Origin of the sequence: Curtobacterium sp. MCPF17_046 (assembly GCF_003224295.1) — a bacterium.
Lineage (GTDB): Bacteria > Actinomycetota > Actinomycetes > Actinomycetales > Microbacteriaceae > Curtobacterium.
On record NZ_QKLB01000001.1, the window covers coordinates 230687 to 287281 of the forward strand.

Consider the following 56595-nt stretch of genomic DNA (forward strand, 5'->3'; position numbering starts at 1 on the left):
GTGTTGGTGACCTCCACGGTCTTCCCGTTCTTGAGGGTGAGGACGTCGCCGGGGCGGATCGCAGACCCGGACGGCATGTTCTCGGCGAGGCAGAGCCAGGCCGTGATCTTCGTGTCGAGACCCAGGCGTGCCGCGGCGACCGTCGCGGCGAGCACGGTCGCCGCGCCGGTCATGTCGGTCTTCATGCCGAGCATCGACGCGGCGGGCTTCAGCGAGAGGCCGCCGGTGTCGAACGTGATGCCCTTGCCCACGAGCGCGAGGTGCTTCGCCGCACCGGCCGGCTCGTACCGGACGACGACGAGTCGCGGCGGCCGCACCGAGCCCTGACCGACCCCGGCGATGCCGCCGAAGCCCTGCTGCTCGAGCTCCGTCTCGTCGAGGACCTCGACCGTGAGGGGCAGCCCCTCGGCGACCGCGGCCGCGACGTCGGCGACGTCCGACGGACCGAGGTCGCCGGCGGCGGTGTTCACGAGGTCGCGTACGAGCGATGCCGCCTCGGCCACGACGGCCGGACGCACGGTCGCGTCGGCGTCCACCGATGCGGGGGCGAGGACCGTGATGCGCTGGTCACCGCGGACCGGACCGGTGGTGCCGGTGCCCTTGTGCCGGGTGAAGGCGTACGAGCCGAGGGCCGCGCCCTCGAGCGCGGCGGCGACGGCGTCGTCGTCCTCGGTGGGCAGCGCGAGGGCGATCGAGCCGACGTGCGGGAGCTGCCGGACGGCGCTGCCCGCGGCGGAGCGGACGGCGGCGGTGCCGGTCGCACTCCCGAGCCCGACGAGGGCGACGCCGGCGGCGGCGATCCCGGCGGCGGCACCACCGGGGATGCGGACGAGCTGGTCCTTCGCGCCGGTGGCGCCCACGGCCTCCAGGTCGAGCTGTTCGAGGCCGGGGACGGGGCCGACGGCGGTCGGTGCGAGGGTGGCGGGGCCGCCGTCGGTGCCGGGGCGGACACCCACGACGAGGACGTCGGCGTCGACGGAGGCGGGGGAGGAGGAGGTGGTGGAGAGCGTCGGTCGGACCATCACACCAGCCTACTGACGGTGCTCTGACGGCCTGTTCGCTGTCGGCGTGGGCGGCGGTCCGGGCCGCGTCGGCGGGCCCGCCTAGCATTGGCCGGGTGAACCACCCCGAGGACCTCTACACGCTCGACGAGTCCGCCCCGACGGTGCCCGCCGGGCTGCACCTCGTCGCCGCCCTCACGGGCTTCGCGGACGCGGGCTCGGCGGTGGCGCAGATCACGACGTCGATCACCGGCTCCCTCGAGTCGCAGCTCGTGGCCGAGTTCGACCCGGACGTCCTGCTCGACTGGCGCGCCCGCCGCCCGGTGATCACGTTCGAGCACGACCACATCACCGCCGTGGAGCCGCCCCGGCTCACCCTGCACCTCGTGCGCGACGAGCTGGGCCAGCAGTTCCTCTTCCTGTCGGGCTACGAACCCGACTTCCAGTGGAACCGCTTCGTCCGCGCCGTCGTCGACCTCGCGGAGGACCTGCAGGTCGCCGACACCACCTGGGTGCAGGCGATCCCGATGCCGGTGCCGCACACCCGGGCGATCGGCACCACCGTGTCCGGCACACGCGCGGACCTGGTCGAGTCGATGAGCGTCTGGAAGCCCGAGACGCAGGCGCCGGCGAACGTCCTGCACCTGGTCGAACACCGCCTCGCCGAGCTCGGGCAGCAGGTGACCGGGCTCGTCCTGCTCGTCCCGCACTACCTGGCGGACACCGAGTACCCCGACGCGGCCGTCGCCGCCCTGTCCGGGATCTCGGCCGCGACCGGGCTCATCTTCCCGACCGACGCCCTCCGCGAGGAGGGTCGGGAGTTCCTGTCCCGGGTCGACGAGCAGGTCGCCGGCAACGCCGAACTCCAGCGCCTGGTCGGCGCGCTCGAGCAGCGCCACGACACGTACATGGAGGGCAACCCGGTGGCCTCCCCGCTGACCGGCGCCGACGGTGAGGTGCCGACGGCGGACGCGATCGCCGCCGAACTCGAACGGTTCCTCGCGGACCGTCGCACCGCCGACGACGACTGACGTCGGCCAGGGGTCACCGTCCGCCCGCGCGGACGGTGCCCGCGTGGTGGCTAGCCTGGTCGGGTGAACTCCCGCCGCGCCTTCGTCGTCTGGGGCGTCGCCGTCCTGGCGTACGTCCTCGCGGTCGTGCAGCGGTCGTCCCTCGGGGTCTCCGGGGTCGACGCGCAGGACCGCTTCGCCGTGTCGGCCGCCGTGCTGTCGACGCTCGCGGTCGTTCAGATCGCCGTCTACGCCGGACTGCAGATCCCCGTCGGGATCGCGCTCGACCGCGTCGGTCCGCGCCGCCTGGTGCTCCTCGGGGCGGTGCTGCTCACGGTCGGGCAGGCCGTGGTCGCGGTGTCACCGACCGTCGGCCCGGCCGTCATCGGGCGCGTGCTCGTCGGAGCGGGCGACGCGATGACGTTCATCTCGGTGATGCGACTGCTGCCGATGTGGTTCAGCGGGACGCTACTGCCGCAGATCTCGCAGTGGACGGGCAACCTCGGCCAGATCGGCCAGATCGTCTCCGCGTTCCCGTTCGCCCTGCTCCTGCACTCCGTCGGGTGGGACGCGGCGTTCGGCGTCGCAGCCGTCGCCAGTGCGGTCGGCCTGGTCCTGGCGGTGGTCTTCGTCCGCGCGGGGCCGGTCGCGGTGCGCACGGACACGATCCCGATCCCGCACTCGTGGGGTGCCGCGTTCAGCACCTTCGGGCACGCCCTCCGTCGGCCGGGCACGCAGCTCGGGTTTTGGTCGCACTACGTGACGCAGTCCTCCGGCACCGTGTTCAGCCTGTTGTGGGGCGTCCCCATGCTGCGGGGGCTCGGGTACTCACCGACCGAGGCGGCGAGCTTCCTGACGGTCATCGTGGTCGTCGGCTTCGTCGCGGGGCCCGTCCTGGGACTCCTGTGCGCGCGCTTCCCGATGCGCCGGTCGAACCTGGTGCTCGGGATCGTCACCGCCCTGGGCGTCGTCTGGACCGCGGTGCTGCTCTGGCCGGGGCAACCGCCGACGTGGCTGCTCGTCCTGCTCGTCGTGGCGATGGGCGTCGGTGGCCCGGGTTCCCTCATCGGCTTCGACTTCGCGCGGTCGTTCAACCCCGTCGGGTCGCTCGGATCGGCGAACGGCGTCGTGAACGTCGGCGGGTTCCTGGCGGCCTTCGTGATGATGTTCGCCATCGGGACGCTGCTCGACGTCCTCGCCTCGGCCTCCGGGACCGACACGTTCGCGTGGCAGAACTTCCGCGTCGCGATGACGGTGCAGTACGTCGTCGTCGGGTTCGGCGTCGTGATGCTCCTGTCCGCCCGTCGCCGGACCCGCGCCCGTCTGCACGCCGAGGACGGAATACGGGTGGGACCGCTGTGGGTTGCACTGGTTGCACGCCTGCGGAAACAGCGCGTGCAATAATGACCACGGACCCTTTCGGGTTCCCCACGTCCGACGTCGGGGGACTTGACATGGGTCCTAGTGCTGCCCGGAACGGTAGGACCAGACGACGTGGGGGACCGCGGCGGTGGCCCTGGGCGGCGAGGGAAGGCCACGACCCCAGGAACGTGGCACGACGAGGAAGGTGATCGCATGGCTGCCCGGAGCACGACGGTCGATCCCACGAAGGACACCACGCCCGACGGCGCCGTGGCGGAAGACGCCACGGAGACGGAGGGCACGGTCGCGCCGAAGAAGCGCGCCACCAGGACCACCACCGCCGCCAAGAAGGCCGCGCCGAAGAAGGCGGCCCCGAAGAAGGCCGCGGGCAAGAAGGCGACCGCCGCCGCCGACGACGAGGACGGCGACGTCGAGGACGACGCCCCGGTCGAGGTCGTGGAGGACACGGCCGAGACCACCGACGAGGTCGCCGAGGACGCCGAGGACGAGTCGGGTGCGAAGCCCTCGACCGAAGCCGCCGCGGTCGCCGCGGGTGCGCTCGTCATCTCGCAGACCGACGACGACGAGGCGCCGGTCTACTCGACGACCATCACGGGTGCCACCGCGGACCCGGTGAAGGACTACCTCAAGCAGATCGGCAAGGTCGCGCTGCTGAACGCCGAGCAGGAGGTCGAGCTCGCGATGCGCATCGAGGCCGGCCTGTTCGCCGAGGACAAGCTGCAGCACTCGACCGGGCTCTCGAAGCCCGAGGAGCGCGAACTCCGCTGGGTCGCGCGTGACGGTCAGCGTGCCAAGTCGCACCTGCTCGGGGCGAACCTCCGTCTCGTCGTCTCGCTCGCGAAGCGCTACACGGGCCGCGGCATGCAGTTCCTCGACCTCATCCAGGAGGGCAACCTGGGCCTGATCCGTGCGGTCGAGAAGTTCGACTACACGAAGGGCTTCAAGTTCTCGACCTACGCGACGTGGTGGATCCGTCAGGCCATCACCCGTGCCATGGCCGACCAGGCCCGCACCATCCGCATCCCGGTGCACATGGTCGAGGTCATCAACAAGCTCGCCCGGGTGCAGCGGCAGATGCTGCAGGACCTCGGCCGCGAGCCCACGCCGGAAGAGCTCGCCCGCGAGCTCGACATGACGCCCGAGAAGGTCGTCGAGGTGCAGAAGTACGGCCGCGAGCCGATCTCGCTGCACACGCCGCTCGGCGAGGACGGCGACTCGGAGTTCGGTGACCTCATCGAGGACACCGAGGCGGTCGTCCCGGCCGACGCGGTGGGCTTCACCATGCTGCAGAAGCAGCTCGAGAGCCTGCTCGACTCCCTGTCCGAGCGCGAGGCCGGCGTGATCCGGATGCGCTTCGGCCTCGGCGACGGCCAGCCGAAGACCCTCGACCAGATCGGCGACACGTTCGGGGTCACGCGCGAGCGGATCCGTCAGATCGAGTCGAAGACGATGGCGAAGCTCCGCCACCCGTCCCGGTCGCAGTCGCTCCGCGACTACCTCGAGTAGGCCGCCCGTGCGTTTCGCGATCCCGATCCTGGTCGGGCGGATCCTCCGTGCCCTCGCTCGTGCGCGGGGCGGCGGATCCGCCTACCCGGGCTACATCGTCCTCAAGCTCGTGCCGGACTTCCTGCAGCACGTCACGCGGCAGTTCCCGAACGGCGTCGTGTTCGTCCTCGGGTCGAACGGCAAATCGACGACGACGCACATGATCTCGGAGATCGTGCGTGCGCACGGGCTCCGGGTCTTCACGAACCCGTCCGGGGCGAACCTGCCGCAGGGGATCGCGTCCGCGCTCCTGTCCGAGGTGTCGCTGACCGGCAAGCTCAAGGCGGACATCGGCATCCTCGAGGTGGACGAGGCCTTCGCCGTCGAACTGGCGGGCATCCTGTCGCCGTCGACGGTGACGATGCTCAACGTCCAGGTCGACCAGCTCTACCGGTTCTTCGAGACCGAGCGCGTCGCCACGATGATGCTCGACACCGCGGCGCTGTCGTCCGCGAACGTCATCACGAACCACGACGACCAGTTCCTGGACGCCTACACCCCCGTCGACGGTCAGCGCGTGCTCCGCTTCGGTGCGAGCTCCGAGGTCGTGGCCGCTGCGCCGAACGGCCTGCAGAACGCCGACGACTTCGTCGCCGGGACGGACCGTGCCGAGACGACGGCCGACGCCGAGGTCGTCGTGTTCACCGGCGACGGCGCGACCATCGCCTTCGACGGCGACGAGGTGCCGGTGCGCCTGCCGGCTCGCGGCCTGCACTACGCCGTCGACGCCGCGGCGGCGACCGCGACCGCGAGTGCCGCGCTCGGCGCCCAGTTCCGTGCCGACGCCGTGACGAAGGCGTTCCAGCGGATGAAGCCGGCGTACGGACGTGGTGAGCGTCTGCCGATCGCGGGCGAGTCCGCCGAGTTCACGATGTTCAAGAACGCCGCGAGTCTGCAGCTGAACCTGGACGCGCTGCCCGCGCACCCGGAACAGGTGCTCATGGCGATCGACGAGGGCACCCCGGACATCTCGTGGATCTACGACATCGACTTCTCGAAGCTCGACCACGTGGACGTCGTGTCGGGTGACAAGGCCTGGCAGATCGCGATCGCCCTCGAGCACGCCGGCGTCCGCATCGGCCGCGTCGAACCCGACGTCGAGTCCGCGATCCGGCACATGCAGGGCCTCGGGGCGACGACGACCGGCACGAAGAACTTCATCGTCAACTACGAGATCATGATGATCGCCCGGAAGGCCCTCGGCCACCCGGACCTGGAGAAGACCGCATGACGGCCGATCGCCTGACCATCCTGCACGTGTACCCGCGCCAGATGGGGGTCTCCGGGGACCGCGGCAACGTCGCGGCCCTGGTCCGTCGCGCCGCTGCGGCCGACATCGACACCGAGGTCGTCGAGTACGCCCCGGGCGACACGCTCCCCGCGTCCGCGGACGTCGTGCTGGTCGGCAACGGACCGCTCAGCGCGATGCGGTCGCTCGGTGCCGACGTCACCCGCGTCGGTGCGCCGCTGCGCGACTTCGCCGCCGCCGGTGTGCCGGTCGTCGCGGTCGGCGGCGGGTTCGACCTCGCGACGAACCAGGTCGTGCCGACCGAGGGCGCCCCGGTCGACGGGTTCGGGGTGTTCGACGCCCGCGCCGTCCGCGGTGCCGAGCGCCGGGTCAACTACTTCGTGCTCGAGACCCGGTACCCGCTGCTCCCCGGCGCTTCCACGCGCCTCGCGGGCTTCGAGGACCACGCTGCGCGCATCGAGCTGGCCGACGGCGTCGAACCGTTCGCGGACGTCGTGTCCGGTGGCGGCAACCAGGCCGGTGCACCGGTCGAGGGCGCGATCGCCGGCACGTCGTTCGGCACCCACACCCAGGGGCCGATCCTGCCGCTCAACCCGCAGCTCACGGATGCGGTCCTCGCCGCGGCGACCGCCCGCCTCGGACGGACGTACGCACCGGACGCCGAGCGCACCGCGACGATCGACCGGTACGCCCGCGAAGCCAGTGCCACGGTCGACCGCTACGTCGACAAGGCGTTCAAGCGCATCACCTGATCCCGCCGACGGACAGCGCCCGTACGACAGGCAGCGCCCGTACGACAGGCAGCGCCTGTACGACAGGCAGCGTCTGTACGACAGGACGACGCACCGGAGGCCCGGTGCCGGTCTCGTGGACCGGCACCGGGCCTCCGGTGCGTCGCGGCGGTGCCGCCTACTTGGACTCGTGGAGTCGCGAAGACTCGTCGTGCCACTCGAGGGCGATGGCTGCCAGCTTGTCCTTGAACTCGGCGCCGTGGTGGGCGCAGAACAGGAGTTCACCACTGGCCATGGTGGCGCGGATGTACGCCTGCGCACCGCAGCTGTCGCAGCGGTCGGCCGCGGTGAGCTGGTGGTTGTCGTTGAGTTCGTCGACGGAGAGGTCCTGCACGGTCTGGGTCATTGCTGTGCTCCTCACGGATCGCAGTACGGTGCGGTGAATGCACCCATTCCAACACGTCCCGCCTGGATGCCGTGCATCCTGACCGGCTCGTTCGCTGAGCGCGGAGCGCTTGTCCCCTCGCCGAGGCGCACCGCTCGTGCGGCCCACTGGTGTCGGTGCGGCTCGGTACCCTGATCACGTGAGCTCCGACTACTCCGCACGGCATCTCTCCGTCCTCGAAGGACTCGAGGCGGTCCGGAAGCGTCCCGGCATGTACATCGGCTCGACGGACTCGCGTGGGCTCATGCACTGCCTGTGGGAGGTCATCGACAACTCCGTGGACGAGGCCCTGGCCGGACACGGGGACGAGATCGGGGTGACCCTGCACGCCGACGGGTCGGTCGAGGTGTCGGACGTCGCGCGCGGCATCCCGGTGGACGTCGAGCCGAAGACGGGGCTGACCGGGGTCGAGGTCGTGTTCACGAAGCTGCACGCCGGCGGCAAGTTCGGCTCCGGGTCGTACGCGGCCTCGGGCGGCCTCCACGGCGTCGGCGCCTCGGTCGTCAACGCGCTGTCCGAACGACTCGACGTGCAGGTGGACCGCGGCGGCAAGACGTACGCCATGTCGTTCCACCGGGGCGAGCCGGGCGTGTTCGACGACTCCCGGGGCATCGGGCCGGACGCCCCGTTCGCACCCTTCACCTCGGGGAGCGAACTGCGGGTGGTCGGCAAGGTGAAGAAGGGCGTGACCGGGACGCGCGTGCGCTACTGGGCGGACCGACAGATCTTCACGAAGGACGCGGCCTTCAGCACCGGGGACCTCGTCAACCGCGCGCGGCAGACCGCGTTCCTCGTGCCGGGACTCGGGCTCACCATCACCGACGCTCGTCCGGCGTCGATCGCGGCGGCCGCCCAGCGTGCGGCCCTGGCGGTGTCGACTGCCGGCGCCGCGGCGTCCGGGACGACGGACGACGGGACCGGGACGGACGGGCCCGCGACCGACACCGCGCCGGCCCTGGCGGTCGAGCAGGGGCCGGTCGTCGAGCGCTTCCGCTACGAGGGCGGGATCGGCGAGTTCGTCGAGCACCTCGCCGTCGACGGGGCGAAGACCGACGTCTGGCGCATCCAGGGCTCCGGCACGTTCAAGGAGACCGTGCCGATGCTCGACGACAAGGGCCACATGGTGTCCACCGAGGTCGAGCGCACGTGCGAGGTCGACGTCGCCCTGCGGTGGGGCGACGGGTACGAGACGGTGTTCCGGAGCTTCGTGAACATCATCGCCACCCCGAAGGGCGGCACGCACCAGGCCGGGTTCGAGTCCGGTCTGGTCAAGGCCGTCCGTGCCCAGGTCGAGGCGAACGCGCGCAAGCTCAAGGTCGGGCAGGACAAGCTCGAGAAGGACGACGTGCTCGCGGGCCTCACCGCTGTGCTGACCGTCCGGCTGCCCGAGCCGCAGTTCGAGGGCCAGACGAAGGAGATCCTCGGCACGCCGGCCGTCCGCCGGATCGTCGACTCCGTGGTGGCCAAGCGCATGACGGAGATCCTCACCTCGACGCAGCGCACCGAGAAGGCGCAGGCCGCGGTCGTGCTCGAGAAGGTCGTCGCCGAGATGAAGACGCGCATCTCCGCCCGGGCGCACAAGGAGACGCAGCGCCGCAAGAACGCGCTCGAGAACTCGTCGCTCCCGACGAAGCTCGCCGACTGCCGCTCGAACGACGTCGACGGGACCGAGCTGTTCATCGTCGAGGGCGACTCGGCACTCGGTACCGCGAAGCTCGCCCGCAACAGCGAGTACCAGGCGCTCCTGCCCATCCGCGGGAAGATCCTCAACGTCCAGAAGGCGTCGGTGTCGGACATGCTCTCCAACGCCGAGTGCGCGTCGATCATCCAGGTCATCGGTGCGGGGTCCGGGCGCACGTTCGAGCTCGACCAGGCCCGCTACGGCAAGGTCATCATCATGTCCGACGCCGACGTCGACGGTGCCCACATCCGGACGCTGCTGCTGACGCTCTTCTTCCGGTACATGCGCCCGATGATCGAGCAGGGCCGGGTGTTCGCCGCCGTGCCGCCGTTGCACCGGGTCGTCGTGGTCAACCGCGGCAAGCCGAACGACACGCTGTACACCTACTCCGAGCAGGAGCTGACGACGCTCCTCAAGAAGCTCGAGCGCTCGAACAAGAAGTACCTCGAGCCGATCCAGCGCTACAAGGGCCTGGGCGAGATGGACGCCGACCAGCTGGCCGAGACCACGATGGACCGTGCGCACCGCACCCTGCGACGCGTCAACGTGTCGGACGCCGAGTCGGCGGCCAAGGTGTTCGAGCTGCTCATGGGGAACGACGTGGCCCCGCGCAAGGAGTTCATCCTCGCCGGCGAGGGTCTGGACCGCGAGCGCATCGACGCCTGACGGCGCCCTGCCGGACAGGAGGCGCGGGGCGGCCCGGCCCCGCGCCTCCTGTCCGTCCCGGTGCGGCCACGCTGGCGTGCGCCCTGCTGCGACGCTCGTGTGCGCTCAGCGCGCGTGAGGCTCAGGCCTCGCCGCGAATCCCGTCGACGGCCGCCGCGCTCCCACCGATGGTCACGACCTCGGCGTCGAGCGGACTGCCGGAGCCATCACGCTTCGACAGCCAGTCCGGCAGCGTCCGGGCAGCACCGTCCGCCCCGACCGCGTGCGGCGGAGCGACGCCCGCCCACGCCACGGTCAGACCGTCCTCGCCCTTCAGGAACGCGTGCGCCCGGACCCCCTGGGTCCCGCGGCCCTTCGCCGGGAACTCGGTCAGCGCGGACACCTTCGCCCGTCCGGCGTCCGTCCCGGGCAGGGCGGTCGACGTCGTGGACACGGTGGCGACCACCGAGTCCTCGGTCAGCGCGACCGATCCGAACCAGATGACGGACGCGCCGGCGGCCAGGGACACCCCGGCGACACCGCCGGCCGGCAACCCCTGCGGGCGGACGGCGGCGGACGGGAAACGCAGCAGCTGCGCGTTCGAGGTGATGAACACCAGGTCGTCCGACTCGGGTGCCTGGGTCGCACCGACGACGCGGTCGCCCGGCTTGAGCCCGATCGCGACGACCTCGGGCTTGTCCGGCCACGCGCCGGGCACCACGCGCTTCACGACGCCCTGCGCGGTCCCGATCGCGAGCGACTCGGTCACGGCGGCGTCGAGCGACACGAGTGCGACGACGGTCTCGGACTTCGGGATGCCCAGGTAGTCGGTGACGCGGACGCCGGCGTCGAGCCGCACGGACGCGGGCGGCACGGCGGGGACGTCGACGGGGGAGAAGCGCAGCACACGGCCGGTCGAGGTGAGGGCGCCGACCTGCCCGCGCACGGTGCTCACCACCGTGGAGCGAACGGCGTCGTGCTTCGACCGCTTCGGGACGTGCACGATGCCGGACTCGGCCGCGGGGATGTCGACGCGGACGAGCCGCCCGGTCGTGGAGAGCAGCACGCGACAGGGAGCGTCGGCGACCTGGAGCGACTCGGGGTCGACGGCGGCCTTCCGGCCACCGCGGACGGGGGCGTCGGCCTCGGTCAGGAGGGTGCGGCGGGGCGTGGCGAACCGGTCGGACACCTCGCTCAGCTCGGTCGCGACCTGGCTGCGCAGGCGGTCGTCGGACGCGAGGAGTTCCTCGAGCGCGGCGATGTCGGCGAGCAGCTGGTCACGCTCGCCCTCGAGCTCCATGCGCGAGAACTTCGTGAGTCGTCGCAGGCGCAGTTCGAGGATGTACTCGGCCTGCACCTCCGACAGGTCGAACACGTCCCGCAGGCGACTGCGCGCGGCCTCGGAGTCGTCGGACGTCCGGATCACCTGGATGACCTCGTCGATGTCCAGGATCGCGATGAGCAACCCCTCGACCAGGTGCAGCCGTTCGCGACGACGGGCCAACCGGTACTCGGAGCGCCGCGTCACCACGGACAGGCGGTGCCGCACGTAGACGTCGAGCAGGTCGCGGAGGCCGAGCGTGCGCGGCGATCCGTCGACCAGGGCGACGTTGTTGATGCCGAAGTTCTCCTCGAGCGGGGTGTGCTTGTACAGCTGCTCGAGGACCGCCGTGGGGTTGAAGCCGGACTTGATGCCGATGACGAGCCGCAGACCGTGGTTGCGGTCGGTCAGGTCGTTGACGTCGGAGATGCCGACGAGCTTCTTCGCCTGGACCCCGTCCTTGATCTTCTCGATGACCCGTTCCGGACCCACCAGGTACGGCAGCTCGGTGACGACGAGCCCGGACTTGCGCGGCGTGAGGTTCTCGACCGAGACCTTGGCCCGCGTCCGGAAGCTACCGCGGCCCGTGGCGTACGCGTCCCGCACACCCGAGAGCCCGACGATCGTGCCGCCGGAGGGCAGGTCGGGGCCCGGGACGAACTCCATGAGCTCGTCGAGGGTGGCCTGCGGGTGCATGAGGAGGTGCTTCGCGGCCTCGACGACCTCGCCGAGGTTGTGCGGCGCCATGTTCGTCGCCATGCCCACCGCGATGCCCGAGGCGCCGTTGACGAGCAGGTTCGGGAACGCCGCCGGCAGCACGCTCGGCTGCATGATCTGGTTGTCGTAGTTCGGCACGAAGTCGACGACGTCCTCGCCGAGCCCCTCGGTCATCGCCATCGACGGCTCGGCGAGCCGGGCCTCGGTATACCGCGCCGCGGCGGGGCCGTCGTCGAGGGACCCGAAGTTGCCGTGTCCGTCGACGAGCGGGACGCGCATCGTGAACGGTTGTGCGAGGCGCACGAGCGCGTCGTAGATGGCACCGTCGCCGTGCGGGTGCAGCTTGCCCATCACCTCGCCGGTGACGCGGGCACTCTTCACGTGGCCGCGGTCCGGCCGGAGACCCATCTCGGCCATCTGGTACAGGATCCGCCGCTGCACCGGCTTCAGGCCGTCGCGGGCGTCCGGGAGAGCGCGTGAGTAGATGACGGAGTACGCGTACTCCAGGAAGGAGCCCTGCATCTCCTCGGAGACGTCGACCTCCTCGATGCGCTCACCGTCGGGCAGTCCGACGACGTCCGTGCGTGCCATGGCACCTTTCTGGGAGAGTGGTGGGGTGGCAACCAGCGTACCGACGGCCCCCGACGACACCGCGAACCTCGCCGACGTGCTGCCGAGTTGCCTGGTCGCACTCGGCGCGGCCGACGACGACTGGCTCCGGGCGCGCGGCCTGGAGGCCCGGATCCCCCTCCGCCCCGCCCGTTCCGCGGTCGTCGTGCTCGTCGACGGCCTCGGCGCGAACGCCCTCGCCGCACGGGCCGGCCACGCACGCTTCCTGACGGCCACGAAGAAGCGGCTGCGGAGCGGGTTCCCGACGACGACCGCCGCGGCCCTGACGACCCTGACCACGGGCCGCCCGCCCGGGACCCACGGCGTCGTCGGCTACAGCGGCTGGGACCCCGACCGGCAGCGGGTTATGAACCTGCTCAGCGGGTGGGACGACGAGGTCCCCGCCGGGTGGCTCCGTTCCGAGACGCTGTTCACCGCGGCGGACGGACTCGGCGTCGAGCCCGTCGTCGTCGCCCCGGGGCGCTACCGGTCCTCCGGGATGACCGCCAACGTGCTCGGCGGCGCGCGCTTCGTGTCGGCGGACACCGTCCCCGCCCGGGTCGACGCTGCGATCGAGGCCACCGCCTCCGGTCGGCAGCTCGTCTACCTCTACGTGCCCGAACTCGACTCGATCGGCCACAAGCACGGCTGGCAGTCCGACCGGTGGACGGCGGCGCTCGAGCTGGTCGACGCCGAGGTCTCCCGCCTGGCGGCACGCGTCGGACCCGACGTGGGTGTCCTCGTGACGGCGGACCACGGCGTGCTCGACGTCCCGCCGGAGTCGAACGTGTCGCTCGACCCGGACCTGCTGACGGACGTCGTCGGCGTCGCCGGGGACCCGCGCTGCCGACAGCTGACGGTCGCCCCCGGGACGGACGTGCCGGACCTGGTCGAGGCCTTCCGGGCCTCCCTCGGCAAGCGCGCGATCGTGGCGAGCCGGGACGAGGCGGTGGCAGCCGGGTGGTTCGGTGCGGTCGCGTCCGAGGTGCTCCCGCGCATCGGCGACGTCCTGCTCGTCGCCCGTGGCTCGTGGGCCTTCAACGACGACCGCGACGTCCGCGCCGGGATCGAACCGGGGCGGATGGTCGGCCAGCACGGGGCCATGAGCGACGACGAGTTGCTCGTACCGCTCCGGCTCGCCGGGGCGTTCGCCCAGCGGTAGCACCCGAGCGGACCCGGACCCTGACTCGATCACGGGACGACGGGAGGCCCGCCCCACGACGTGGGACGGGCCTTGCGTCGGTCGGCGGCGCGGGCTCAGACGGTGTCGTCGTCCGGACGGGTGCCGAAGACGATCTCGTCCCAGCTCGGCATCGCGCGGCGGTTGCGCTTGCGCCGGTCCTGGCGCGCGTCGCCGTCGCTCGTGGCGGTGGGGCGGGCCTCGGGCTGCGGGGCGGTGTCGGAGTCGTCCGCGCCGTGCAGGGGGATGTCGACCACGCCGACGGCCGGACCGCGCGGTGCGTCCTGCTGCTCGGGGAACGAGGCGGCTTCGCGCTCACCGCGGCGACGACGGAGCGCCTCGAGCAGGTCGGCGGTCTCGTTGCCGGGCGCGCGTTCCTCGACGTAGGCGGTACCGATCCGGGGGAGCGGCGGGCGGAGCGGAGCGCGCTCGGCGGGTTCCGCGGCCGTGGTCTCGTCCGCGGCGGCCGGCTCCTCGACGTGGAAGGCCCCGGAGTCGAAGCGGGTGCCGTCCTCGTCCTGGCGCTCGTACTCGACGGCGCGGAGTCGGGGAGCGATGCCCTCGTCCTCGGTGTGGGACAGCCGGTGGGCGTCCCCGTTGTCCGGCACGAGCGTCGCGGTCTTCGGGTCGAAGCGCCACTGCGCGTCGTGCTCGACCTCGGCCGCGGTGTACCGGACCTGGACCTGCCAGCCGTTCTCCACGTGCTTCCAGCTGGACCACGCGATGTCCGTGGCGTCGCCTGCTTCGAGCCGGGCGGTGATGGCCGGGCCGAAGGTGTCCGGCGACGCGTCGTCGACCGGGGTGACGCCGACGCGTCGGGCGGCGTCGAGGATGAACGCGCGCTCGGCGAGGACAGGGCCCTCGAAGCGCCGGACGTAGTCAACCTCGACCCCGAGCGCGGCGGCCACGTCCGCGGCGTCGGCGCCACTGCGGATGCGCGCCTGCACGTCCTTCGGCGACACGCGCTTCTGCGGACCGGACTCGGGGTTCGCCTGCCGGACCTGACCCGCGAGGGACGCCGTGACCGGCAGCCGGAACTCGGTCCCGCCGTCGGTCGCGAGGAGGAGCGACCCGGATTCGACTCCGATGACTCTCACGTCTTGCATGGTTCCGCCTTCCGCTGCCTGCGTACGGTCGTGCGTCGTACCCGAGGAGTATGCAGGCCGTCCGGGCAGTTTCCGGGGAGGCGCACGGCGTGCCGCGCGCAGGTCGTCGACTCCGGGAATGGCGCAGACGTGCGCCGGGTTGCACGGCCAGAACGCACCGCCCCTCGCTCCGGTTTGCACTCGGACGGGCCGTGGTGCAAACTGTCGCCGCCGATTCCGGCGACGACCCTCTCGATACGAGAAATGGATGGGCATGGCCACCGATTACGACGCCCCTCGGAAGACCGACGACAACTCTGACTCGGAGTCGATCGAGGCCCTCAAGGAGCGCGTTCCCGACAAGATGTCGGGGGTCGTCGACGACGATTCCGACAACCCCGGCAGTTTCGAACTCGCCGGGCAGGACCTCAGCGACGTCGACCTCGACGTCGTGGTCCTCCCCCCGCAGGTCGACGAGTTCACGTGTGTGGAGTGCTTCCTCGTGAAGCACCGCTCGCAGCTCGACCACGAGACGAAGCTCGGCCCCGTGTGCATGGAGTGCGCCGCTCTGTAGGGCGACGAGCGCCGGCGCACGCTGCCGAGTGCAGGACGGCCCGCATCCAGTCGGATGCGGGCCGTCCTGCATGTCAGGAGGTCCTGCGCGTCGGCAGGTCCTGCGTCGGGCTGCTGGCGCCGCCCCGGCGAGGCGTCAGCGCCGGTCGCTGCCGGGGGTGGCGGCGGAGCCGGTGAGTGCGCGGGTGACGGCATCCGGGTGCCGCACGCTCACGAGCCAGTAGGGCGTGGGGTCGGCGTCGTCGCGGACCTCGACCTTCACCACGCCGTGCACGTAGCCGCGGAAGAGCGTCCACGCCCGCGCGTCGAGCTGCGGGCCGCGCTGGCTCGTGGCGGCTGCGCCCGTGAAGCCCTCGACGGCACCCACCGCGGTGCGGGGCAGGTGTGCCCGGCCCGCACGGAACTCGGTCTCGGTCACCTCGATGACGGGGGCCAGGACCCACAGCAGCACGAGCACGGCGAGCTCCATCCCGATCGCGACGACGACACCGGCCGTCACGCTGATGGGGAGGAACACGAGGAGGCTCGCGGGGACGACGAGCGCCGTCGCCAGGTACAGGGCGGGCGGCGCCCACAGTCGTTCGCGGTACACGGTCACCCCTCCATTCGACCATGCATCGCTGCGTGCTCCGAGCCAGGTCACGGATCGGTCACGGTCTGCACTACCCTCGACTCGTGACCGATGCAGTCGACGTGCTCTGGACCGGGGATGCCGCTCCCGTCTTCGCGAAACCCGGTGACGCCGGGGCCGACCTCGTCTCGGCCGAGGCGTTCGTCCTCGCGCCCGGACAGCGGCGCCTGGTGGGGACCGGTGTGGCGATCGCCCTCCCCGAGGGACACGTCGGGTTCGTGGTGCCCCGGAGCGGGCTCGCGGCGAAGCACGGCATCACGATCGTCAACGCCCCCGGCACGATCGACTCCGGCTACCGCGGCGAGGTCAAGGTGGCTCTGCTCAACACGGACGCCACCGAGCCCTACGCCGTCCAGGTCGGAGACCGCATCGCGCAGCTCGTGGTCCTCCCCGTCCCGCGGGTGACGTTCACACGGGTCGCCGACCTGCCGGAGAGCGTCCGCGGCCAGGACGGCTTCGGCTCGTCGGGCTACCGTGACGACCAGGGCGGGCACCCGGGCGTCTACGGCGTGGGGGACGCCCGACGGGACGCGGGCACCGACGGACACGACGGCGCGGCGACGCCCGTCGACATGCACGAACAGGGTCGAGAAGGGACGCGGTCATGAGGATCGGACGACGCAAGCGCGACGAGGTCGAGGTCGCCGAGGCCGTGGTTGACGACGTCGAGGTGGCCGGGCCGACGCCCGAGATCGAACTCGCCGACGACGCCGACGCCGGGCTGGACGAGGTGCTCGCCACCGAGTCGACCGACAAGTCCGCCCCCGCCGACCGCAGCGAGAACGGCCCGCTCGACGAGACCGAGGCGAACCTGGTGCGCCCCTACGTGGACCTCGGCGGCGTGAAGATCCTGCCGCGCGAGGGCCTGCACCTCCGGCTCGAGGTGGAGGAGGACTCGAAGCGCGTCGTCGCGGTCGGGCTCGACTTCGACGAGTCCACCCTGCAGGTGCAGCCGTTCGCCGCCCCGCGGACCACCGGTCTCTGGCACGAGATCCGCGCGCAGATCGCCGAGCAGATCGAGCAGCAGGGCGGTGTCGTGACCGAGGTCGACGGCCCCTTCGGCCCCGAGCTCCGCGCACAGGTCCCCGTCGTCGGCGGCGCCGGCGTCACGGACGGCGTCCGCGCGGCCCGGTTCGTCGGCGTCGACGGCCCGCGCTGGTTCCTCCGCGGGGTGATCGCCGGCAAGGCCGCCGACCGACCCGAGGACTCCGCGGACATCGAGGAGCTGTTCCGCAGCGTCGTCGTCGTGCGGGGCACGACGCCGATGCCGCCGCGCGACCTCATCCCGCTGCACATGCCGAAGTCGACGCAGTCGACCATCTGACCCGGCCGCCGGCCGAACGCTCGATCCAGCCTGGAGGCCCGGTGACGGACCACGACGACCGCCCACGTCCGGACGGGGTCGCGCCCGAGCGCGACCCGTACGCCGAGGAGCGGGCGGAGCCGCTCTCGCTCCAGGCTCAGCTCCGGGACGCCGTACGGAGCGCCGGCATCGGGCAGGTCGCCCCGGGAGAGGCGCCGTCGGGCAGGGCCCTGCTGACCGCGGTCGGCGGGGTGCGCGGGCTCGCCGAGTCGGTGCTGCCCGGCTTCGCGTTCCTCATCGTCTACGCGGTGACGAAGGAGGTCGTCCCGAGCGTCGTCGTCCCGGTCGCGATCGGGCTCGTCTTCGTGGTGCTCCGTCTGGTGCAGCGGCAGTCGATCATGATGTCCTTCGCGGGCATCTTCGGTGTCGCGATCTCGGCGGGCCTCGCGCTGCTGACCGGCCGGGCGGAGAGCAACTTCATCCCGGGCATCGTCATCAACGCGGTGTTCCTCGCGGTGATCCTCGTGACCCTGGCGATCCGGCGACCGCTCATCGGCCTGGTCGTCGGTCTCCTCGTCCCGGGCGACGAGGACGGGCACGACTGGCGGGACGACCCGGCGAAGCGTCGGGTGCTCACGGTCGCGACGTGGATGTGGGCCGGACTGTTCGCCTTCCGCCTCGCCTTCGAGATCCCGCTCTGGCTGACCGCGCAGGTCGAGCTGCTCGCGGGCATCAAGCTCATCACCGGCGTGCCCTTGTACGCCGCGCTGCTCTGGGTGACGTGGCTGCTCGTCCGGACCGTCTTCGTCCGGGACGAACCGGCCGCGGTGTAGAGTTGTCTCGACGTCAAGACACTTCCGCCCGGGCACGACGGCGTCCTCGGGTTTAGGTTCACCTTGCTGGTGGGACGTCCCGCGGCCCGCGAGGATGAGGGCACACCGATCAACTCAGGAGGCGGCACAGTGGCTGCAGTCAACAGCTTCGGATCGAAGGACACGCTCTCGGTTGGGGGTGTCGACTACGCGATCCACCGGATCGACCGGGTGCCCGGGCACGAGAAGCTGCCCTACAGCCTGAAGGTGCTGCTCGAGAACCTGCTCCGCACCGAGGACGGCGCGAACGTCACCGAGGGCCAGATCCGCGCGCTGGGCTCCTGGCGCCCCGAGGCCGAGCCGGACACCGAGATCCAGTTCTCCCCGGCCCGCGTGGTCATGCAGGACTTCACCGGCGTCCCGTGCATCGTCGACCTCGCCACCATGCGCGAGGCGATGGCCGAGATCGGCGGCGACCCGAACAAGATCAACCCGCTCTCGCCGGCCGAGATGGTCATCGACCACTCCGTCATCGCGGACCTGTTCGGCAGCACCGACGCCCTCCAGCGCAACACCGACCTGGAGTACGAGCGCAACGGGGAGCGCTACCAGTTCCTCCGCTGGGGTCAGACGGCGTTCGAGGACTTCAAGGTCGTCCCGCCGGGCACCGGCATCGTCCACCAGGTCAACATCGAGTACCTGGCGAAGGTCACCTACACGCGCGACTTCGACGGCGAGACCTACGCCTACCCGGACACCCTCGTCGGCACCGACTCGCACACCACGATGGTGAACGGGCTCGGCGTGCTCGGCTGGGGCGTCGGCGGCATCGAGGCCGAGGCGGCGATGCTCGGCCAGCCCGTGTCGATGCTCATCCCGAAGGTCGTCGGCTTCAAGCTGTCCGGCGAGATCCCCGCCGGTGTGACCGCGACGGACGTGGTGCTCACGATCACCGAGCAGCTCCGGAAGCACGGCGTGGTCGGCAAGTTCGTCGAGTTCTACGGCGAGGGCGTCGGTGCGGTCCCGCTCGCGAACCGCGCGACCATCGGCAACATGAGCCCCGAGTTCGGTTCCACGGCGGCGATCTTCCCGGTCGACGACGTCACGCTCGACTACCTGCGCCTGACCGGTCGTGACGAGGCGCAGATCGCCCTCGTCGAGGCGTACTCGAAGACGCAGGGCCTCTGGCACGACCCTTCGGTCGAGCCCGTCTACTCCGAGTACATGGAGCTGGACCTCTCCACGGTCGTCCCGTCGATCTCCGGGCCGAAGCGCCCGCAGGACCGCATCGTCCTCACCGAGGCGAAGGACCAGTTCGAGGTGGACCTCGCGAACTACGCGAGCATCGACCACACCGAAGAGGACAAGGCCGTCGCGGACACGTTCCCGGCGTCCGACCCGGTCGCCGCGGCCCCGGGTGACGAGCACGCCGTCGACGACCTGCAGGACGCCCCGGCGTCCGAGGTGCCGGTGCACGCCTCCAGCGCTCCCGGCTCGGTCTCGAAGCCGACGTCCGTCGCGATCGCCGACGGCGACCCGTTCACGATCGACCACGGTGCCGTCGCCATCGCCGCGATCACGTCCTGCACGAACACGTCGAACCCGTCGGTGATGATGGCCGCGGGCATCCTCGCGCGCAACGCATCTCGGAAGGGCCTCAAGGCCAAGCCGTGGGTCAAGACGACCCTCGCGCCCGGCTCCAAGGTCGTCACCGACTACTACGAGAAGGCCGGCCTCACGACCTACCTCGAGGACCTCGGCTTCTACACGGTCGGCTACGGCTGCACCACCTGCATCGGCAACTCGGGCCCGCTTCCCGAGGAGATCTCGCAGGCCGTGCAGGACAACGACCTGGCCGTCACCGCGGTGCTCTCGGGCAACCGCAACTTCGAGGGGCGCATCAACCCCGACGTGAAGATGAACTACCTGGCGTCCCCGCCGCTGGTCATCGCGTACGCCCTCGCCGGGTCGATGCACTTCGACTTCGACACCGACGCGCTCGGTACCGACACCGAGGGCAACGACGTCTTCCTCAAGGACATCTGGCCCGACACGGCCGAGGTCCAGCAGGTCATCGACGCGTCGATCGACACCGACATGTTCACGCACGAGTACGGCTCCGTGTTCGAGGGCGACGACCGGTGGAAGAACCTGCCGACCCCGACGGGCGACACCTTCGAGTGGGACAGCGAGTCGACCTACGTGCGGAAGCCCCCGTACTTCGACGGCATGACGATGCAGCCGGACCCGGTCTCCGACATCTCGGGCGCCCGCGTGCTCGCGAAGCTCGGCGATTCGGTCACGACGGACCACATCTCGCCGGCCGGCTCCATCAAGGCGGACAGCCCAGCGGGGCGGTACCTCGCCGAGCACGACGTCGACCGCAAGGACTTCAACTCCTACGGCTCGCGTCGCGGCAACCACGAGGTGATGATCCGCGGCACGTTCGCGAACATCCGCCTCCGCAACCAGCTCCTCGACGGCGTGGAGGGCGGCTACACCCGCGACTTCACCACGCCCGACGGCGCGCAGTCGTTCATCTACGACGCGTCCGAGCACTACCAGGCGCAGGGCATCCCGCTCGTCGTCCTCGGTGGCAAGGAGTACGGCTCCGGGTCGTCCCGCGACTGGGCGGCGAAGGGGACGAGCCTCCTCGGCGTCAAGGCGGTCATCACCGAGAGCTTCGAGCGCATCCACCGCTCGAACCTCATCGGCATGGGCGTCGTCCCGCTGCAGTTCCCCGCTGGTGAGTCGATCGAGTCCCTCGGGCTCGACGGCACCGAGGTCATCTCGATCTCGGGGCTCACCGCGCTGAACGAGGGCACCACGCCGAAGACGGTGCACGTCACCGCCGAGCCGAGCGAGCACTCGCCCGCCGGCAAGCAGACGGTCGAGTTCGACGCGGTCGTCCGCATCGACACCCCGGGCGAGGCCGACTACTACCGCAACGGCGGCATCCTGCAGTACGTCCTCCGGTCGCTCGTCTGACATCCCGACGCGGTCGTCGACGCGAGCACGACACCTCCGGGAGGCCCGTCACCAGCTGGTGGCGGGCCTCCCGTCTGCTGTCGGGTCACGCGCATAGAGTGGGCCGACACCGCACGAAAGGATCGCCCGTGAGCCTGCTCGCCAGCATCACGTCGCCGCGCGACCTGAAGCGTCTCTCCGACGCGCAGATGACCGACCTCGCAGCGGAGATCCGCAGCTTCCTGGTCGCCGAGGTCGCGAAGACCGGCGGGCACCTCGGGCCGAACCTGGGCGTCGTCGAGCTGACGCTCGCGATGCACCGCGTGTTCGACTCGCCGCACGACCCGTTCGTGTTCGACACCGGGCACCAGTCCTACGTGCACAAGCTCGTCACCGGACGGCAGGACTTCTCGCACCTCCGCGAACGTGGCGGGATCGCCGGGTACCCGCAGCGGAGCGAGTCGGAGCACGACATCGTCGAGTCCTCGCACGCGTCGTCGTCGCTGTCCTGGGCGGACGGGATCTCCCGCGCGTTCCAGCAGACGGGGCAGAGCGACCGCACGGTCGTCGCCGTCGTCGGCGACGGTGCCCTCACCGGCGGGATGACCTGGGAGGCGCTCAACAACATCTCCGACCAGAACGACCGTCGACTGGTCATCGTCGTCAACGACAACGGCCGGTCCTACGCGCCGACGATCGGCGGCATGGCCCGCTTCCTCAGCTCGGTGCGGACCCGTCGTGAGTACCGCACGCTGTACGAGAAGAGCCGTGCGGCGGCCGACCTCTTCGGGGCGCCCGGCCGAGCGGTGTACCGGGGCCTCCGGGGTGGCCTGCACGGGTTCCTGTCCCGGTTCACGAACAACGAGGCGCTGTACTCGAACCTCGACATCAAGTACGTCGGCCCCGTCGACGGGCACGACCAGCAGGCCATGGAGGCGGCGCTCCGGCAGGCGAAGGGCTACGGGTCCCCGGTCATCGTGCACGCCATCACGGAGAAGGGCCACGGCTTCGCGCCGGCGCTCCGCGACCAGGCGGACCAGTTCCACGCCGTCGGGCACATCGACCCCGAGACCGGGGAGTCGCTCGACGTGTCGTCGGGTCCGTCGTGGACCTCGGTCTTCGCGACCACCCTCGCCGAGGTCGGGCACGAGGACCCCCGCATCGTCGCGATCACGGCCGCGATGCTCCGGCCGACCGGCCTGCACCTCTTCGAGCAGGCGCACCCCGACCGTGTCTACGACGTCGGCATCGCCGAGCAGCACGCCGTGACGACCGCTGCAGGGCTCGCCTACGGCGGTCTGCACCCCGTCGTCGCCCTCTACGCGACGTTCCTCAACCGCGCGTTCGACCAGGTGCTCATGGACGTCGCCCTGCACCGGGCCGGCGTCACGTTCGTGCTCGACCGCGCGGGCATCACCGGCCCCGACGGTCCGTCGCACCACGGCATGTGGGACCTCGCGCTCCTGCAGGTCGTGCCCGGCATCCGGATCGCCGCCCCGCGCGACGCTGCAACCCTCCGCGAGGAGTTCCGGGAGGCCGTGGCCGTCGACGACGCCCCGACCGTGCTCCGGTGGTCGAAGGGCCAGGTCGGACCGGACATCCCCGCGGTCGAACGGCTGGCGGACGGGGTGGACGTGCTCCGGAGGCCCGCCGACGACCAGGAACCGGACGTCCTCGTCGTGGCCGTCGGGTCGATGGTGCCGACCGCGCTCGAGGCGGCGGCGCTCCTCGAGGCGCAGGGCATCGGCGTGACCGTCGTCGACCCGCGTTGGGTCGTCCCGATCCCGGTGTCGCTCATCGACCTGTCCCGCGACCACCGACTCGTCATCACCATCGAGGACGGCGTCCGGGTCGGCGGTGTGGGCACCCGGCTGCGGCAGGACCTCCGCGCTGCCGGGGTCGACACCGGTGTGAACGAGCTCGGACTCCCGGACGAGTTCATCGACCACGCCAGCCGGACCCAGATCCTCGCCGATGCCGGGCTGACGGCGCAGGCCATCGCCCGCGACGTCATCGACCAGGTCATCGGCACGAAGGTGCCCCAGGCGAAGCCGGCCCGCTCGCGGGAGTCCGCCGAGCGCTGAACGCCCGGCGCTGCCCGGCGCTGCCCGGGCGGACCCCGCCGGCCCACGCCCGCAGCCGCAGCCGTGGCGCACTTCGGCCGCGCACAACAGGAACCGCCTCGAACCACGGACGTCCGTGGTTCGAGGCGGTTCCTGTTGTGCGGGTCCGGCTGGCGCCGGGCTAGCGGCTGGCCGGGCCGACGATCCGCGGCTCGTGGAACGTGCCGCCGAAGACGCGCTCCGAGGCTCCGCTGCGGTCGAGGTACGGGCTGATGCCGCCGGCCTGGAACGGGTAGCCCGCGCCGAGGATGAGCCCGAGGTCGATCTCCTCGACGTGCTCGACCACGTGGTCCTCTAGCATGCGGTGCACCTCGTCGGCCAGGGCGTCCTCGAACCGGCGCTGCATCTCGGCAGCGTCGACCGGCTTCGCGTCCTTCTTCGACGGCGCGACGAGCTTCACGGCAGCGGGGTCGTACCCGGTCGCGTTGCCCTTCTTGTCGCGGGTCAGGATCGTGCCGTGCTCGGCGATCCGCTTCAGTCCGTCGCCCGGGTAGAAGCGCTCCGGCCACGCAGCGTGGTGCGAGTCGAGCACGTGCGCGCCCACGGGCAGGCCGACGAGCTCGAGCAGCTCGAACGGCGACATCGGCAGGCCCAGGGGAGCGGCCCCCTCGGCGACGGTCTCGAAGGAGGTGCCCTCCTCGACGCCGCGCATGGCCTCGCCGAGCACCCGGGCGAGCACCCGGTTGACGACGAAGCCCGGCTGGTCGGCGGTGACGATCGCCGTCTTCTTCAGGGCCTTCGCGACCGCGAGCGCGGTGGCGAGTGCCTCGTCGGAGGTCTTCGCCGCCCGCACCACCTCGAGCAGCGGCATCACCGCGACCGGGTTGAAGAAGTGGAAGCCGACCAGACGCTCGGGGTTCGTCAGGACCGAGGCCATCTCGTCGACGGACAGCGACGACGTGTTCGTCGCGAGGATCGCGTCCGGCGCGATGACCTGCTCGATCTTGCGGAACACCTCCTGCTTGACGCTCATCTCCTCGAAGACCGCCTCGATGACCCAGTCGGCGTCGGCGAACGCGTCGTAGGACACCGACCCGGAGACGAGCCCGGTGATGCGGTTCGCGTCGTCGGGGGAGATGCGGCCCTTCTCGAGGAGCTTCGCGACCTCACCGGCGATCCGCGCCACGCCCGCGTCGACCCGCTCCTGCGACACGTCGGTGATGACGACGGGCACACCGAGACGGCGGGCGAAGAGCAGGGCGAACTGCGACGCCATGAGCCCGGCGCCGAGGACGCCGACCTTCGTGGTCTTCTTCGCGTCGACGCCCTCGGGGGCACCGACGGGACGCTTGGCCCGCTTCTGCACGAGGTCGAACGCGTACATCGACGCGGCGAACTGGTCGCCGGCCAGGAGGTCGGCGAGGGCGTCGTCCTCGCCCGCGAACCGCTCGTCGAGCGATCCCGACTTCGCCGCGGCGACGAGGTCGAGCGCACGGAACGGGGACTTCGGGACCGTGCCGATCTTCGACGCGACCTGGCTGCGTGCGACCTTGACGACCGTGCCCCAGGCTGCCTTCTCGAGCATCCCGGGTTCGTTCTTCCGCGTGACCTTGGTCCGGCCCGCCACGACGCCGTCGGCCCAGGCGACCGCGGACGGCAGGAACGTCACCGACGGGATGAGCGCGTCGCCGATGCCGAGCTCGACCGCGGCCTTGCCGTCCATCAGGCGGTTGTTCTTCAGCGGGTTCTCCACGATGACCCGGAGGGCCTTCTCGGGACCGATGAGCCGGGGGAGCAGCGTCGCGCCGCCCCAGCCGGGGATGATGCCGAGGAAGACCTCGGGCAGCCCGATGCCCTGCGCGGCGGACGAGAACACGCGGTACGTGCAGTGCAGCGCGACCTCGAGCCCGCCGCCGAGCGCGATGCCGTTGACGAACGCGAACGACGGGACCCCGAGCTCGCTGAACTTGCGGAGGGTGGCGTGCCCGAGGACGCCGAGCTCGTGCGCGACCTCGCGCGAGGGCAGTGCGGCAGCCTGCGAGAGGTCGGCGCCCGCGGCGAAGCAGTACTCCTTGCCGGTGACGGCGACGGCCTGGATGTCGCCCGCCGCCGCCGAAGCGCGGAGCCCGTCGAGCACGTCGGACAGCTCACGCATCGTGCGCGGCCCGAGGGTCGAGGGTCGCTTGTAGTCCTTGCCGTTGTCGAGCGTGATGAGCGCGAGGGTGCCGCCGGAGGGCAGCGCGACGTGCTTGACGTACGAGTGGGTGACGACCTCGTCCTCGCTCAGGGCCGTCAACTGGTCGGTCGGTGCGATGGTCATGGTCAGGCCGCCTTCCGTGCCGCGCTCTTGCTGAAGTTCGGGTTCTCCCAGATGACCGTGCCGCCCTGGCCGAGCCCGATGCACATCGTCGTGATGCCGTACTTGACGTCCGGGCGCTCGGCGAACTGCGCTGCGAGCTGGGTCATCAGGCGGACGCCACTCGACGCGAGGGGGTGCCCGACGGCGATGGCGCCGCCCCAGGCGTTCACGTTCGGGGAGTCCTGTGGGATGCCGTAGTTGTCGAGGAACGCGAGCACCTGCACGGCGAACGCCTCGTTGATCTCGAACAGACCGATGTCGTCGATCGACAGCCCGGCCTTCCGCAGCGCCTTGTCGGTCGCGGGCACCGGACCGACGCCCATGACCTCGGGCTCGACGCCGGCGAAGGCGAAGGACACCATGCGCATCTTGGTCGGCAGGCCGTGCTGCTTCGCGCCGTCCTCGGACGCGAGCAGGCTCATCGTCGCGCCGTCGTTCAGGCCCGCCGCGTTGCCGGCGGTGACCCGTCCGTGCGGCCGGAACGGCGTCTTCAACGCAGCCAGGGCCTCCAGGGTGGTGCCCGGACGCGGCGGCTCGTCCTTCGAGACGATGTCCCAGCCCTGGCCGGTGTTCACCTCGACCGGGACGACGTCGGGCTGCAGCTTGCCGGCGCCCCAGGCGGCGGCGTAGCGCTGCTGGGACTGCACGGCGAAGGCGTCGGTGCGGTCCTTCGTGATCGCGGGGAAGCGGTCGTGCAGGCGCTCGGCGGTGTTGCCCATCACGAGCGCGTCCGGGGCGACCATGCGCTCCGCGACGAAGCGGGGGTTGGGGTCGGCGTTGAAGCCCATCGGGTGGCGGCCCATGTGCTCGACGCCGCCCGCGATGGCGACGTCGGCGGCGCCGAACGCGATCGCGCCGGCCAGGGTCGTGACGCTCGTCATCGCGCCGGCGCACATCCGGTCGATGGCGTAGCCGGGGACGGACTTCGGCAGACCGGCCAGCATGCCGACGGTGCGCCCGAGGGTCAGACCCTGGTCGCCCTGCTGGGTCGTCGCGGCGACCGCGACGTCGTCCACGGCGGCACCGTCCAGCGAGCTGTTCCGGTCGAGCAGGCCACGCATCGCGTGCACCGCCAGGTCGTCGGCACGGGTGCGCCAGAAGACGCCCTTCTCACCGGCGCGGCCGAACGGTGTGCGGACACCGTCCACGAACACGACGTCTGATGTCTTCGGCAATGCGAGCCTCCAGATCCACAACGATCGGGCCGGGGGTCCTGTCGCCCCGACCTGGCCGGGCCTCGCCCGGCGACGCTCCGACGCTAGTACCCCCGGCTGAGCGGCGGCACGTCGGTTGGGCGGTTCCTACGAGCCGGTCGTCCCGGTGGCGGCGTCGGGCTGTCCGTCTGCGACAAGAGCGGCGTCACCCTGCTGAGCGGCGTCGAGCGCCGCGTCGTCCGGCTCGCCGTCCGGCCGGGAGGCCGTGGTCGCGGTGACCACTGCCGCCGGGTCCGCGACGGACCGGTCCGCTGCCACCTCGAACGCGTGTGCGATGACCGACGCGGTCTCCTCGACCTGCCACGGCCGGGCGTCGTGCGACGCGAGCGTGGCACCGACGGTCTCCGTCGCGACGGTCGCCGGCGGGTTCCACGACACGAGACGGAGCGTCTCCGGGGTGAGCAGGTTCTCGACGGGCAGGTCGAGCTCGGCGGCCCGGGCCGTGACGGCGGCCCGCGCGGCGCGGTACCGACGGTCCGCGTCCGGGTTGCGGTCGGCCCAGGCGCGGGGCGGCGGGAGGCTCGGCTCACCCCCGCCACGCAGGCGCGGCAGGTCCTCGGTGGTCCGGCCTTCCTCGACGGCGGCCCACCAACGGTCGAGCTCCGACCGGCTGGCGCGGCCCGTGAAGGTCTTCAGTGCGCCGAGTTCCGCCCGCGAGGACGGAGCGGCGGCGGCAGCGGCGACGATGGCGGAGTCCGGGATGGTCCGGCCCGGCGCGATGTCGGTCTCCTGCGCGTAGGCGTCGCGTGCCTGCCACAGCGACCGTGCGATCGCGAGGGCACGGGCACCGCGGAGCACGTTCATCCCGGAGAGACGCCGCCACGGCTCGGCACGCGGGGGCTTCGGGGCACGGGCGAGGACGGCGGCGAACTCCTCCTCCGCGATCCGGGTCTTGCCGGCCGCCTCCAGCACCTCGGCGAGGGAGTCGCGCAGGTCCGGGAGCAGTTCGACGTCGAGGGCGGCGTAGACGAGCCAGGCCTGCGGGAGCGGACGGGTCGACCAGTCCGCGGCGGAGTGGGCCTTCGCGAGCGTGATGCCGAGGAGCTGCTCGACGACCGCGCCGAGTCCGACACGCGGGAAGCCGGCGATCCGGGCACCGAGCTCGGTGTCGAAGATGCGGGTCGGGACGAGGCCGACCTCGCGGAGGCACGGCAGGTCCTGCGACGCGGCGTGGAACACCCACTCCTCGTCGACGATCGCGGCCTGCAGGTCGCTGAAGTCACCGATCGCGATGGGGTCGAACAGGAACGAGCCGGAGCCGCGGCGGAACACCTGGATCAGGTACGCCCGCTGCGAGTAGCGGTAGCCGCTGGCACGTTCGGCGTCGACGGCGACCGGACCGGTGCCGGCGGCGATGCGCGCCACGGCGTCGAGGTACTCCTCGCGGCGCTCGATCACGTGGACGGTGGCGTGCGCGTCTTCGTAGGCGGGGTCGGCATCAGTCACGGGCGAGCCTCCGAGGGGCCAGGAGCGAGACGCCGTCCGAGGCCGGGGGGAGTCCGGCGAGCATCGCCACGATCTCCTCCCAGGCCTGCACGTGCGGCGTCAGATCGTCGTCGAGGGGCGTCCACGACGCCCGGAGTTCCAGTTGGGCACCGTCGCCCTGGGTCGCGAGCTCGCCGTACCCGCGGGAGATGATCTTCGTCGCCGTGCCGGAGGCGTTGGCGTACCGGGCGCCGTGCGCGTCGAGGGCGTCGACGAGCCAGCTCCACGTCACGTCCGCCACGAACTCGTCGACGCCGATCTCCGGCTCGAGCGGGGCCTGCGCGAAGGTGACGATGCGGTACGCACCGCCCCACCCCTCCGGCTCGTCCGGGTCGTGCAGGGCGATGAAGCGTCCGGTGCCGAGGTCGGAGTCGACGCCGTGCACGACCCCGGACACGTCCGCCGCGAGGGCGATCGAGTACGGCGCGATGCGGCTCGGCGAGGGGATCTCGGTGACCGTGGTCTCGGTGCGGGTCCTGCCCGTCGACACGAACGCACGGAGACGCGCGAACGCCTCCGGTTCGGCGTCGGGGACTCGGGGTTCAGGCACGGATGCAGACTAGGCTCCGGATCGAGCACCGGTGCGGGCGGCACGCCGTCCGTCGCGCAGTCGTGCTGCCCGCAGTCGTCCTCTGCCTGGAGGCCCGCATGCTCCGCCGCCCCGCAGCCGTCCGTCCCACACGTCGGTCGCGGCCGGGCCCCGCTGGACGCACGGCGCGGTCGGCCGGCGTCGTCGCGCTCGGCACCGGTGTGACCGCCGCCGCCTTCGGCGTGGCGGTCATCGCCGGCTCCGTCGTGGCCGTCGCCCGCGCCGTCGTCACCCCGGACCGCAAGCGCACCGAGCGGGTCCCGATCACCGCGGTCGACCTGGAGGCCCGGACCGTCACCCTGCGCCGCAGTCCCGACACGGAGCTGCAGGGCCGGTACAGCCTGTGGTTCGGCGCCGCCACCGGGCACATGCGGGTCGGCGAGGTCCTGGCCGTGACCGACACCACCGTCACCCGGCGGATCATCGCCGTGGACGCCGGCGACCCGACCGCAGCACGCCGCGGACGCTGGGGCGGCTGGTTCTACCTGACGCCGCAGGAGCTCGGCGTCCCCGTCGAGGACGTCGACGTGCTCACCCCGAACGGCCCCGCGCCCGCCTGGGTGGTCCGCGCCGAGGACCCGGCCGCGCCCTGGGCGGTCCTCGTCCACGGTCGCGGCGTCACCCGTGCCGAGACGATCCGCGCCGTCCCGGTGTTCCGCGCGGCCGGGTACTCGGTGCTGCTGGTGTCGTGGCGCAACGACGGCGTCGCGCCCCCGAGTGCGGACGGGCGCTACGGTCTCGGCTCGACCGAGTGGGAGGACGTCGACGCCGCGCTCGACTGGGTCGCGCAGCAGGGCGCCACGAGCGTCGTCCTCATGGGCTGGTCGATGGGCGGCGCCGTGGTCCTGCAGACCCTGGTCCGCTCCGGGCTCGCAGGACTGGTCACCGGCGTCGTCCTGGACTCGGCGGTCGTCGACTGGAACGCCGTCCTCAAGTCGCAGAGCCGCGCGCTCCGGCTGCCCCGGCCGGTCCGCAAGGTGGCGCAGTGGGTCCTCCGCACCGCGGTCGTGCACCGGATCGCCGGGCTCGAGCGGCCGATCGACCTGCGGGAACTCGACATGGTCGCCCGCGCCGACGAACTCCACGTCCCGATCCTGCTGCTGCACAGCGACGACGACGGCTTCGTCCCCTCGTCGGCGGCACGCGCCCTCGCCGCTGCACGACCGGACCTGGTGCAGCTCGAGGTCGCGCATGTCGCCCGGCACACGAAGCTCTGGAACCACGATGCCGACTGGTTCGACGCGCGGATCCTGGCGTGGCTCACCGACGTGGTCGAGCCGCGGCCGGCGGCCGACGTGCGGTGACCAGGGTCGGACGGAAGGCGCGGGACCAGCGGTGACGCGCCTCCCGTCCGACGGGTGGTCACCACCCCACCCGGGGTGGCCGCCCGCGCCCGCTTCAGCGCGCGGGGAAGAGGTCGACGGAGCGCGGGGTGGAGCGGTAGCGGAGATGCTCGAAGTCCGGGTGCCAGTCGACGAGGCCGACCACGGCGCGGACGGCGATGTCGATGAAGTACGGCGAGACGAGCACGCGGCGGGGGACCGTCGTCGCCTCGATCTCGGTCGCGGGTCGGGAGCGGGACCCGTCGAAGTCCGTGACGTGCACGCCGTCGACGTCGGTGCCCCAGGTGTACGCGGGCAACAGACGGTCGGTGTCCGGGGCGACGTTGCCGACGACCTCCCACATGCCCGGCTGGAACCGTGCCGGCAGGGTGAGCCCGGCCACCACCGGCTGCGTGGCGAGCACGACGAGCGGGTCGGCCGGGCGGGGGAGGTCCTCGGGGCGCTGGAAGACCGCGACGTACACGGCATCGTGCAGCGTCGCGAGGACGTGCCCGAGCAGCACCCTGCCGCCACCGTCCGGGATGAGGAAGACGTCACCGGTCTCGGCCGTGAAGGGCTCGCGGCTGAGCGGGACCAGCTCGTCGGCGGAGGCATCGGCGCGTCCGGACGCGCGGTCTGCTGCTGCTTCCGTGGCCGGCGGACGTGACGCCGTCACTCCGGAGCGTCGGAGTCGTTCGACCTGTTCGTCGAGGTCACGGCCGGGTGTGCCGCGGCCGACGATGTCGATGGTGAAGACCTTCTCGGGGTCAGCCCTGGTCTCGGCCAGGAGCTGCGCGAAGAGCTGCTGCTCGCTGTCAGCCTGGTGGAACTCGGAGCCCGAGGGCTGGTCCTTCTTGCGCTTGCCGAACACGTCGTCCGTTCCCCTCGTCCGATGACGTCCTCTATCGTGGCACGACTCGTCAGTCGGACGTCGGTGGTGGCCCGAAGACCGCCAGGCCACCACCGGGCAGGGCGATGATCATCCGGCGCTCCGGTCCGCCGCCGTCGTACTGCCACGACTCGTACGAGTCGTCGGGCCAGGCCTCGAGGACCGTTCCGGAGGCGAAGTGGAGCCGGACGTCGGGGCCGTCGAGTGTCGCGTTCGTGACCGTGTCACCGTGCAGGGCCAGGACGGGTGCGAGCGACGTCGGGTCCACCGGGTCCACGATCCGGCGTTCCCCGTCCGGACCGGTGATCGCGAACTCGGCCTCGAACTGCATCGTCGTGCCGTTCGAGAACCCCAGGCTCGTACCGAAGGTGAAGCTGAGGAGGTTCACCCGGGCGTCGGTGAACGCGAGTCGGTGGTCTTCGGTCACGGTGTCTCCTTCCTCGGCCGGTCGGGCGATCTGGTGATCGCCGATCGGTCGTACGCCGTGGCGGAGAGGAAGACCCGGTCAGCAGCACGGAGGAGGACGGTCACGATCTCCGACCCGGACTCGACCTGGCACACGAGGACGAGTGCGTCCCCGAGCGGCCCGAGTGGTTCGACCAGTGGCAGCAGGTTGGGTTCGTCCTGTGCGTAGCCCCTCCGGACGACGTCGGCGAAGGAGCGTGCCGGCACGTCGTAGGTGAGGACCTCGGCATCGTCGGCGACACCGGACAACACCTCGTGCACCCGGCCCGGGACGAGCGGGTCGGACGCCGGTAGGCGTCGACGCAGGTCGTCGACCGACAGGTCGTCCGTCATGACGCCGTTCCTCCCGGCAGTGTTCGAGCGACGACCTCGCCGCCGGTCAGGACGTCGATGTCCAGGCGTGCTCGTCCTGGTTCCGACCAGTGCCACGAGGGCCGGTCGCGGTGGGACCACCCCTCCAGCAACGCACCCGATGCGAAGCGGACGGCGATGCGGGCGCCGGTGACGGTACCGCGTTCCACCACCGTCGTGTGCAGGGCGAGGAGCGGCAGGAGCGAGGGTGGGTCGCCGGGCTCCATGAAGGTGTGCGTGCCGTCCGTCTCGGTGAGCGAGAAGGCGGTCTCGAACCGGAGGGTCGCCCCGCTCGAGAAGCGGACGGTGACGGCGGTGTCGATCGTGACGGCGTCGACCGTGTCGCCAGCGAGGTGCAACTGGATGGGAACCGACGTGGTGTTCGTCACGGTGTCCTCTCGCCGTCGCCGGCGTCTCGCCCTGCGGGGAAGACGAGCTGATCGAGACGCGGCAGTTCGGTCGGCATCGCGTCGGTGCACCACGGGAGCTCGACCATCTGCATCCTGCCGTCGTGCACCCAGATGAGCAACTCGCCCCCGGCTGCCTCGGCGTCGGTCTGGTACCTGGCGGCTTGCGGCAGTGGTCCGTCGGGGAGGTCGACGCGGGGCGCGTCGTCGCGTTCGAGCGCGAGCGACCACGCGCGCGGCCCGGACGGCGTGACGTCGACCACTGCGTCGAGCTGGGTGAGGAGCGCCGGCGCCTCGTCGATCCGAGCGTTCCGGAGGCACGCGCGGACGAGCGCGCGGATCTGCTGACCGTCCCGTGCCTCCTGTGCGCGGCGCTGCTCGTCCGCGATCTCCTCGTCGCGGCTCCCGATGCCGGACGCGGGAACGCCGGGTCCGAGGAACAGGTCGAACTCCCAGGAGGTCCCGATCACCGAACGATCCAGGGTGACGGTGACCGTCGTGCTGTCGAAGAAGTCGATGCGGACCATGGCCTGCGACGCGTCATCGGCGGTGCTGTCGATCGGAGAGCCGAAGAACTCGCCATCGATCATCTGGTGGTTGTACCGGACGAAGCGCCGCATGTCGTCGTCGGTGATCCACAGTCCGGCGCCGCTGCTGTCGCGAACCTTCTGCTCCCACTCGAGGACGTTGATGTCCGAATCCGGCAGCACCACCATGTTCAGGTCGGTGACGAGCCAGCGCAGCGGAGGGATGGTCATCCCGTTGACGATGTTGCGGAACGTCAGAACGCCGATCGGTTGCGAGCCGATCAGACAGTGGTAGGTGACGAATTCCGTCTCCGACCGCCGGGTGGCCGGGCGGCCTGATCCCCTGCGGAACGACATGATCTTCACTCACTCACTCGCACGGATCGCTCCTTACTGCCTCGTAGAGCGGTTCGCGAGTCTGCGGGAGCTTGTCAGACAACTCAATCACTTCGTCGAGGAGCGCGGGCGAGCGTTCATCTCGTGGGCGTGCGCGTCGGCCTCGGTTCTGTAGATCTCGCCCCATGCGATGCTCGGAGGCATGGCATGGACAGGCAGATCGACGTCAGGGAGACAGATCTGCACGAAGTGCGGGAAAGCGGGGAAGGTCCAGGGGTCTTCGTCTTCGAAGCGACTCCAGAGCAACAGCTCTCCGATGCCGAGTGGGTGGCCGAGTTCCTGTCCGTTCAGCGGCGGATCGCAGCTGACCATCAGTGCATGGTGACCGTTCGGGAGCTCGATCGGTCGTTCCACTTCGCACCGGAAGACAGACGATAACCACTTGCTGTCCATGGACGAGAGAAAGAAGACTTCTTGCATGTCAGAACTCCGGGTTGATGCCGCTGACGCGATCGAGCTGGATCGCGCATGCTCCGTCCCATCAATGACGATGACGGCTTCGTCGAGCTGACCCACATCTGCTTCCTCGAAGCCGATGAAATCGCCCTGGATGAACTGCACCGTGGCTGCGACGAGACGAGTGAACGTGGCGTGGTCGAGCACCGGATCCGGAAGACCCGGCGTGCCGGACACTTGTTCGAGTTCACGAATCTCCAATCCGGAACCAGGGAGGACGTTGACGTCTGAGATTGACTCATTACCGACGTGAGTCAACGCAGCAGCAAATTCCCCTACCTTCGCGGCACCGCTGGTCGCGGCGGATTTCAACGGAACCCTCGATCAGGTGCTCCGCCCTTCGGGTGGCACATCGCCGCGGAGGAGAAAGCCATGCGTCTCGAAATGTTCGGGAAGCTCAGCCAGTTCCTCTGGCCACGCTTGCAAGAGACGTTTGATGTCCTCGACGATCCACATGGGAACAGCGAGGTTGCGCTCCGCGATGATCCCTGCTGCGATGCTCAGACCGAGAGGGGCTTCGTCGCATTCAACGAGATCGCGCGCATCTTCCAGCGCTTGAATTCCGAGCCGATCCTCGAGTTCGCTGATGATGCGAAGTGCCTGATTTCGGTGATTGCCAAGGTCGTTCATCGTGAGTTCTTCGATGTGTTGGTAGGGGATCCGGAAATGATCTCATCGTTTCTGATGACTACTCGAATCGCGACGCCGTCCCGCATGCCATTCGCGATGAAGGTCGTCCCGGCCTCACCCTGCGGCACCCACTCGAGATCTGGGTCAGTCGCGACGTCAGAGATGTCGTGGATGATCCTGCCATCGCTGCAAGACGCAGGGAATTCCGACTTGCCCGGGAATCCGGTGCCGTGCCGATGCCGGCCGCTGCCAGGGCTGCCGAGATCGAGGCGTCGGACAGCGTGGCGGGTCCGGTGCCACCGCCCGCGGCCTCGAACTGCGCCGCGACGGTTCCCGCCCAGGCCGCGTCCTGACCGTTCGCGGTCAGCCAGTCGTTCACGGCGGTCACGAGCGACTGCGCGTTGCGTGTGCCCCAGCACGGGTTGCAGCCGGACTCGTAGTCGGTCAGGGCGTTGCGGAAGGTCGAGACCGCACCAGCGAGTGACTCGTCGCACGACCGGACACCGGACTGGAACGACCGGAGGTCCGTGGGCACCGCCGACGACGTGCCGCCGCCTCCGCCGCCCCCACCGGCCGGGATGGTCCGGCCGCGCACCGTCACGGTATCGGCCTGGCGGTGCGGCTCGGGCTCCGGTTCTGGTGGCTTCGGGTCGTCGTCGGCGCCGAACCACGTCCCGACCTCGTGGGTGGCAGCGACGAAGAGGTCGTCCTCGCGCTCCTTCTTACGCGCCGCCCACGCCTTCGCCTTCGCTCGGCGGTCGTCCTCCTGCTTCGCGGCCTCGCGCAGCTGCTCGACGAAGCCGGCCAGGCTCTGCAGAGCGTGCCATGCGGACCGGTCGTTCCACCGGGACGTCCTGCGGGCGGATGGCGGGGGACCACGGACGGGAGGCGCGGCACCGCCTGGTACCGCGCCTCCCGTCTTCCAGAAGCCGCTACGCGGCCGCCGCCCGCACCTGCCGCTGCACCCGACCGAGCATGCCGACCATGCCGCGGATCCGCAGCGGGCTGACCGCCTCGTTCAGCCCGAGCGTCAGCGGGTAGTCCGCCGGCACGGCGAGCACCTGCTCGACGGTCAGGCCGGAGAGCCCCTGCGCCAGGATCGACGCGAAGCCGCGCGTGGTCGGTGCTTCACGCGGAGCCGTGGCGTGCATGCGGACGACGTCCGGGCCGTCGCCGTCCTCGCCCACCGTGACGGTGATGAAGACCGGCGACTGGCACTCCTCGACACGTTCGAGTTCGTCCTCGTGGCCCTGCAGGCGCCGCGGGAGCGCCGGCAGTTCGTCGGAGAACTCGAGCAGGAGCTGCAGGCGGTCGGCCTGCGTGAGCGCGAGGAAGTCGTCGCGGATCTCGGCGAGGGGCTGGGGGAGCGCTGCGTCCGTCATCGAGCAGGCAGCGTACCCGGCTCGGAGCCCACCACGATCGGGACGCGGACGGCGCTGCCCCACTCGGTCCAGGAGCCGTCGTAGTTCTTCACGTCCTCGATGCCGAGCAGGTGCTGCAGGACGAACCACGTGTGGCTCGACCGCTCGCCGATCCGGCAGTACGCGATGACCTCGTCCGCGTCGCCGATGCCGGCGCCCTCGCGGTACACGGCGTCGAGCTCCTCGCGCGACTTGAACGTGCCGTCGGCAGCGGCGGCGGACTTCCAGGGGATGTTGACGGCGGTCGGGATGTGCCCGGCGCGCAGCGCACCCTCCTCCGGGTAGTCCGGCGCGGTCGTGCGGTCGCCCGAGTACTCCGGGGCGCTGCGGACGTCCACGAGCGGCTTGCCGAGGTGCGCGAGGACGTCCTCCTTGAACGCGCGGACGGTGGCGTCGTCGCGCTCGACCGCGGGGTACTCCACCGCGTCGACCGACGTCCGGTCGGTGGTCATCGCCCGACCCTCGGCGATCCACTTCGCCCGGCCGCCGTCGAGCAGGCGGACGTCCTCGTGCCCGAAGAGCGTGAACACCCAGAGTGCGTACGCGGCCCACCAGTTGTCCTTGTCGCCGTGGATGACGACGGTGGTGTCGCGGCCGATGCCCTTGCCGCCGACGAGCCGGGCGAAGGCCTCGCCGTCGATGTAGTCGCGCTGCACCGGGTCGTTGAGGTCGGTGTGCCAGTCGATCTTCACCGAGCCCGGGATGTGCCCGGTCTCGTAGAGCAGGACGTCCTCGTCGGACTCGACCACGACGAGTTCGGGCGACCCCGCGCCGGCGTCGAGTTGCTCCTGCAGCCACTCGGTGGACACCAGGCGCTCGGGGTGCGCGTAGGAGCGGAACTTCTCGGACGGGTCGACCGGTGCGGTCATCGGGGGTACCTCCTGGGGATCGATGGCGTGCGGACTAGGATCGGTCCTTGCGCGTCACCCTCAACGGTACGCGGAAGCACCGTGTCGCAGCCGTGACGTGACACCAGACGACAGGCCGACGGAAGGTCCCGCACCGTGCCAGAACCGCGCCCCGCGCCGGAACACCTCGTCGACCGCGACCCGCAGGTCACCCCGCAGCAGATGGCCGCCGCGCTCGTGCCGCCGCCGCAGTTCGCCGAGGCGTCGTTCGCCTCGTACCGGCCCGACCCGGAGTACGCCTCGCAGGCCGAGGTGCGAGACGCGGTCGAGACCTTCGTCACGACGGTCCCCGAGCCGGCCAGGCGCGGGCTGTTCGGTCGGAAGCGCAAGGAGCCCGAGGTGCCCGCGAAGTCCGGCGTGTACCTGGACGGCGGGTTCGGCGTCGGCAAGACCCACCTGCTCGCCGCGGCCTACCACGCGGCCAGCGGACGGAAGACGTTCGGCACGTTCATCGAGTACACCGCGCTCGTCGGGGCGCTCGGTTTCCAGGGCACGGTCGACCTGCTCCGCGGGACCGCGCTCGTCTGCATCGACGAGTTCGAGCTCGACGACCCGGGCGACACGATGGTGATGACCCGGCTCATCAAGGAGCTCACCGAGACCGGCACGCGCTTCGCCGCGACGTCGAACACCCCGCCCGGGGCACTCGGTGAGGGGCGCTTCGCCGCGCAGGACTTCCTCCGCGAGATCCAGGCGATGTCCGACCGGTTCGACACGATGCGCATCGACGGCCTGGACTTCCGTCGTCGTGCCGTCGACGAGTCGGCGTCGGTCGTCGAGGACGTCCCCGCCGCGCTGGCGGCCCTGACCTCGTCGACGCCGTCCGGGACGGGAGGCCCGGCCCGCGTCACGCAGGACGACTTCCGGTCCGTCGTGGCCCACCTGGCGTCCGTGCACCCGTCCAGGTACGTCGCGCTCGTCGACGGGCTCGACGCCGTCGGGCTGACCGACGTGCAGGCGTTCACGGACCAGACCGACGCGCTCCGGTGGGTGGCGCTCGTCGACCGCCTCTACGACGCGCAGGTCCGGATCGTCGCCTCGGGCATCCCGCTCGACACGGTGTACCCCGACGTGATGCTCGAAGGCGGGTACCGCAAGAAGTACCTGCGTGCCGCGAGCCGCGTCGTCGCGCTGACCCGCGCGGAGGAGTCGCCCCGGGCCTCCTGAGCGTCCCGGAATACCCCTGCCGGGCGCCGCTCGGGGCCGCGAAACACAGCGTTCACAGAACGCGCCGTGACGTTACCTCCGCGAAACAGAGCGCGCCTCCCGGTGAAACACGTCGTCGCCAGACTCGGTCGCACCCGAGGCGGACGGAGAGCCGCACAGCGACGAGAGGTGCACACATGCTTGATCAGGGCAACACGACGTTCGTGTTGGTCATGGCGGCGCTGGTGTTGTTCATGACACCCGGCCTGGCCTTCTTCTACGGCGGTCTGGTGAAGGCCAAGTCCGTCATCAGCATGATGATGATGTCCTTCGGGGCCATCGCGCTGGTGAGCGTCCTCTGGGTGCTCTACGGCTACGCGATCGCCTTCGCCAACCACGGGGACAACACGGCCGTGACGGGCATCGTCGGCTTCTTCAGCATCGACTGGAACCTGCTCGGCCTCGGCCAGGCGTTCGAGGAGGCGCAGTCGTCGGACATCCAGGCGGCCTACCCGTCGATGGCCTTCGTCGGCTTCCAGGCCACGTTCGCGATCATCACGGTCGCCCTCATCTCCGGTGCGATCGCCGACCGCGCGAAGTTCGGCGCGTGGATGGTCTTCGCCGGCATCTGGGTCACGGTCGTCTACTTCCCGGTCGCCTCGTGGGTGTTCAACCTGACGTCGGGATGGGCCGCCACGTGGGGCGTCATCGACTTCGCCGGTGGTACCGCGGTGCACATCAACGCCGGCGCCGCGGGCCTGGCCCTGGCGCTCGTGCTCGGTAAGCGCGTCGGCTTCGCGAAGGGCGCGCACAAGCCGCACAACCCGCCCTTCGTCCTGCTCGGTGCCGCGATCCTCTGGTTCGGCTGGTTCGGCTTCAACGCCGGGTCCGAGGGCGCTGCTGACGGCATCGCCGCGATCGCCTGGGTGAACACGCTCGCCGCCCCCGCCGCCGCGATCCTCGGGTGGCTGCTCATCGAGAAGCTCAAGGACGGCAAGGCCACCTCCGTCGGTGCCGCCTCGGGCGCCGTCACCGGCCTCGTCGCGATCACGCCGGCCTGCGCCAACCTGACGCCCGGCTGGGGCATCGTGCTCGGCTTCCTCGCCGGCATCGTCTGCTGCTTCGCGATCGACTGGAAGTACCGCCTGGGCTTCGACGACTCGCTCGACGTGGTCGGCGTGCACCTGGTCGGCGGTGTCTTCGGCACGCTGTTCCTCGGCTTCTTCGCCAACGACACCGGCCTGATCTACTCGGGCTCGTTCGAGCAGCTCGGCAAGCAGGCCGCCGCTGCCCTCGCCGTCGGGCTCTACTCCTTCGTCCTGGCCTTCGTGATCGGCTTCCTCATCGAGAAGACGATGGGCTTCCGCGTGAAGACCGAGGACGAGGTCGCCGGCATCGACACCGCGGTCCACGGCGAGGAGGGCTACGTCCTCTACGACCAGGAGGACAACAGCCCGGTCGGCGTGCGCTGACCGCTCCTGCCGCACACGACGACGGCCCCCGCTCACTCGGAGCGGGGGCCGTCGTCGTGCGGCCGGCGATCAGTGCGTGTCGGCACCGTCCTCGCGCGAGCCGTCCGGGACCGCTTGGTCGTCGGTCTGGGTCCCGGTGGACGTGTCCCCGAGGTCGTCGCCGCCACCGACGAGGGCGTCACCTCCGCGGGCGTCGTTCCCGAGCGCGGCGAGCGCGGACTGTTCCTGGTCCCCACGGTCCTCCAGGTCGAGTCCGGAACGGTCGTCCTCGGCACGTGGTTGCTCCTCGGCCGACCCGGAGTCGCCGGTGGTGGCGGCTTCGTGCTGCAGCGCTTCGCCGAGCTCGGTGTTGCCGCCGTCCCCGCCGTGGTCGTTGGGCATGGAAGTGGTCATCGCGGTCGTCCTCTCGTCGGTGGTCCGGCTCCAGCGGGAGTCGTCGGTGCCCGGACCGGTGTGCGGTGCTACCAGGCGTAGTCCTCGGGTGCGGTCTGGTGGCCGGGGAACAGCTCGTCGAGGCGGTCGAGTGCGGCCTGGTCGAGGCGGATGTCGACCGCGCGGACGGCGGACTCCCACTGCTCCATGGTGCGCGGGCCGGTGATCGGCGCGGTGACGCCCGGCTGGTGCAGCAGCCACGCGAGGGCGAGTTCCCCCGGGGTGTGCCCGAGCTCCTGCGCGAACGACTCGTACGCGGTGAGCTGGTCGCGGTGGGCGTCGACGTACTCGGCGCTCCGCCCGGACAACCGGCGCGACCCGTTCTCGGTCTTCTCGATCACGCCGCCGAGCAGTCCGCCCTGCAGCGGCGACCACGGGATCACCCCGAGCCCGTAGTGCTGCGCGGCCGGCAGGACCTCGCGCTCGACGTCACGGACGACCAGGTTGTAGATCGACTGCTCGCTGACCAGACCGAGGAAGTTCCGGTGCCGCGCGGCCTCCTGCGCCTGCGCGATGTGCCACCCGGCGAAGTTCGACGACCCGACGTAGAGGACCTTGCCCTGGCCCACCGCGATCTCCATCGCCTGCCAGATCTCGTCCCACGGTGTCGCCCGGTCGACGTGGTGCATCTGGTAGAGGTCGATGTGGTCGGTTTGCAGCCGCTGGAGCGACGCGTCGATCGACCGGCGGATGTTCAGCGCGCTCAGCTTGCCGCCGTTCGGCCAGTCGGTCATCTCGCCGTACACCTTCGTGGCGAGCACCGTCTTGTCGCGTCGTCCGCCGCCCTTGGCGAACCACCGGCCGATGATCTCCTCCGTGGCGCCCTTGCCCACCGAGCCGCCGTACGCGTTGGCCGTGTCGAAGAAGTTGACGCCGAGCTCGTGCGCCCGGTCCATGATCGCGTGCGAGTCGTCCTCGCTGGTCTCCGGTCCGAAGTTCATCGTGCCGAGCACTGCCCGTGACACCGACAGCCCTGTCCGTCCGAGGTGTGTGTAGTCCATGCACCAGGTCTACGCCCCCGGCTCGACGCGCTGTCAGGGCCCGGGAGTACCCGTGAAGGCCTCTACGACCACGCGACGGAGGAACGACCATGCCCGACGACGACATCCCGAGCACGCTGCAGCGGTCCCCGGAGCACGCGCAGGACGTCTACCGCGCCACCCTGCGGTCCGCCGAGGCCGAGTACGGCGAGGGACAGCGCGCCGGCCGGACCGCGTGGGCCGCCGTGAAGCACGAGTACGAGAAGGTCGGCGACCACTGGGAGGAGAAGGACTCCGCCGGCCCGTCGGACTCGGGCGCCGCCGGCACACGCGGTTCCGGCACGACGCAGGAGGGCGTCGACGCGAACGCCTCGAAGGCGCACCTGCTCGACGTCGCGAAGCGCCTCGAGGTGAGCGGCCGTTCGAGGATGACGAAGGACGAGCTCGTCGACGCGATCAAGAAGGCGAACCGCCGAGCGACGGCGAAGGCGCGCGACTGATCTGCGCCCACCCCATGCCGTGCCCGGCATGCGACGTTGGACGACAGGCGTAGCGTTCTGCGGGTGAACATCCCAGCACTCCGAGGCAGCCGGATCACCGGGTTCGGCCACCACCAGCCCGACCGGATCCTCACCAACGACGAACTGTCGACGATGGTCGACACGAACGACGAGTGGATCACGACACGCACCGGGATCAGGACCCGGCGCATCGCCGGCCCGGACGACAGCGTGACGTCCATGGCGACCGAGGCGGCGCGCAACGCCCTGGCGGACGCGGGCGTCGCGCCGACCGACGTCGACCTGGTCGTGGTCGCGTCGACCACCCACCGGGACCGCTCGCCCTACACGGCCGGACGGGTGGCGGCAGCGCTCGGCATGTCGAACGGCCCGGCCCCCATCGACATCAACACCGCGTGCAGCGGCTTCGAGTACGCCATGGCGATCGCCGACCAAGCCATCCGCACCGGGTCCGCCGACACCGCGCTCGTCATCGGCTCCGAGACGCTCTCGCGCATCGCCGACTGGACCGACCGCTCGACCTGCGTGCTCGTGGGCGACGGCGCCGGCGCAGCGGTCCTGCAGGTCTCCGACGAGCCGCAGATCGGACCGGTGTCGTGGGGGAGCGTGCCGCACCTGCAGGACGCCGTCCGTGTCACGCACGACCCGGAGGTGTTCCAGCAGGAGGGCCGCTCCATCTACCGGTGGGCGATCACCGAGGCCGAGGGAAACGCGCGCGCGGTCGTCGATCGAGCCGGCTTGACCCTCGACGACATCGGGGTCTTCGCCTTCCACCAGGCGAACCTGCGCATCATCGAGCCGCTCGTCACGGCGCTCGGCGGCGAGGGCAAGTACGTCGTGCGCGACGTCGTCGAGTCCGGCAACACCTCCGCAGCGAGCGTGCCGCTCGGTCTGTCGAAGGCGTGGCACCGCGGGGAACTGCCGGAGGGCGTCCCTGCGCTGCTCTTCGGGTTCGGGGGCGGGTTCGCGCACGCCGGTCAGGTGGTCACCACGCCGGTCCGTCGCCGCTGACCGCGGGCGCCGGCACGCCCGGGCGACGGACGGGAGGCTCCCCACCGGGTGGTGCCGGGCCTCCCGTCCGTCGGGCGTGTCAGCGGTCGAGCTTGCGCTGCTGCCGCTTGCTGAGGGGCTTCGCGGAGTCCGAGCCGACCGGCTCGGCGTCGACCACGACCGCGAAGTGCGCGGGCGGCGGACCGAACGCGCTGCGGGAGGACTGGACGACCTTGCGCCCGAGCGCGTGGTTGCCGAGGCCGCCGACGACGGCACCGATCCCGAACGGGATGGCGCGACCGAGGACGGACGTGCCCTGGCGGGTCAGGAACCGCTTGACGAAGGTGTTGCGCAGCTTCCCGCCGATGCCGCTCACGGCCTGCTTCGGCAGCGACGACGTGACGAGCTCGCCCCAGAACGCGGTGCGACCCTTGCCGCCGCGGGCCTGGCCCGCGAGCTGCTGGACGAGCTGCGTCCCGGGCGCGCCGAGCATCATCGCCATCACGAGGGCGCGGGCGCGCTCCGGGTCCTCGACCGTGATGCCGTGCACCTCGGTGACGGACTGGGCGAAGAGCGCGCTGGCCTCGAGGAACCCGACCGTCTCGGCTCCGCTCAGGCCGAGGCTCGCGACCATCCCGACGCCGGGGATGACGGCGCTCGCGCCGACGGCGGCGCCGCCGGAGGTCACGGCGGTCAGGTACTGGCGCTCGAGGATCTCGATGACCTCGGCCGGGGAGGCGTCGGGGTGACGACGACGGACACGGGCGACGTGGGCGACGACGACGGGCCGCTGCACCGAGATCGCCCGGTCCAGCCATGCGGTCCAGCCCGAGGTGTCGTCGGACTGGACGCGCTGACCGTCGGCGGACGGGGCGGTCTGGACGGGTGCGGGGGGCATCGGCACGATCGCGTCGTGGCCCTTGGGGGTGCGGGACATGACGTCGACGCTACGCGGGGGGTGCTCGGAGCGGCCGAGCGCGGTCGCTCTCCGGAGGGTCAGCTGTGGGCGAGCTCGGCCCGGATCGGCAGGTCCTGGTCCTCGAGGATGAACTGCGCGCCGACGGCGGTGCGGGCGTTGACGACGACCGGGGCGAGCAGGTTCACGGTGGTGCCGGCCGCGTCCGGGTTCGCGACGACGAGGAGCATGGCCTCCTCCGCACGCTCGAGCCCGATGCGGTCGGCCTGCTCGTCGGCGAGCACCGGCGCGTAGTCGGGCAGGTGCACGGCGGCGTCGAGCAGGTACAGCCGCGGGTCGGTCACGCCGGAGTCCGTCGTGCCGGTGCCCACCAGGGCGAACAGGCCGTCGGCACCGTCGACGGGGTCGAGGGTGAACGACCGCAGCGGCTCGAGGCCGAACGGTGCGACGGTGAAGGTCAGGTCGATGCTCATCGGAGGTAGTCCATCAGGGTCGGCTGCAGGACCTTCGCGGTCACGGCGAGGGCTGCCTGGTAGTTGGTGCTCTGGACCTGCAGGTCGAGGACGGCCTGGGCGAGCGCCTTGTCCTCCACGCCGGAGCGGCGACCCTCGAGTGTGGTCGAGAGCGTCTTCAGCGCGTCCTGTGCGGACAGCGCCGCGGAGTGCCGCACACCGACGTCGGCCTGCGCACCGCGGACGGCGGCCTGCGCCGCGTCGATCTCGTTCAGTCGGGGGTTCACGTTCGTCCCTGCCTGCAGGTCGGCGACGATGTCGTCGAGGAGTGCGAAGACCGACGCGTCGCCGGTCCCGAACACGGCGCTGCCGTCGGTGTCGACGCGGACCTCGTCGCCGGTGCCGACCGTCCGGGTGACGCTGGCGGACGGGGAGCCGGCCCACGTCGTGTCCGGCGCGTACGCGGCCGCGGCGGGGGAGGACCCGGCGAAGACCGATCGCGTGCCGTACTTCGTGTTCGCCGAGCTGAGCAGGTCGGCCTTGAGGCCCTGGAGCTCGCTGATGAACGCCTGCCGGTCGGTGGTGCCCATCGTCCCGTCGCTCGCGGCCTGCACGGTGAGGTCCCGGACCTTGCCGAGCACCTTCGACACCCCGGCGAGGGCGCTGTCGGTCGTGGCGAGCCACCCGACGGCGTCGTCCGCGTTCCGGGCGTGCTGGGCGGCCTGCGCCTGCTCCTTGCGCACCTGCATTGCGGTCGCGGTGCCGGTCGGGTCGTCCGACGGCTTCCGGATCGCCTTGAGGCTCGTGGCCTGGTCGGTCAGGTCGGCGACCTTCGCGGCACCGGCCTGCAGACGCGACTGCGCGGCGGCCATGGTCATCTGGGTGGTCACACGGGTGATCACGGTCAGCTCCTCCCGACGAGGCCGAGGCGGTTGATGATGGTGTCGAGCATCTCGTCGACGGCGGTCAGGACGCGTGCCGCGCCCTGGTAGGCGTGCTGGTACGCGAGCAGGGACACGTTCTCCTCGTCCATGTCGACGCCGGCGCTCGACTGCTGCTGGGTGCGCGCGTTGCTGAGGGCGAGCCCGGTGAGCGTCGCCTTCGACGTCGCCGTCCGGGAGGCACTGCCCACGCCCGTCACGAAGGTCGCCCAGGTCGCGTCGGGACCGCCGGCACGGTTGCCGACCGCCGCGATGGCCGTCAGCACCGAGGCGTCGAACTGCCCGGTGGCGCTCCGGGTGGCGAGTCCACTCGCGTCCGTCGGGACGACGGACAGCCCCTGGGCCGCGGGGACACCGGCGGCGAGGGCGAAGAACGGGCTGCCGGTGGCCCCGGACGGCGTGGTGCCGGTGGCGTGCAGGGCGTTCACCGACGTCGCGAGGTCCGTGGCGACGGCGTCGTAGGCGGCGGCGGCCTCGGCGAGGGCACCACCAGTCCGTGCGCCGTTCGCGGGCGCGAGCAGGGACAGCCCACCCGCGATCGACCCGCCGTCGAGGGCGACCGGACCCGCGGAGCCGCCGACCCAGGACAGGGCCGGTGCGCCGGAACCGCTGCGGGTGTCGGCCAACGAGCCGGCACCGGCGAGGGCGACGGCGCGGGCGGAGGTGCCCTGCACCAGCGCGTTCCCGCCGATGACGACGTCGACCGTGCCGTCGCCGTTGTCGCGGACGGTGGCTCCGGTCAGCGTCGCGATCGACTCGGTGAGCTGGTCGCGTCGGTCGAGGAGTTCGTTCGCGTTCCCGCCCGACGCCACCGTCGACCGGATCTGCCCGTTGAGGTCGGCGACCTGCGCGGCGGCGTCGTTGAGCCGGGTGACCTGCGTGGCGACGGTGGACCGGGTCGCGGTCCACTGCGCGTCGACGCTCTTCGACCCGGCGGAGAGGGCCGTGGCGACGGTCTTCGCGGCGCCGAGCAGTGCGCTCGCGGCACCCGGGTCGTCGATGTGGGTCGCGAGGTCGCTCCAGGCGGACCAGAGCCCGTCGAGCTTCGCGGAGAGCCCGTCGGCGCCCGGCTCGTGCAGCCCGGTCTCGAGCTGGTCGAGGGCGGTCGCGCGGGTGTCGGCGGAGGCGGCGGCGCCGGCGGAGAGCCGGACGCGGGTGTCGAGGGTGGCGGTCGCCAGGCGGGCGATGGCGTCGACCGACACGCCCTGGCCAGCGAGGGCCGCGGTGCCGCGGAGGAAGCCGGTCTGTGCCGGTGCGCCGACCTCGGTCTGCACGAGGCGCTGCCGGGTGTAGCCGGTCGTCCCGGCGTTGGCGATGTTCTGCCCGGTGACGTCGAGCCCGGCACGGGCCGCGGCGAGCCCGGAGTAGGCGGTCTGGAGCGATCCGAAGGTGCTCACCATGGTCAGAGGTTCCCGTCGAACAGGCGGGCGCCGTCCGGGTTCGCGCCCGAGGAGCCGGTCGCGTCGTACGTGTCCGCGTCGGCGACCGTACCCGCGAGCGTCTCCTGCGTCGCCTGGGCGGCGATGCGGAGGAAGCTGTCGTTCTCGTCGCGCAGGGCGCCGATGCGCGTGGTCAGTTCGAGCATGGCGGCGAGGTGGGAGGCGAGGATCTCGCTCCAGGGTCCGGACGGCGCGGCGGCGACGACCTCGCGCAACGGTGCGTCCGAGGACACGCCCCACTCCTCGGCGACGGCGGCGCTCTGGGCGCTGCGTTCGAGACCGGTGCTGCGCAGGCGGTCGAGGACCTGCTCGACCTCGCGGCTGGCGTGCGACACCCAGCGGGAGCGCCCGGCGGCGAGGATGAGCTGTTCCTCCTCGAGCTTGAACGTGAGCAGCTCGAGCAGTTCGCGTTCACGCCACAGGACGGCGGACAGGTCGTTCACGCTCATCAGCCCCCTCCGGGATCGGATCGACCGCCGGGTGCGGTCTCCAGGGGTTATCGACGCCGTCGGTCCCGGCGTAAGCAGCGCGCGCCCGGTCCGCCGATCGGGGGACACGGGCGGACCGTGTCCGCAGAAGGGCGGACCGGCGTGTTCGGCGCCCACCCCCGCACTGGGTACGGACAGGCACTCGTTCAGCCCCTGCACAGCCGATAGGTTCGGAAGCAGCACCGGGGGACAACCCCCAGGTCGCGCCCAGGGCGCGGGTGCACCGCGAGGACGGATCCGCGCGGTTCTTCGACGTACTCCGGCGGTCCCGACGCCGGTGGTCGTCATGCCCACGGACGGGTCAGCCGAACCAGGACGACCAGGGGAACACCATGGACCGGAACGCACGCAACGCGATGATCGTCGAGCACCTGCCGCTCGTCGGCTACATCGTCGCCGAGACCTGCGCACGCGCCACCCACCTCAGCCGCGACGACCTCGCACAGGTCGGCTCCGTCGCCCTCGTGCAGGCAGCCGACGCGTTCGACCCGACCCTCGGCGTCCCCTTCGGCGCCTACGCCCGGACCCGCATCACCGGCGCGATCGCCGACGACCTCCGCGCCGGCGACTGGGCCAGCCGTGGCACCCGCAAGCGCATCCGCGAGACGCTCGCGACGCAGGAGGCCCTCTCCGCCGGTCTCGGTCGGAGCGTCACGCCGCAGGAGATCGCCGACGCGATGGGCGTCGACCGGCAGACCGCGGTCGACGCGCTCACCGACGCGGCGCGGACGATCACCCCGATCGACGAGACGGTGCACGACACGGTCGCCGCCGACCTCCCGCTGCCGGGTGAGGACCTGCTCGAGGCCGAGAAGCGCCGGTACCTGCGCGCCGCCGTCCTGGCGCTGCCCGACCGCATGCGCCTCATCGTCGAGGCCGTCTACTTCGGCGACCGCACCGTCACGGACGTCGCCACCGAGCTCGGCATCACGCACTCCGCCGTCTCCCAGCAGCGGTCCGAGGCGATGCGACTGCTCCGCGACGGACTCGCCGCGCACTACGGCGACGACGGAGTCACGCCCGAGCCCGCCTCGCGCACCACGGCCGCCCGCCGGAGCGCGTACCTCGCCCGCGTCGCCACGAACGCCGCCGCCGGGGTCGCCCGCGCGGTGCACGACGCCGCCCCGCTCGGCCGGGTCGCGGCCAGTTGACCGTCCGGCGGTCCGCCGGGCGGGAAATCGTCCGACGGATCGCCTAACGCCTCCGGCCGATCGGTCGAGAGGAGCACATGTCAGCCCACGGACGGGCTGACGATCGGCCCAGTTTCACGGAGGAACACATCATGGGTATGTCCATCAACACCAACCTCTCGGCACTCAACACGTACCGGAACCTCAACGCGACGCAGAACGACCTGTCGAAGTCCCTCGAGAAGCTCTCGAGCGGCCTCCGCATCAACCGTGCTGCCGACGACGCTGCCGGTCTGTCGATCTCCGAGGGCCTGAAGTCGCAGGTCGGTGGCCTCACGGTCGCCGCCCGCAACGCGCAGGACGGCATCTCCGTCGTGCAGACCGCTGAAGGTGGCCTCACCGAGACCCACTCGATCCTCCAGCGCATGCGCGACCTGGCCGTCCAGGCCGGCAACGACTCGAACAACGCAGAGTCCCGCACTGCCATCTCCACGGAGGTCGGCCAGCTGAAGGACGAACTCACCCGCATCTCGCAGTCCACCAACTTCAACGGCATCAAGCTGCTCGAGGGGACCGCGAGCACGGACGGCACGGGCTCCGGCACGCTGACCTTCCAGGTGGGTGCCGACGGCAACGCCTCGAGCCAGATTTCGATCGACCTCAAGGACGCCAACGTCGGGAACGTCGCCACGAACGTGGGCGCACTGCAGTTCGACTCGGCCGTGAATGCCCAGGACGCCATCGGGAAGATCGACGCGGAGATCAAGTACGTCTCCACGGCACGTTCGAACATCGGTGCGGTCCAGAACCGCCTCGACCACGCCATCAACGTGACGAACGTGGCCAAGGAGAACCTCACCGCGGCCGGCTCCCGCATCACGGACGTCGACATGGCGCAGGAGATGGTGAAGTACACGCGCGACAACATCCTCAGCCAGGCCGGCACGTCGATGCTCGCGCAGGCGAACCAGAGCACGCAGGGCGTCCTGTCGCTGCTCCGCTAGTCGCACCGGTCGTCACCACCGAGGAGCCGTTCGGGTGCTCCTCGGTGGTGGCGCCCACCCCCTCGGACTGACCGCGGTCGGTCCGCCACCACCTCGATCCGACGACCGCCGGGGAGTCCGCGATGTCCACCACGTCCGCGACGAGCACCTCGCTCGCGATCGACGGCCTGGTCTCCGGCCTGAAGACGTCCGAGCTCATCAACTCGCTCATGTCGATCGAGCAGGTCCCGCAGACCCTGCTCAAGGCGAAGGTCACGACGACCAACTCGTTCATCTCGTCCCTGCAGACGATCAACGGGCTCGTGCAGTCGCTCGCGACCAAGGCCTCCGCCGCGGCGAAGGCCGGCTCGCTCGACCTGTACACGGCGACGTCGAGCGCGACGAACGCCACCGTGTCGACGAGTGCGGCGGCCACGCCCGGTTCCGTCTCGTTCACCGTCGGGCAGACCGCCGCCGCGCAGGTGGGCGTCACCGCCGCGATGTCGTCCTGGGGGGACACCGCGTCGCCGCTGACGTTCACGAAGCCCGACGGCACGACCACGACGGTCACGCCGAAGACGGGCTCGCTCGACGACACCGTGACGGCGATCAACGCCTCCACCGCCGGGGTCACCGCGACGAAGGTCGCCGCCGGCACCGACGCCGCCGGCACGAAGCTCTACCGCCTGCAACTGACGAGCACCGCCACCGGCGCGGCGAACGGCTTCACCCTGCACCGGGGGACCGCCGCCGACGTCACGGCCGGGACCGCGACGGACGTGTTCGCCGAGACCGGCGCCGCCGTCGTGACCCGGGCCGCCGACGCCTCGGTCACATTGTGGGCGGGCTCCGCCGCCGCCCAGACCGTGACGAGCGCGACGAACGCGTTCACCGACCTGCTGCCGGGTGTCAACGTCACCGTCTCGAAGACGTCCGCGGACCCCGTGACGATCACGGTGGCCCGCGACACGACGAAGGCGCAGGGCGTGGCGTCCGGACTCGTCGACGCGCTGAACGCCGTCACGTCCTACTACGCGTCGAACACCGGCGTGACGAGCACCACCAGCCCGACGAACGGGACGACCAGCACCACCGCCGGTGTCCTGCTGGGGGACGCGACCACCCGCTCGGCCGTGCAACGGCTGACGAGCGCGATGTCGACACCGGTGAACGGGAAGTCCCCGTCCTCCATCGGCATCGTCATCTCGAAGGACGGCGACTTCGACTTCGACGCAGCCGCCTTCCAGAAGGCCCTCGCGGCCGACCCCGCCGGGACCCAGGCGATCCTGTCCGGCGTCGCGGAGGCCGTCGCGGACGCCGCCACCACCGCCAGCGACAAGTACTCCGGCTCCATCACCACCGCGATCACGGGCAAGCAGTCCGTGGTCAAGGACCTCACCACGCAGATCGACTCGTGGACCGACCGCCTGACCATGCGTCGGGCGACGCTGCAGACCCAGTACGCCGCGCTCGAGACGAGCCTCAGCAAGCTGCAGTCGCAGTCGAGCTGGCTCGCCGGGCAGCTCGCGTCGATGTCCGCGAACTGAGCCGCAGGAGAACCGACATGAACGCCTACGACCTCAGCGGCGCGGCCGCCTTCCGGCAGGCAGCGACGCCACGTTCGGTGACCGAGCAGCGCCGTGCCCAGTACACGAACGAGGCGGTCATGTCGGCGACCCCGGCGCAGCTCGTCACGATGCTGTACGACCGACTGCTGCTCGACCTGCACCGGGCCGAGACCGCACAGGTGGCGTCCGACTGGGACGGCGCCCGCGACCAGCTCATGCACGCGCAGGCGATCGTGGGAGAGCTGTCGTCCACGCTGAAGATCGACGTGTGGGACGGCGGCGAGGGACTGCTCGCGGTGTACAACTACGCGTCGACGTCCCTCATCACCGCGAACGTGCACCGGGACGTGCAGGCCACGCGCGACTGCATCCGGATCCTCGAGCCGCTCCGCCAGGCCTGGCACGACGCGGCCGCCTCGCTGCCGGCGACCCCGGCCGCACCGCAGCAGACCGCCGGCGGGGCCCTCGGTGTCGCCTGAGTCGGAGCCCGACGCCGCGGGTCCGTCCGACGCGCACGGCGACTCGCGCGCCCGTTGGGAAGCGGTGCTCGACGCACTCGAGGCGACGCTCGACGGTGGCGCGACCGCCGACGAGCCGTGGACCGAACCGACCGGGCTGGGACCGATCCCGCGCGACCTGGTGGGCCGCGCCTCCCGGCTGCTCGCCGCGCAGCGCGACCGCATCGTCGCCGTCGAGGACGCCCGCCGCACCGCCCTCGACCACCTCGGCGCACTGCGCGCCGTCGACGCCACGCGGCTGCCGTCCGGCTCCGTGTACCTCGACGCCAGCGCCTGACGCACCCGTCGGCCCCCCGTTCGGGGCGACGGCTTACACGGCTCCACGGACCCGCCGATAGGCCATCCCGAGCACGGATCGCTCGACGACAGGCCACGGATCGGCCACCACCGCTTCGGCGACGTCCCTCGGTGACGACGCCCGACGAGGGGACCCCTCCGTGTTCGACTCCGTGACGTCGGCTGCGCTGCAGAGCGCGCTCGACGGTCTCTCGATGCGTCAGCGTGTGATCGCCGACAACATCGCGAACATCAACACGACCGGCTACCGGGCGCAGAAGGTCCGGTTCGAGGACGCGCTCGCGAAGAGCATCGTCGACGGGGACGGCCACACCGCGCCGTCCGTCGCGCGGAGCCTCGAGCCGACCAACACGAACGGGAACAACGTCAACCTCGACGAGGAGACGCTCTCGAACGTCGACACCGTGCTCCGCTACCAGTTCGCCACGCAGGCGGTCGGCGGTGAGGCCACGAGCCTCCGCACGGCGATGCGGACCAACTCGTGACGACCTTCGACGCGATCGGCATCGCGAGCACCGGCATGACCGTGCACCGGAAGTGGCTCGACGCGATCTCCGACAACATCGCGAACGTCAACACCGTCCGGTCGATGGACGACTCCGCGTTCCAGGCCCGGTACGTCGAGGTCCAGGAGGGCAACGGCGTGTCCGGCGCGTACGTGAAGGGCGCCGCGTTCGGCAGCGCCGCCGGCCGCGTGACCTACGAGCCGGACAACCCGCTCGCGGACGCCGAGGGGTACGTCCGCATGCCGGACATCGACCTCGGGACGCAGATGGCGGACCTCATCATGGCCCAGCGCGGCTACCAGGCGAACGCCGCCGTGGTCGACCGTGCCAAGACCGCCTACGAGGCGGCACTGCAGATCGGGAAGAACTGATGCCCATCGACGCCGTGAACGGTGTGACCACCAACGCGATGACGAACGCCGCGACCAGCGTGTCCGGCACCACGAGCGACGGCGGCGACGGGTTCGCCGCGAGCCTCGGGTCCGCCGTCGACGGCCTGCAGCAGCTGCAGAGCGAATCGAAGACGCTCGCGCTCAAGGCGGTCACCGGCAACCTCGACGACATCCACGACGCCACCATCGCGTCCACCCGCGCGCAGGTCACCCTCGAACTCGTCGCCGCCGTCCGCAACAAGGGCGTCGACGCGTTCAACGAGATCATGCGGATGCAGGCCTGATGCCCGCGGGGATGCAGGGCGTGCTCGGCCGACTCGGCGCGTACGTCAAGGGGTTCACCGCCGCGCAGCGGACCATCGCCGTCATCGGCATCGCCGCCCTCGTGCTCGGGGGCATCGCCTTGGCGTCCTGGCTCGGCAAGCCGTCCTACGCGCCGCTCTTCACCGGGCTGGCCGCCGCCGACGCGAGCTCGATCACCGACCAGCTCACCACCGACGGCGTCCCGTACCAGCTCACCGACGGCGGGGCGACGATCCTCGTGCCGCAGGACAAGGTGTACGGGGAGCGACTCGCGGCCGCGTCGAACGGGCTGCCGTCCTCCAACGAGGGCGGCTACTCGCTGCTCGACACGATGGGCGTGACGAGCTCCGAGTTCCAGCAGGACGTCACCTACAAGCGGGCGATCGAGGGCGAGCTCGCCAAGACCATCTCCGCGATGGACGGCGTGCAGACCGCGAGCGTCCAACTCGCCATCCCGGAGAAGTCCGTGTTCGTCGACGAGGAGAAGGACCCGACCGCGTCGGTGTTCATCGCGACGAAGAACGGTGCCGAGCTCGGCTCGGACCAGGTCCAGGCGATCGTGCACCTGACGAGCGCCGCCGTCGAGGGCATGCAGCCGACCGACGTGTCCGTGGTCGACCAGAAGGGGCAGACCCTGTCCGCGGTCGGCACCGGCGCGACCGGCTCGGGCACCGACCAGGCCGCCGACTACGACGCCGCCACGAGCAAGAAGATCCAGGACCTGCTCGACACGACGCTCGGCGCCGGCAACGCGAGCGTCGTCGTCTCCGCGACGATGAGCGACAACTCCGGCACCCGGACGACCGAGTCCTACACGACGCCGACGACCGGCCCCGTCGCGCTCAACGAGTCCTCCACGAAGGAGGAGTACGGCGCGGGCTCCGGTGCCGGCGCGAACGCCACCGGTGTCCTCGGTCCGGACAACATCGCCGTGCCGAACGGCACCGCGGGCGCCGGGACGGACGGCGGCTACCAGAACGAGTCGGCGACGAAGAACAACGCGGTTGACAAGACGACCGAGACCACCCAGATCCCGGCCGGGGCGATGGACCGCCAGACGATCTCGGTCGCGCTCAACTCCGGGGCGACGTCGGTGCAGGGCGTCAACCTGCAGAGCATCAACGACCTGGTCGCGAACGCCGCCGGCATCGACACGGCGCGGGGCGACCGGGTCGAGGTCGCGATGATGGACTTCGACACGAGCGCCGCGGACGACGCGGCGAAGGCGCTCGAGGCGCAGCAGAAGGCGGACGAGCAGGAAGCGCTCTGGTCGGCGATCCGCACGGCGGGCATCGTCGTCGGCGTCGTGCTGGCACTCGTCGCGGTGATGGTGTTCCTCGCCCGCCGCAGCCGGCGTCAGCAGCGTGAGCAGGTCGACATCGGCGAGCTCGACGCGTTCGGGGACGCGTTCCAGCTGCCGCTCGCCGTCGAACCGGCCGACCACCGCACGGGTCTGGACGCCGGGGACGCGCCGACCGTCGCCCTGCAGGCCCTGCCCGTCGAGGACGCCCCGACGGAGGTGCTCACCACCGACGAGATCACGGCCGAGCGTCGGCGCCAGGACATCTCCGCCCTCGCCGAGCGGGACCCGAAGCGCACGGCCGAGCTCCTCCGCGGGCTGCTCGACGACCGGGCGTCGGTGTGAGCGCCGTCGTCCCCGCGCCCGGCACCGACCGGCAGCTGACCGGCGCGCAGAAGGTGGCGCTCATCCTCATGCAGATGGAGACCGAGCGCGCCGCCGAGGTGATGAAGCAGTTCTCCGAACTCGAGGCCGAGGAGATCTCGGCCGAGATCGTGCGGATGCGTCGCGTCGACGACGAGACCGTCGACCGCACGCTCAGCGAGTTCCACCGCCTGACCCGCACCGGGCGCACCGGTCGCCGCGGCGGCAAGGACACCGCGCTCGGGCTGCTCGAGGCGTCCTTCGGGGCCGAGCGCGCCGCCGGCGTGATGGACCGTCTCGCCTCCAACCTGGCCGGTCAGTCGTTCGAGTTCCTCGACGACGCCGAGCCCGGGCAGGTCATCGCCCTGCTCGAGGGCGAGCTGCCGCAGACCATCGCCCTGGTCCTCGCACACCTCAAGCCGGGGCAGGCCAGCGCCGTGCTCGCCGGCGTGGACGAGCGGGTCCGGACGGACGTCGCGCAGTCGTTCGCCACCATGGGCACCGCCACCCCGGAGTCGGTGGGCATCGTCGCCGGCGTCCTCCGTGCGCGTGCCGGTGCCGTCGTCTCGCCCCGCGAGAGCGTCGAGGTCGTCGGCGGCATCGCGCCGCTCGTCGAGATCATCAACCGTTCCGACGTCGCGACCGAGAAGGCCGTGCTCGACGGCCTGGAGGCCCGTGACCCGGAGCTCGCCGAGGACATCCGTTCCCGCATGCTCACCTTCGAGGACATCGTCAAGCTCGAGTCGCGCGACATCCAGCAGGTCCTGCGCGGCATCGACTCGAAGATCCTCGCCACCGCCATGAAGGGCGCCCCGGTCGCGGTCGTCGAGACAATCCGCGCCAACGTGTCCGAGCGCAACCGCGAGCTCCTGGACGACGAGGTGCAGTCGATGGGCCCGGTCCGGGTGTCGCAGGTCGAGGAGGCCCGCGCCGAGGTGGTCCGGTCCGTCCGCGAGCTCGAGGCCCAGGGCGTCATCACGGTGCACCGTGCCGAGGAGGACGAGCTCGTTGACTGACGCCTTCGCCCCGGTCGCGTTCCCGGTCATCACGGACGCCGCGGTCACCCGCCGCGCCGCGAGCGCCGACGTCCGTGGGCACGCTGCCGGCTACGCAGCCGGTCTCCGGGTCGCCCAGGTCGAGACGGAGGCGCTCCGTGCACGGCTCGTCGCCGAGCACGAGGCGCGCCTCGCGGCCCTCGACGCCGTCGTCGCCGAACGGGTCGCCGTCCTCGACCGCGCCGCGGCAGCGCTGCAGGCCCGGGTCGCACCGGTGCTGGCGGCCGCCGAGGAGTCCGTCGCCGCCGCGGCCGTCGACCTCGCCGAGGCCGTCGTCGGGTCCGCGATCCGGGCCTCCCGTCCGGACGGCGACGGCAGCGGTCCGACCGGCCGACGCGCCGCCTCGGCCGAGGAGACCGTCCGACGCGCCCTCGCGGCCGCGGACGCGCCGGTCGCGACGGCGGTGCGGCTGAGCCCGGCCGACGCGGCCGTGCTCGCCGACGTGACCCTGCCGGTCCCGGTGGTCGCCGACCTCGCGCTGCGGGACGGCGACGCCGTGGTCGACCTGCCGGACGGCGTCCTCGACGCCCGGATCGACGCAGCGCTCGCCCGCGCCCGCGTCGCGCTCGGGGTCCTCCGGTGACGGCGACACTGCTCCGGCCACGCGGTCTGGACGTGGCCGTCGCCGCGGCCCGCCCGCAGCGCGTCGGGACCGTGACGAGCGCGGTCGGTCTCGGGCTGACGATCGCCGGGCTCGACGCCCGTGTCGGCGAGGTCATCACGGTCGGGGCGGAGGGCGGCGAGCAGACCGCCGTCGAGGTCGTCGCGACCGACGCGTCCGGCGTGCGCTGCATGCCCCTCGGGCGGCTCACCGGCATCACCGCGGGCACCCCGGCGCGGTCGACCGGGCGACCCGTCCTCGTCCCGACCGGGACCGGCCTGTTCGGGCGGGTGCTCGACGGGCTCGGACGGCCGATCGACGACCGGGGACCGCTGGACACCGACGCGTGGGTCCCGCTCGACCACGACACGCCGAACGCGATGGCGCGCACCCGGATCGACACCCCGCTGCAGCTCGGCGTCCGGGTGCTCGACACACTCACGACGGTCGGGCGGGGGCAGCGCATGGGGCTCTTCGCGGGCTCCGGCGTCGGCAAGTCCTCGTTGCTGTCGATGATCGCGCGGGGGAGCGACGCCGCCGTCAACGTGATCGCCCTCGTCGGTGAGCGCGGCCGCGAGGTGCGCGAGTTCCTCGAGGACGACCTCGGCGCGGAGGGGCTCGCGCGGTCGATCGTCGTCGTGTCGACGTCCGACGAACCGGCCCTCATGCGGCTGCGCGCGGCCTTCGTCGCCACCCGGATCGCGGAGTCGTTCCGCGACGCCGGCCAGGACGTCGTCCTCATGATGGACTCGCTCACCCGCGTCGCGATGGCCCAGCGCGAGATCGGACTGTCGGTCGGGGAACCCCCGGCCACCCGGGGCTACCCGCCGTCGACCTTCTCCGTGCTCGCGGGGTTGCTCGAGCGTGCCGGCACCGACCGGGTCGGCAGCGTCACCGGGCTGTACACCGTGCTCGTGGACGGCGACGACCACAACGAGCCGATCGCCGACGCGGCGCGCAGCATCCTGGACGGACACGTCGTGCTCGACCGCAAGCTCGCGGTCACCGGGCACTTCCCGTCCGTCGACGCGCTCGGGTCGATCTCGCGCGTGGCCTCGAAGGTGACGACCCCCGAGCAGCGGGCGGTCGCGACCACCCTGCGGAAGGTCATGGCAGCGCGGCGCAGCGCCCAGGACCTGCTCGACGTCGGTGCCTACCAGCGCGGGACGAACCCGCTCGTGGACGCCGCCGTGGACCACCAGGACGCCATCGACGGGTTCCTGCGGCAGGGCATGGCCGAGCAGGTCACCGCCGCAGGGTCCTGGGAGCGTCTGGCCGGTCTCGTCCGCACGCTCGGCGTGTCCGGGAGCGTGTCCTGATGGCGCGCCGGTTCCCGCTCGCCGGGCTCCTCCGCCTCCGCCACGCCGAACAGGACCGTGCCGCAGCGTCCCTCGCCGACGCGAACGGACGGGTCCGCGACGCCGCCGACGCC

Annotated in this window: 57 protein-coding genes (2 of these 57 only partly in view); 31 read left to right on the forward strand and 26 right to left on the reverse strand. The window is 71.4% G+C overall.

Annotated features, from left to right (window positions below; genetic code table 11):
- Positions 1 to 1022, reverse strand: the 5' portion of a protein-coding gene (locus DEJ32_RS01035) for a leucyl aminopeptidase (protein WP_110900032.1). The gene continues 484 nt to the left of window position 1, outside the view; 1022 of the gene's 1506 nt are visible here — the first part of the coding sequence; the start codon lies at positions 1020 to 1022; the stop codon falls past the left edge of the window.
- A gap of 95 nt (positions 1023 to 1117) precedes the next feature.
- On the opposite strand from DEJ32_RS01035, the gene DEJ32_RS01040 reads away from it, so the two are divergent.
- From DEJ32_RS01040 to DEJ32_RS01060, 5 genes are all read left to right on the forward strand, one after another.
- The gene (locus DEJ32_RS01040) at positions 1118 to 2032 is read left to right on the forward strand and encodes a proteasome assembly chaperone family protein (RefSeq protein WP_110825440.1); all 915 of its coding nucleotides are present in this window, start codon (positions 1118 to 1120) and stop codon (positions 2030 to 2032) included.
- 63 nt (positions 2033 to 2095) lie between these two features.
- On the forward strand, positions 2096 to 3415 hold the full coding sequence (locus DEJ32_RS01045) for a nitrate/nitrite transporter (RefSeq protein WP_110900033.1): 1320 nt from the start codon (positions 2096 to 2098) through the stop codon (positions 3413 to 3415).
- A gap of 171 nt (positions 3416 to 3586) precedes the next feature.
- Entirely contained in the window at positions 3587 to 4900 is a 1314-nt protein-coding gene (locus tag DEJ32_RS01050) for an RNA polymerase sigma factor (RefSeq protein ID WP_110900034.1), read from the forward strand.
- A 7-nt stretch (positions 4901 to 4907) separates the two neighbouring features.
- The gene (locus DEJ32_RS01055) at positions 4908 to 6170 is read left to right on the forward strand and encodes a MurT ligase domain-containing protein (RefSeq protein WP_110900035.1); all 1263 of its coding nucleotides are present in this window, start codon (positions 4908 to 4910) and stop codon (positions 6168 to 6170) included.
- On the forward strand, positions 6167 to 6940 hold the full coding sequence (locus DEJ32_RS01060; protein WP_110900036.1) for a hypothetical protein: 774 nt from the start codon (positions 6167 to 6169) through the stop codon (positions 6938 to 6940). The genes DEJ32_RS01055 and DEJ32_RS01060 overlap by 4 nt, the downstream gene beginning before the upstream one ends.
- A gap of 157 nt (positions 6941 to 7097) precedes the next feature.
- On the opposite strand, the gene DEJ32_RS01065 is transcribed toward DEJ32_RS01060, so the two are convergent.
- Positions 7098 to 7325, reverse strand: a complete 228-nt coding sequence (locus tag DEJ32_RS01065) for a hypothetical protein (protein ID WP_110900037.1) — start codon at positions 7323 to 7325, stop codon at positions 7098 to 7100.
- A gap of 178 nt (positions 7326 to 7503) precedes the next feature.
- Here DEJ32_RS01065 and DEJ32_RS01070 point away from each other — a divergent pair, with 178 nt between their 5' ends.
- Positions 7504 to 9711, forward strand: coding sequence for a type IIA DNA topoisomerase subunit B (locus DEJ32_RS01070; RefSeq protein WP_110900038.1), 2208 nt, complete (start codon positions 7504 to 7506; stop codon positions 9709 to 9711).
- Between the two features lie 121 nt (positions 9712 to 9832).
- Here the strand turns inward: DEJ32_RS01070 and DEJ32_RS01075 are convergent, their stop codons facing one another.
- Entirely contained in the window at positions 9833 to 12319 is a 2487-nt protein-coding gene (locus DEJ32_RS01075) for a DNA topoisomerase (ATP-hydrolyzing) subunit A (RefSeq protein WP_110900039.1), read from the reverse strand.
- A 25-nt stretch (positions 12320 to 12344) separates the two neighbouring features.
- On the opposite strand from DEJ32_RS01075, the gene DEJ32_RS01080 reads away from it, so the two are divergent.
- A complete protein-coding gene (locus DEJ32_RS01080; RefSeq protein ID WP_258368861.1) occupies positions 12345 to 13499 on the forward strand; it encodes an alkaline phosphatase family protein in 1155 nt (384 codons plus the stop codon).
- A 95-nt stretch (positions 13500 to 13594) separates the two neighbouring features.
- Here DEJ32_RS01080 and sepH read toward each other — a convergent pair whose 3' ends face one another.
- On the reverse strand, positions 13595 to 14614 hold the full coding sequence (sepH, locus tag DEJ32_RS01085) for a septation protein SepH (protein ID WP_181420543.1): 1020 nt from the start codon (positions 14612 to 14614) through the stop codon (positions 13595 to 13597).
- Between the two features lie 262 nt (positions 14615 to 14876).
- On the opposite strand from sepH, the gene DEJ32_RS01090 reads away from it, so the two are divergent.
- Complete coding sequence (locus tag DEJ32_RS01090; protein WP_110825450.1) at positions 14877 to 15176, forward strand: DUF4193 domain-containing protein; 300 nt, start codon at positions 14877 to 14879, stop codon at positions 15174 to 15176.
- 135 nt (positions 15177 to 15311) lie between these two features.
- Here the strand turns inward: DEJ32_RS01090 and DEJ32_RS01095 are convergent, their stop codons facing one another.
- Positions 15312 to 15773 carry a DUF3093 domain-containing protein gene (locus DEJ32_RS01095; protein WP_110825451.1) on the reverse strand — a complete coding sequence of 154 codons (462 nt, stop codon included), beginning with the start codon at positions 15771 to 15773 and terminating at the stop codon, positions 15312 to 15314.
- A gap of 77 nt (positions 15774 to 15850) precedes the next feature.
- Between DEJ32_RS01095 and dut the strand changes: the two genes are divergently transcribed.
- From dut to dxs, 5 genes are all read left to right on the forward strand, one after another.
- The gene (dut, locus tag DEJ32_RS01100; RefSeq protein WP_375232128.1) at positions 15851 to 16414 is read left to right on the forward strand and encodes a dUTP diphosphatase; all 564 of its coding nucleotides are present in this window, start codon (positions 15851 to 15853) and stop codon (positions 16412 to 16414) included.
- Positions 16411 to 17130: a DUF3710 domain-containing protein gene (locus tag DEJ32_RS01105; RefSeq protein ID WP_110825453.1), complete on the forward strand. Its 720-nt coding sequence runs from the start codon at positions 16411 to 16413 to the stop codon at positions 17128 to 17130. The genes dut and DEJ32_RS01105 overlap by 4 nt, the downstream gene beginning before the upstream one ends.
- 41 nt (positions 17131 to 17171) lie before the next feature.
- On the forward strand, positions 17172 to 17942 hold the full coding sequence (locus DEJ32_RS01110; protein ID WP_110889719.1) for a DUF3159 domain-containing protein: 771 nt from the start codon (positions 17172 to 17174) through the stop codon (positions 17940 to 17942).
- A gap of 129 nt (positions 17943 to 18071) precedes the next feature.
- A complete protein-coding gene (locus tag DEJ32_RS01115) occupies positions 18072 to 20909 on the forward strand; it encodes an aconitate hydratase (protein ID WP_110825455.1) in 2838 nt (945 codons plus the stop codon).
- A 128-nt stretch (positions 20910 to 21037) separates the two neighbouring features.
- Entirely contained in the window at positions 21038 to 22972 is a 1935-nt protein-coding gene (gene dxs / locus DEJ32_RS01120; RefSeq protein ID WP_110900042.1) for a 1-deoxy-D-xylulose-5-phosphate synthase, read from the forward strand.
- Between the two features lie 160 nt (positions 22973 to 23132).
- Here dxs and DEJ32_RS01125 read toward each other — a convergent pair whose 3' ends face one another.
- The 4 genes from DEJ32_RS01125 to DEJ32_RS01140 form a co-directional block, all read right to left on the reverse strand.
- The gene (locus DEJ32_RS01125; protein WP_110825457.1) at positions 23133 to 25271 is read right to left on the reverse strand and encodes a 3-hydroxyacyl-CoA dehydrogenase NAD-binding domain-containing protein; all 2139 of its coding nucleotides are present in this window, start codon (positions 25269 to 25271) and stop codon (positions 23133 to 23135) included.
- A gap of 2 nt (positions 25272 to 25273) precedes the next feature.
- Positions 25274 to 26485: a thiolase family protein gene (locus DEJ32_RS01130; protein ID WP_110825458.1), complete on the reverse strand. Its 1212-nt coding sequence runs from the start codon at positions 26483 to 26485 to the stop codon at positions 25274 to 25276.
- A gap of 126 nt (positions 26486 to 26611) precedes the next feature.
- Positions 26612 to 27970 (reverse strand): HRDC domain-containing protein, encoded by a 1359-nt coding sequence (locus DEJ32_RS01135; protein ID WP_110900043.1) that lies wholly within the window; start codon positions 27968 to 27970, stop codon positions 26612 to 26614.
- The gene (locus DEJ32_RS01140; protein WP_110825460.1) at positions 27963 to 28559 is read right to left on the reverse strand and encodes a DUF3000 domain-containing protein; all 597 of its coding nucleotides are present in this window, start codon (positions 28557 to 28559) and stop codon (positions 27963 to 27965) included. Before DEJ32_RS01140 ends, DEJ32_RS01135 begins: the two co-directional genes overlap by 8 nt.
- 98 nt (positions 28560 to 28657) lie before the next feature.
- On the opposite strand from DEJ32_RS01140, the gene DEJ32_RS01145 reads away from it, so the two are divergent.
- Positions 28658 to 29902, forward strand: coding sequence for a S9 family peptidase (locus tag DEJ32_RS01145; RefSeq protein WP_181420544.1), 1245 nt, complete (start codon positions 28658 to 28660; stop codon positions 29900 to 29902).
- A gap of 94 nt (positions 29903 to 29996) precedes the next feature.
- Here DEJ32_RS01145 and DEJ32_RS01150 read toward each other — a convergent pair whose 3' ends face one another.
- From DEJ32_RS01150 to DEJ32_RS01200, 10 genes are all read right to left on the reverse strand, one after another.
- Complete coding sequence (locus DEJ32_RS01150) at positions 29997 to 30791, reverse strand: hypothetical protein (RefSeq protein WP_110900045.1); 795 nt, start codon at positions 30789 to 30791, stop codon at positions 29997 to 29999.
- Between the two features lie 49 nt (positions 30792 to 30840).
- Complete coding sequence (locus tag DEJ32_RS01155; protein ID WP_110900046.1) at positions 30841 to 31236, reverse strand: DUF6188 family protein; 396 nt, start codon at positions 31234 to 31236, stop codon at positions 30841 to 30843.
- A complete protein-coding gene (locus tag DEJ32_RS01160; protein WP_110900047.1) occupies positions 31233 to 31607 on the reverse strand; it encodes a hypothetical protein in 375 nt (124 codons plus the stop codon). The genes DEJ32_RS01155 and DEJ32_RS01160 overlap by 4 nt, the downstream gene beginning before the upstream one ends.
- Positions 31604 to 32014 (reverse strand): DUF6188 family protein, encoded by a 411-nt coding sequence (locus DEJ32_RS01165; RefSeq protein ID WP_110825465.1) that lies wholly within the window; start codon positions 32012 to 32014, stop codon positions 31604 to 31606. The genes DEJ32_RS01160 and DEJ32_RS01165 overlap by 4 nt, the downstream gene beginning before the upstream one ends.
- Positions 32011 to 32790, reverse strand: coding sequence for a hypothetical protein (locus DEJ32_RS01170; RefSeq protein ID WP_146234049.1), 780 nt, complete (start codon positions 32788 to 32790; stop codon positions 32011 to 32013). The genes DEJ32_RS01165 and DEJ32_RS01170 overlap by 4 nt, the downstream gene beginning before the upstream one ends.
- Before the next feature lie 213 nt (positions 32791 to 33003).
- Positions 33004 to 33723, reverse strand: coding sequence for a hypothetical protein (locus DEJ32_RS15945; protein ID WP_146234050.1), 720 nt, complete (start codon positions 33721 to 33723; stop codon positions 33004 to 33006).
- Between the two features lie 12 nt (positions 33724 to 33735).
- Positions 33736 to 34041 carry a hypothetical protein gene (locus tag DEJ32_RS01185; protein ID WP_110900051.1) on the reverse strand — a complete coding sequence of 102 codons (306 nt, stop codon included), beginning with the start codon at positions 34039 to 34041 and terminating at the stop codon, positions 33736 to 33738.
- Positions 34038 to 34712, reverse strand: coding sequence for an EndoU domain-containing protein (locus DEJ32_RS16635; RefSeq protein WP_110900052.1), 675 nt, complete (start codon positions 34710 to 34712; stop codon positions 34038 to 34040). Before DEJ32_RS16635 ends, DEJ32_RS01185 begins: the two co-directional genes overlap by 4 nt.
- Positions 34713 to 34973: 261 nt before the next feature.
- Positions 34974 to 35423, reverse strand: a complete 450-nt coding sequence (locus tag DEJ32_RS01195; protein WP_110900053.1) for a SufE family protein — start codon at positions 35421 to 35423, stop codon at positions 34974 to 34976.
- Entirely contained in the window at positions 35420 to 36331 is a 912-nt protein-coding gene (locus DEJ32_RS01200) for a sulfurtransferase (RefSeq protein ID WP_110900054.1), read from the reverse strand. Before DEJ32_RS01200 ends, DEJ32_RS01195 begins: the two co-directional genes overlap by 4 nt.
- 135 nt (positions 36332 to 36466) lie before the next feature.
- Between DEJ32_RS01200 and zapE the strand changes: the two genes are divergently transcribed.
- Positions 36467 to 37537 (forward strand): cell division protein ZapE, encoded by a 1071-nt coding sequence (gene zapE, locus DEJ32_RS01205; protein ID WP_258368311.1) that lies wholly within the window; start codon positions 36467 to 36469, stop codon positions 37535 to 37537.
- Positions 37538 to 37713: 176 nt separating this feature from the next.
- The gene (locus tag DEJ32_RS01210; RefSeq protein WP_110889731.1) at positions 37714 to 38988 is read left to right on the forward strand and encodes an ammonium transporter; all 1275 of its coding nucleotides are present in this window, start codon (positions 37714 to 37716) and stop codon (positions 38986 to 38988) included.
- A 69-nt stretch (positions 38989 to 39057) separates the two neighbouring features.
- On the opposite strand, the gene DEJ32_RS01215 is transcribed toward DEJ32_RS01210, so the two are convergent.
- Both DEJ32_RS01215 and DEJ32_RS01220 read right to left on the reverse strand, forming a co-directional pair.
- Entirely contained in the window at positions 39058 to 39381 is a 324-nt protein-coding gene (locus DEJ32_RS01215) for a hypothetical protein (RefSeq protein ID WP_146232873.1), read from the reverse strand.
- A gap of 68 nt (positions 39382 to 39449) precedes the next feature.
- Entirely contained in the window at positions 39450 to 40421 is a 972-nt protein-coding gene (locus tag DEJ32_RS01220) for an aldo/keto reductase (protein WP_110900055.1), read from the reverse strand.
- A gap of 89 nt (positions 40422 to 40510) precedes the next feature.
- Between DEJ32_RS01220 and DEJ32_RS01225 the strand changes: the two genes are divergently transcribed.
- Together DEJ32_RS01225 and DEJ32_RS01230 are read left to right on the forward strand one after the other, a co-directional pair.
- Positions 40511 to 40900 (forward strand): ChaB family protein, encoded by a 390-nt coding sequence (locus DEJ32_RS01225; protein WP_110889734.1) that lies wholly within the window; start codon positions 40511 to 40513, stop codon positions 40898 to 40900.
- A gap of 63 nt (positions 40901 to 40963) precedes the next feature.
- Entirely contained in the window at positions 40964 to 41932 is a 969-nt protein-coding gene (locus DEJ32_RS01230) for a beta-ketoacyl-ACP synthase 3 (protein WP_110900056.1), read from the forward strand.
- A 79-nt stretch (positions 41933 to 42011) separates the two neighbouring features.
- Here DEJ32_RS01230 and DEJ32_RS01235 read toward each other — a convergent pair whose 3' ends face one another.
- The 5 genes from DEJ32_RS01235 to DEJ32_RS01255 are packed head-to-tail and all read right to left on the reverse strand — an operon-like array spanning position 42012 to position 46108.
- Positions 42012 to 42848, reverse strand: coding sequence for a hypothetical protein (locus tag DEJ32_RS01235; RefSeq protein ID WP_181420337.1), 837 nt, complete (start codon positions 42846 to 42848; stop codon positions 42012 to 42014).
- A 59-nt stretch (positions 42849 to 42907) separates the two neighbouring features.
- Positions 42908 to 43300 carry a flagellar assembly protein FliW gene (gene fliW, locus DEJ32_RS01240; protein WP_110825478.1) on the reverse strand — a complete coding sequence of 131 codons (393 nt, stop codon included), beginning with the start codon at positions 43298 to 43300 and terminating at the stop codon, positions 42908 to 42910.
- Positions 43297 to 44181 (reverse strand): flagellar hook-associated protein FlgL, encoded by an 885-nt coding sequence (gene flgL, locus DEJ32_RS01245; RefSeq protein WP_110889736.1) that lies wholly within the window; start codon positions 44179 to 44181, stop codon positions 43297 to 43299. The genes fliW and flgL overlap by 4 nt, the downstream gene beginning before the upstream one ends.
- A 2-nt stretch (positions 44182 to 44183) precedes the next feature.
- On the reverse strand, positions 44184 to 45620 hold the full coding sequence (gene flgK, locus DEJ32_RS01250; RefSeq protein ID WP_181420546.1) for a flagellar hook-associated protein FlgK: 1437 nt from the start codon (positions 45618 to 45620) through the stop codon (positions 44184 to 44186).
- 2 nt (positions 45621 to 45622) lie between these two features.
- Positions 45623 to 46108 (reverse strand): flagellar protein FlgN, encoded by a 486-nt coding sequence (locus DEJ32_RS01255; RefSeq protein ID WP_110900057.1) that lies wholly within the window; start codon positions 46106 to 46108, stop codon positions 45623 to 45625.
- 371 nt (positions 46109 to 46479) lie between these two features.
- Between DEJ32_RS01255 and DEJ32_RS01260 the strand changes: the two genes are divergently transcribed.
- The 13 genes from DEJ32_RS01260 to DEJ32_RS01320 all read left to right on the forward strand — a co-directional run.
- The gene (locus DEJ32_RS01260; RefSeq protein WP_110825534.1) at positions 46480 to 47298 is read left to right on the forward strand and encodes a sigma-70 family RNA polymerase sigma factor; all 819 of its coding nucleotides are present in this window, start codon (positions 46480 to 46482) and stop codon (positions 47296 to 47298) included.
- 131 nt (positions 47299 to 47429) lie between these two features.
- The gene (locus tag DEJ32_RS01265) at positions 47430 to 48281 is read left to right on the forward strand and encodes a flagellin (protein WP_284180717.1); all 852 of its coding nucleotides are present in this window, start codon (positions 47430 to 47432) and stop codon (positions 48279 to 48281) included.
- A 122-nt stretch (positions 48282 to 48403) separates the two neighbouring features.
- Positions 48404 to 49807, forward strand: coding sequence for a flagellar filament capping protein FliD (fliD, locus tag DEJ32_RS01270; protein ID WP_110900059.1), 1404 nt, complete (start codon positions 48404 to 48406; stop codon positions 49805 to 49807).
- Positions 49808 to 49824: 17 nt separating this feature from the next.
- Positions 49825 to 50307, forward strand: coding sequence for a flagellar export chaperone FliS (gene fliS, locus DEJ32_RS01275; RefSeq protein ID WP_110900060.1), 483 nt, complete (start codon positions 49825 to 49827; stop codon positions 50305 to 50307).
- Complete coding sequence (locus DEJ32_RS01280) at positions 50297 to 50623, forward strand: hypothetical protein (protein WP_146234051.1); 327 nt, start codon at positions 50297 to 50299, stop codon at positions 50621 to 50623. Before fliS ends, DEJ32_RS01280 begins: the two co-directional genes overlap by 11 nt.
- A gap of 160 nt (positions 50624 to 50783) precedes the next feature.
- On the forward strand, positions 50784 to 51128 hold the full coding sequence (locus DEJ32_RS01285) for a flagellar basal body protein (RefSeq protein WP_110825485.1): 345 nt from the start codon (positions 50784 to 50786) through the stop codon (positions 51126 to 51128).
- On the forward strand, positions 51125 to 51520 hold the full coding sequence (locus DEJ32_RS01290; protein WP_258365955.1) for a flagellar basal body rod protein FlgC: 396 nt from the start codon (positions 51125 to 51127) through the stop codon (positions 51518 to 51520). The genes DEJ32_RS01285 and DEJ32_RS01290 overlap by 4 nt, the downstream gene beginning before the upstream one ends.
- Positions 51520 to 51825 (forward strand): flagellar hook-basal body complex protein FliE, encoded by a 306-nt coding sequence (gene fliE, locus DEJ32_RS01295; protein ID WP_110900062.1) that lies wholly within the window; start codon positions 51520 to 51522, stop codon positions 51823 to 51825. The genes DEJ32_RS01290 and fliE overlap by 1 nt, the downstream gene beginning before the upstream one ends.
- Entirely contained in the window at positions 51825 to 53489 is a 1665-nt protein-coding gene (gene fliF, locus DEJ32_RS01300) for a flagellar basal-body MS-ring/collar protein FliF (protein ID WP_110900063.1), read from the forward strand. The genes fliE and fliF overlap by 1 nt, the downstream gene beginning before the upstream one ends.
- Complete coding sequence (fliG, locus tag DEJ32_RS01305) at positions 53486 to 54523, forward strand: flagellar motor switch protein FliG (RefSeq protein ID WP_110825488.1); 1038 nt, start codon at positions 53486 to 53488, stop codon at positions 54521 to 54523. The genes fliF and fliG overlap by 4 nt, the downstream gene beginning before the upstream one ends.
- Positions 54516 to 55145 (forward strand): hypothetical protein, encoded by a 630-nt coding sequence (locus DEJ32_RS01310; RefSeq protein ID WP_110900064.1) that lies wholly within the window; start codon positions 54516 to 54518, stop codon positions 55143 to 55145. The genes fliG and DEJ32_RS01310 overlap by 8 nt, the downstream gene beginning before the upstream one ends.
- Entirely contained in the window at positions 55142 to 56482 is a 1341-nt protein-coding gene (locus tag DEJ32_RS01315) for a FliI/YscN family ATPase (protein WP_110889744.1), read from the forward strand. Before DEJ32_RS01310 ends, DEJ32_RS01315 begins: the two co-directional genes overlap by 4 nt.
- Positions 56482 to 56595, forward strand: partial view of a flagellar FliJ family protein gene (locus tag DEJ32_RS01320; protein WP_110825491.1) — the 5' portion only. It continues 312 nt past the right edge of the window; the window shows 114 of its 426 coding nt (coding positions 1-114); the start codon lies at positions 56482 to 56484; its stop codon lies beyond the right edge, outside the window. Before DEJ32_RS01315 ends, DEJ32_RS01320 begins: the two co-directional genes overlap by 1 nt.

Excerpts from the sequence above, each read along its gene's own strand:
- DEJ32_RS01215 (WP_146232873.1), bottom strand. The coding sequence starts at position 39,381 with ATGACCACTTCCATGCCCAACGACCACGGCGGGGACGGCGGCAACACC.
- DEJ32_RS01065 (WP_110900037.1), bottom strand. The coding sequence starts at position 7,325 with ATGACCCAGACCGTGCAGGACCTCTCCGTCGACGAACTCAACGACAAC.
- fliS (WP_110900060.1), top strand. The coding sequence starts at position 49,825 with ATGAACGCCTACGACCTCAGCGGCGCGGCCGCCTTCCGGCAGGCAGCG.
- fliF (WP_110900063.1), top strand. The coding sequence starts at position 51,825 with ATGCCCGCGGGGATGCAGGGCGTGCTCGGCCGACTCGGCGCGTACGTC.
- fliW (WP_110825478.1), bottom strand. The coding sequence starts at position 43,300 with ATGAGCATCGACCTGACCTTCACCGTCGCACCGTTCGGCCTCGAGCCG.
- DEJ32_RS01160 (WP_110900047.1), bottom strand. The coding sequence starts at position 31,607 with ATGACGGACGACCTGTCGGTCGACGACCTGCGTCGACGCCTACCGGCG.
- DEJ32_RS01170 (WP_146234049.1), bottom strand. The coding sequence starts at position 32,790 with ATGACCATCCCTCCGCTGCGCTGGCTCGTCACCGACCTGAACATGGTG.
- DEJ32_RS01090 (WP_110825450.1), top strand. The coding sequence starts at position 14,877 with ATGGCCACCGATTACGACGCCCCTCGGAAGACCGACGACAACTCTGAC.
- DEJ32_RS01060 (WP_110900036.1), top strand. The coding sequence starts at position 6,167 with ATGACGGCCGATCGCCTGACCATCCTGCACGTGTACCCGCGCCAGATG.
- DEJ32_RS01235 (WP_181420337.1), bottom strand. The coding sequence starts at position 42,848 with ATGTCCCGCACCCCCAAGGGCCACGACGCGATCGTGCCGATGCCCCCC.
- fliE (WP_110900062.1), top strand. The coding sequence starts at position 51,520 with ATGCCCATCGACGCCGTGAACGGTGTGACCACCAACGCGATGACGAAC.
- DEJ32_RS01200 (WP_110900054.1), bottom strand. The coding sequence starts at position 36,331 with ATGACCGCACCGGTCGACCCGTCCGAGAAGTTCCGCTCCTACGCGCAC.
- DEJ32_RS01145 (WP_181420544.1), top strand. The coding sequence starts at position 28,658 with ATGCTCCGCCGCCCCGCAGCCGTCCGTCCCACACGTCGGTCGCGGCCG.
- fliD (WP_110900059.1), top strand. The coding sequence starts at position 48,404 with ATGTCCACCACGTCCGCGACGAGCACCTCGCTCGCGATCGACGGCCTG.
- DEJ32_RS01125 (WP_110825457.1), bottom strand. The coding sequence starts at position 25,271 with ATGACCATCGCACCGACCGACCAGTTGACGGCCCTGAGCGAGGACGAG.
- DEJ32_RS01220 (WP_110900055.1), bottom strand. The coding sequence starts at position 40,421 with ATGGACTACACACACCTCGGACGGACAGGGCTGTCGGTGTCACGGGCA.
- DEJ32_RS01185 (WP_110900051.1), bottom strand. The coding sequence starts at position 34,041 with ATGAACGACCTTGGCAATCACCGAAATCAGGCACTTCGCATCATCAGC.
- DEJ32_RS01225 (WP_110889734.1), top strand. The coding sequence starts at position 40,511 with ATGCCCGACGACGACATCCCGAGCACGCTGCAGCGGTCCCCGGAGCAC.
- DEJ32_RS01260 (WP_110825534.1), top strand. The coding sequence starts at position 46,480 with ATGGACCGGAACGCACGCAACGCGATGATCGTCGAGCACCTGCCGCTC.
- DEJ32_RS01105 (WP_110825453.1), top strand. The coding sequence starts at position 16,411 with ATGAGGATCGGACGACGCAAGCGCGACGAGGTCGAGGTCGCCGAGGCC.
- DEJ32_RS01265 (WP_284180717.1), top strand. The coding sequence starts at position 47,430 with ATGGGTATGTCCATCAACACCAACCTCTCGGCACTCAACACGTACCGG.
- flgK (WP_181420546.1), bottom strand. The coding sequence starts at position 45,620 with ATGGTGAGCACCTTCGGATCGCTCCAGACCGCCTACTCCGGGCTCGCC.
- DEJ32_RS01195 (WP_110900053.1), bottom strand. The coding sequence starts at position 35,423 with ATGACGGACGCAGCGCTCCCCCAGCCCCTCGCCGAGATCCGCGACGAC.
- DEJ32_RS01210 (WP_110889731.1), top strand. The coding sequence starts at position 37,714 with ATGCTTGATCAGGGCAACACGACGTTCGTGTTGGTCATGGCGGCGCTG.
- DEJ32_RS01255 (WP_110900057.1), bottom strand. The coding sequence starts at position 46,108 with ATGAGCGTGAACGACCTGTCCGCCGTCCTGTGGCGTGAACGCGAACTG.
- DEJ32_RS01050 (WP_110900034.1), top strand. The coding sequence starts at position 3,587 with ATGGCTGCCCGGAGCACGACGGTCGATCCCACGAAGGACACCACGCCC.
- DEJ32_RS01075 (WP_110900039.1), bottom strand. The coding sequence starts at position 12,319 with ATGGCACGCACGGACGTCGTCGGACTGCCCGACGGTGAGCGCATCGAG.